Consider the following 56,769-nt stretch of genomic DNA (forward strand, 5'->3'; position numbering starts at 1 on the left):
GTGGGTTCGATTCCCGCCGGGTTCACTAAAGGCTGTCAACTTGATAGCCTTTTTATAATAGTAGCAAATAGTGGAATATAAGATTGCAAAAAAGCAAGGGGTGGCTATAATTTGTAGTCGAATTTCAGTATACTCCCGGTAGCCTGGCTAAGATCATCAGTCTCACAACCTAACCCAAAATAAAATGTGCCATTGAGGTATTCAAACGAGCGTGCAAATGTCTCGGTAGTGAAACCAAATAATTCTTTCCATTGTACTGTATCCATGGAGAGATCAGAAGTTAGTATTACTGTATTATAATATGTACCATCTCCTTTTTGTTTAGATAAAAGAACTATCAGATAATTGCCCTTTACCAGTATGTCGCGAGGTAACGTGTTTTCAGAAAGCTTATAACGCATTACATTTTGTGTGTTTTTAGCATATCGCAATGCTAATGGTAAATATTGATGGTCGTTATCATCGACACCAACAATGTAAACCGTATATTCTCCAAAAACGACAGGTCGTTCTATACGCCTTCCTTTTTCACCGTCAAATAATGCTGTTGCTTCTGCACTGTCAATAATCTGGTGGAAAATATTTCCATTTCCGGTATAAATTGTCGGATATGTATAAGATGCACGTAGCTGTCCGGAAAAAGGGAAAAGGGAATAAACCCGGCTTGAGTTAGCGAGGAGTAGATTCTTGTCGTTTGTATAATCGGCGTTTTTCCATGTCAGCCCATCGTCATCAGATACTTGGATGTTTTTAGAAGGTGATTGAGGACCTGTTACAGCAAAAAGTTTATTATCCCATTTATATATATCATAAACATGAATTGCGTTAGGAATAGTACGGTATTTTACCCATTTATTTCCTTCCAATCGGTAAAAGTTACCATAATCCCAGGATTCACGGGCATCATGTCCCGGAATATAGAGTTGATTATCAAATTCTCTGATTCTGTGAATCTGTTCGTCGTCTACGGTATATTCCTTGATAAAACTTTGTGAAACTATATCATAAGCCCATAGATCGGCAAGTCCGGCATTAGCAGCCGGAGCTGAATTAGAAGAGTTTCCTCCACCAAAATAAATCTTGTTGTCATATGCATGCATGTCCCAAATGTTACGTGCATAGACTCTTGGTGTATTATCTGCATATCTTGCCGATAAGGGATTTCCAAGTAACGAAACTTGTCCGGTTACATCGCCGAGTTCCAATAAGACGGATTTTTCTACATCATCATCTGTTTGAGAGCAACCAATTGCCGCAAATAGCAACAAAAAGATTAACGAGCGATATTTGTAAAATGTCATATTATGAAAGATTGTGTTTTAAAGATACCATCTGAAAACAGCCGCTAAATAGTTTGTACAAACATAGTAGTTTTCATTATTTCTTACAAATAAATATGCTAAGGGGTGCGAAAAAGAATGATAAACGCGCATAGTATGCGAAAAAAGAGACTTTTCCCAAATGTAGAAGCAACTCCATTGTTAAAATTCCCCTTTAATACATTCTATTCTCAATTTATATAAACGATAAAACCTCAATTGTCATTATATTTTTTAACTTTGCGGGGTTATTCACAACACTAAAATAAATCATTGTATTAAGAAATAATAAGTCTGAAGATAGGTTGATAATGAATATATTGGAATTAAGCGAACAGGAAATCATTCGCAGACAAAGTTTGGAAGAACTCAGAAAATTAGGAGTAGAACCTTACCCGGCAGCATTATACGAAGTAAATGCGTATTCTACAGAGATAAGAGAGAATTTTAAAGATGAAGCGGATAAACGCTATGTCTCAATAGCCGGACGTATTATGAGCCGTCGCATCATGGGTAAAGCCTCGTTTATGGAGCTACAGGATGCCGAAGGCCGTATTCAGGTATATATTTCCCGCGATGATCTGTGTCCCGGAGACGATAAGGAATTATACAATACTATATTCAAACGACTGCTCGATATCGGTGATTTTGTTGGGATAAAAGGCTTTGTATTCCGTACCCAGATGGGAGAGATCTCTGTTCATGCCGAGGAATTGACTGTTCTGGGCAAATCGCTTCGCCCGCTTCCTGTTGTAAAGGTGAAAGACGGAGTGACCTACGATGGATTCACTGATCCGGAACAACGTTATCGTCAGCGTTATGTTGACTTGATAGTAAATGACGGAGTAAAAGATACTTTTATAAAACGCACAAAAGTATTTAATTCCATGCGTGAGTTTTTGAATGGTCACGGATATATAGAAGTGGATACTCCCGTGCTTCAAAGCATACCCGGAGGAGCCACAGCCCGTCCGTTTATCACACATCATAATGCGTTGGATATTCCTTTGTATCTGCGTATTGCCAACGAACTTTATCTGAAACGCCTTATTGTAGGCGGATTTGATGGTGTATACGAATTTAGCCGTAATTTCCGTAACGAAGGTATGGACAGGACGCACAATCCTGAATTTACAGTTATGGAGTTTTACGCTGCATACAAAGACTACAACTGGATGATGGATTTTACTGAGCGTATGCTCGAAAAAATCTGCATGGATGTGCATGGTACTACCGAGGTGAAAATGGGAGAAAATCTCATCAACTATAAAGCTCCATACCCTCGTGTTACCATGATCGACTCTATTAAACATTTCACAGGTGTAGACATCAGCGGAATGGATGAAAATCAGCTTCGTGATGTTTGTAAGAAACTAGGAGTGGAGCAGGATGAAACAATGGGTAAAGGCAAGTTGATAGATGCTATCTTCGGAGATAAATGTGAAGGTAACTATATACAGCCAACTTTTATTATTGACTATCCGGTCGAAATGTCTCCTCTTACTAAAAAACACAGGAATAACCCCGAACTGACCGAGCGCTTCGAACTGATGGTAAACGGTAAAGAATTAGCAAATGCTTATTCCGAATTGAATGACCCGATTGATCAACGTGCCCGTTTCGAAGACCAGTTGAAACTTTCTGAAAAAGGAGACGATGAAGCCATGTTTATCGATCAGGATTTTCTGCGTGCCTTGGAGTATGGTATGCCTCCTACAAGTGGTATCGGTATCGGTATGGATCGACTGGTGATGTTCATGACCGGACAGGAAAGTATACAGGAAGTGATGTTCTTTCCGCAAATGCGTCCTGAAAAAGTGACTAAAAAAGATCCGGCAAGCAAATATGCAGAACTTGGTATCGCTGAAGACCTTGTACCTGTGATTCAGAAAGCAGGTTACTTTACACTTGAAGATATAAAGGAAGGTAAAGCACAGAAAATAAGACAAGACCTGGGTGAAGTCAACAAAAAATATAAATTGGAACTGGCTTTACCTTCAGTGGATGATATAGAAGGCTGGATAAAAAAGCTCAATTGATTTATTGTTAAACGAATATAATTATGGCTTTTCCCGGTAAAATAGGAGTTCTTGGAGGTGGAACATGGGCCACGGCTTTAGCAAAAATAATGCTGAACCATGAAAAGCATATCAACTGGTATATGCGTCGTCCCGAGCAAATAGAGGATTTTAAGAAAACGGGACACAATCCATCCTATCTTTCCAATGTGGAATTCAATCTGGACAGGATAACATTCTACTCAGATATAACACAGATATTCGAAGACTCGGATACGCTTATTTTTGCCGTTCCATCGCCTTTTCTTAAGGGACATCTGGAGAAACTGGATAGAAGGATCGATGATAAATTCATAATTTCTGCTATAAAAGGAATTGTTCCTCCCGATAATCTACTTATTACGGATTATCTACACAGATACTATAATGTTCCGTCAGAAAATATGGCTATTGTGGGAGGGCCTTGTCATGCGGAAGAGATCGCATTGGAGCGCCTGACTTATCCTACGATTGCATGCCCTGATATTGAAAAAGCCCGTGTTATAGCCGAAGTATTCAATAATCGTTTTGTTAAAGCCTCTGTTTCCAGCGATGTTGTGGGAATCGAGCTTGCAGCCGTATTGAAGAATGTATATGCTATTGCCTCCGGGATATGTCATGGATTGAAATATGGGGATAACTTTCAGGCGGTACTTGTGTCGAATGCCATATCCGAAATGGAACGCTTTGTTGATACGGTTTCGCCTATAAAAAGGAATATACAGGATTCTGCCTATCTGGGTGATTTGCTGGTTACATGTTATTCCAGTTTCAGCCGTAACCGTACATTCGGATCGATGATAGGAAAGGGTTATTCTGTGAAATCGGCACAAATAGAGATGGAAATGATCGCCGAAGGGTATTACGGTACGAAATGTATTCGTGAAATGAATGAAAAATACAATGTTCATATCCCTGTTGCCGATATGGTTTATCGTGTGTTGTATGAAGGAGCTTCTGCCCGTGAAGAAATAAAAATATTAAGAGAACAGATACTAAAATAAATGTGTAATAATGAACAGGAAGTAAATGTGGAAAATAATTGCTATCGTATTGACAATTAGTGTTCTGTGCTGTTGTAATAGTAGTGCTCAAAAAAATGATTCGAAAAAGCAAAATACTCAGGTTCAGGATACAGTGAATGAATATAATAGAAGGCATTTGAAAGAATATGTTAGAAAAAACATAAACAAAGAATATAATTCTATAAGTGTCTTGTTTGAGAATGAAATAGATAAAGTACTCACCATTGGACAAAAAATAGAAGAGATTGATAATAAAGCCTATATGAATGGTTATAATTGGGATGTACTCTTCAATTATTATCTGGCAAAGAATTATCCTGATATACTAGTCGGTTTGGAAAGTGATCCCGAAGCCGGTTGTTATATTGCTTCTTATAAACTAAATGAAGAAAATGAAGTTCGTGCTGATAAATTTATTGAAATAATTAAATCTCTTATCGAAAATGAAGAAGAACTATATCGTATTGTAAGAGAAGAAGGAAATAACATAGAGTGGGATTAATTTTATAAAATATTATTAATATAAAGAACAATGGAAAAGGTTATCAAATTAGACATCAGCAAAACATTAGGCTTTATTAGTCAGTCCGATGTTAACGGACAAGCCACCCTGGCTAAAAAATGCAATGAAACTTTGCACAACGGTTCGGGTAAGGGGAATGATTTCCTTGGCTGGTTAAATCTTCCTTCTTCAATAACAGAAGATCAACTGGCAGATATTGAAAATACGGCAAAAGCCCTCCGCGCAAAATGTGATGTGATCGTTTTAGTTGGTATCGGAGGTAGTTATCTTGGTTCGAAAGCCGTGATAGATTCTCTGTCCAATTATTTCGACTGGTTGCAGGCTGACCGTAAAAATCCGGTAATCCTTTACGCAGGAAATAATATAGGTGAAGATTATCTAGTAGAATTACTGGCATACCTGAAAGGAAAATCTTTCGGTATCATTAATATATCCAAATCGGGAACAACAACAGAACCGGCTCTCGCTTTCCGTATTTTGAAAGCTGAATTGGAGAAAGCTGTAGGTAAAGAAGAGGCTAAAAACCGTATTGTAGCCATTACCGATGCTGCACGTGGTGCATTATTCACTTTGGCAACGAAAGAAGGATTCAAGAAATATGTAATTCCTGATAATGTGGGTGGCCGTTACTCTGTGCTTACTCCGGTGGGACTTCTTCCTATCGCTTTGGCCGGAATTGATATCCGCCAGTTAGTTGCTGGAGCGGTTTACATGGAAAAGGAGACGGCTCCGGGCGTACCTTTCGAAAAGAATATAGCGGAGATATATGCCGTTACACGTAACGAACTATATAAAAAGGGTAAGAAAATAGAAATCCTTGCCAATTTCAATCCAAAACTTCACTACATCGCCGAATGGTGGAAACAGCTTTACGGTGAAAGTGAAGGAAAAGAAAACAAGGGTATCTTCAACGCTTCGGTTGATTTTACTGCCGACCTGCACTCTATGGGGCAATGGATTCAAGAGGGAGAACGCTCGATCTTCGAAACAGTGATTTCTGTGGCTCAGCCGAATGAAACGCTTACAGTTCCTACAGATGAAGAAAATCTTGACGGATTGAACTTCCTTGCTGGGAAACGTGTGGATTTCGTAAATAAAATGGCCGAATTGGGTACGCAAATGGCACATATCGATGGCGGTGTTCCAAATATTAAAATAGAAATACCAAAACTCGATGCTTATAGTATCGGTCAATTGCTTTACTTCTTTGAAAAAGCTTGCGGTATCAGCGGTTATATTTTAGGAGTAAATCCATTCGATCAGCCGGGTGTAGAGGCTTATAAGAAAAATATGTTTGCTCTGCTTGACAAACCTGGATTTGAAAAAGAAAGTGAAGAAATTAAGAAACGCATATAAATAGAATGCGAGATACAAGGTACGGGTAGACAAGACATATTTTCTAACTCGTATCTTGTACCTCGTTTACCCGTCTACTTTAATGGAAGGAAAAAAGCACTTATTGGGAATGACATTAGACGAGCTGAATCAGATCGTCCAAGAGTGTGCTTTGCCTAAATTTGCAGCGAAGCAAATAGCTGACTGGATATACAAAAAACGAGTTTCATCCATTGATGAAATGACAAATATTTCTGTCTCAAACCGGACTTTGCTGTCAGAGAAATATGATGTAGGAAGATACAATCCGCTGGAATATCAGCAATCGGTAGATGGAACAGTGAAGTATCTGTTCAAGACAGAAAATGATAAACTGATTGAAGCTGTAATGATTCCCGAAGATGACAGGAAAACCCTGTGTGTATCTTCGCAGGTAGGTTGTAAAATGAACTGTTTGTTCTGTATGACCGGCAAGCAGGGATTTAACGGCAATCTAACTGCAAATGAAATATTAAATCAACTCTACTCGGTTCGCGAAGCCGAAGACCTGACAAATGTTGTCTTTATGGGAATGGGTGAGCCTCTTGACAACTACGAACAACTGAAAAAGACACTCGATATAATGACAGCCGATTATGGCATGGCCTGGAGTCCTAAACGTATTACAGTTTCTACAACCGGAGTTACTCCTAAACTGAAACGTTTTCTGGATGAAAGCAATGCCCATCTGGCAATCAGTATCCACAGCCCCGAAAAGGAACAGCGGCTATCTATTATGCCGGCCGAAAAAGCATTTCCTATTGCGGGTGTTCTCGATCTTATAAAGGAATATGACTGGACTAAGCAACGACGCTTATCCTTCGAATATATAATGTTTGATAACTTTAACGACTCATTACTGTATGCCAAAGAACTGGCAAAGATGCTCAAGGGTTTGGAGTGCAGGGTAAATCTGATACGTTTTCATGCCATACCTAATGTAGACTTAAAAACATCTACAAAGGAAAAGATGGAAGCTTTCAGGGATTTTCTAACAAGTAAAGGTGTAACATGTACAATCCGGTCGTCGCGAGGTGAAGATATTTTTGCCGCTTGTGGGATGTTATCAACAATGAAAGGGAAAAAAGAAAACTAATTAACTATGATAAAAGTAGGAATAACACAAGGTGATATAAACGGGATAGGATACGAAGTTATCCTGAAAACATTTGCCGATATCCGTATGGCGGAAATGTGCATACCTGTTATATATGGTTCGGCTAAAGTGGCCGCCTATCACCGTAAGGCGATGGAATTACAGCCTGTTACATTCAATCAGATAAACAATGCGAAAGATGCTGTTATAAATAAAGTCAATATTGTCAATTGCATCAACGAAGAAGTGAAAATAGAGTTGGGACAATCTACTCCTGTTGCAGGCGAAGCGGCTTACCAGTCGTTGGAAAAAGCTGTCGCAGATCTTAAAAGCGGACTGATAGATGTGCTTGTGACGGCCCCTATTAATAAACATAATATACAGCGTGAAGATTTTCACTTTCCCGGACATACCGAATACCTCGAAGAGCGTTTTGGTAGAGAGGGAGATAAAAGCCTGATGATTCTGGTAAAAGACTCGCTTCGCGTGGCTTTAGTAACCGGACATATAGCACTGTCTGAAGTACCGAAAGTACTTACTAAAGAAAAAATAGTTGAAGCAGCTCTCCGTTTTGATAATAGTTTGAAGCGTGATTTCAGGACAGGAAGGCCACGTATAGCAGTGTTATCATTGAATCCTCATGCCGGGGAAAACGGATTGTTAGGTTCAGAAGAAAGTGATATAATAGTTCCGGCAATTAAAGAACTGCAGGAGAAGAAAGTATTATGCTTCGGTCCGTATGCTTCAGATGGATTTTTCGGCTCGGGTGAATTTGCTCATTTTGACGGTATTCTGGCTATGTACCACGATCAGGGATTGACTCCGTTCAAAACTATTGCGATGGAAGACGGGGTGAATTTTACTGCGGGACTGTCAATTGTAAGGACATCTCCGGCTCATGGCACGGCATATAATATCGCCGGACAGAACAAGGCTTCGGAAGAATCGTTCCGGCAGGCTGTTTATATGGCGATAGATACATTTCAGAACCGGATCGAATTTGATAAAGCACATGCAAATCCTTTGAGAAAATTGTATGTGGAGAGGGGAAATGATAATGAGGTCCTCGATTTAACAAAGGAAGATGAATAAACAGTGTTTTTATCAGCTTTGATACAAATGCTTTTTTTGATACCTTTGCGTGTTTTTATTTTTAAGTAACAGATGAAACGAAAAAATCTATTCCATGTAATTATTGCCTCCGGTTTCGGCTCGGGATTCTCTCCGTTTGCCCCCGGAACGGCCGGTGCGGTTTTGGCGACAATCATATGGCTTGTTATATCGTTTTTTGTTTCTTACTATACTTTGTTATTCTTAACAGCTGCTCTGATAGTAATCTTTGCAATTCTGGGCATTTGGTCGACTAATATATTGGAACCCGAATGGGGTGAAGACCCGTCGAAGGTAGTAGTTGATGAGATGGTAGGAGTATGGATTCCTTTGCTGGCAGTAGATGCAGAACATTGGTATTATGCATTGGTAGCGTTTGCCTTATTCCGGTTGTTCGATATATTCAAACCGTTGGGTATCCGGAAAATGGAAGACTTTAAGGGCGGAGTCGGTGTAATGATGGATGATGTACTGGCAGGAATATACAGCTTGTTGGTTTTATTAGGATTAAGATGGGTGATTGGATAAAGAAGATTGCAAAAACGATCTCTGAGAAAGGTGGAATCTTCATGTTTTTGAGGGCTCAGTTTTCATCTCAGGTATCCAGTATAACCGATTTTTCCGTAACTATTATTCTCGCTAAGGTTTTCAGTATTTATTATGTATATGCCACTTTTTTAGGCTCGGTCTGCGGAGGTATTGTCAATTGTATAATTAATTACCAGTGGACGTTTAAGGCTCAGGGAAGTAAGAAAAGATATGTAGCAATTAAATACCTTACAGTATGGACAGGCAGCATATTTTTCAATACCTCGGGAACTTATCTGGTCACAGAGCTTTTGGGGAAATTTATATGGCTCAGGGACTTACTGGGGCATTTATTCGATGATGTATTTATCGTTTCCAAAATATTTGTGTCATTAATAGTAGGCTTTGTATGGAATTATAATATGCAGCGTTTATTTGTTTACAGAGACAGGGATTTTAAGAAATACTTCAGGAGAAAATCTGCTCAGCCTAACATTGAAGACGGAAATCCTGAGTCGGAAAATATAAATAATGAAATAAAGGAAGAGGAAAACGTTGATAAAAATAAAGTGCATATCGGATAATAGTAAAAGATCGTCTAACAAACATAAGATAATAAAATGAAATTAAGAGATCTCGGTCAACAACTGATTTATAAAATCATCGACCCTCTTGTCAGAGGGATGATCAAAATAGGGATAACCCCCAACTTTGTGACAGCTACAGGACTTGTGTTGAATATTGGAGCTTGTTGTATATTTATATTCGGAGCCACGCACGGAGAGAGAGGTGATTTTGCTCTTGTGGGCTGGGGCGGATTTGTTATCCTGTTTGCCGGACTTTTCGATATGATGGACGGACAAGTGGCTCGTATAGGGAAAATGAGTTCAAAATACGGAGCTCTGTTTGATTCTGTCCTCGATCGCTACAGCGAGTTAATCATGTTTTTCGGTATATGTTATTACCTTATCCTGCAAGGATACTTCTTCAGTTCATTGTTTGCCTTTGTTGCGCTGATAGGATCTATGATGGTCAGCTATGTTAGGGCTCGTGCCGAAGGACTGGGTATAGAATGTAAGGGTGGATTTATGCAACGCCCCGAACGTATAATTATCATAAGCCTGGGTGCTATACTTTGCGGAGTGTTCTACTATTTCTTCGGCGATTATAAAGTATATGTAGACTGGCTGTCTTTTCCAATATTCGAACCAGTGCTTATTTTTATAATACCTCTTGTCTTTGTGGCTGTTTTTGCTAATATTACGGCAGTAGGACGGTTGGTTAGCGCACGGAAATCATTCTTGGAAAAAGAGAAGGAAGGAGAGCAGGATAAAAAATGAGTTTTAAATTATCATTACCAACTAAAAAAGAAAGTATTATTGTCGTTGTTATTACGGCTGTCATCATCACTTTAACTGCAATTTTCGTAGGATACCGTCCTGAACATAATCTTATGTTCGGGCTTTTTCTAGTCTTATTCTTTGCTTCAGCAATTACGCGTAAACTTGCGGTTGCTCTCATCCCTTTTATTGTTTTCGGACTGTCATATGACTGGATGCGTGTTTATCCCAATTATATGGTAAACCCTATCGATGTGGAATACCTTTATAATCTGGAGAAACAATTATTCGGGTTAAATATAAGTGGAGAGATACTCATTCCCTGCGAATACTTTGCACGTCATTATTCTTCAGTAATGGACTTCTTCGCCGGTATATTTTATCTTACATGGGTTCCTGTTCCGATACTGTTCGGAGTGTATCTTTACTTCAAGAAGCAGCGGGCTATTTACCTTCAGTTTGCACTGGTGTTTCTATTTGTCAACCTTATTGGATTTACGGGATATTATATACATCCTGCCGCACCACCCTGGTATGCCATGGAATATGGTTTCGAGCCAATATTAAATACTCCGGGCAATACAGCCGGACTGGGACGTTTCGACGCCTTGCTGGGGGTTTCTGTCTTTGATTCCATATATGGACGCAATGCCAATGTATTTGCAGCTGTTCCATCGCTCCATTCAGCGTATATGGTAGTAGCACTGTTTTACGCGATCAAGAATAAATCGAATTTATTTATTATTATTACGTTGACTATACTGATGCTGGGTATCTGGTTTACCGCTGTGTATTCATATCATCATTATATTATAGACGTCCTGCTGGGCGTATTTTGCGCATTATTAGGAATAGGCTTATTCGAACTCATTTTAATGAAACTTGGCTGGTTTAGATCCTTCTTTAATAAATATTACGATTATATCAAATAAAGATTTTGTAATTTTATATTACATAGTCTAAAAACTCTAAATATATGAAAGAGAAGCTAATCAGTAAAGATATGATAAGGTCTTTGCATCCTATATTCAGAGGCCGCTTCGGAAATGCCCTTATAAAATTCCTTTTTTCTTTTACCGGAATAAATAAGGTAAACATGGTCTATGATGATTCCAAACATCTGACAGGTACGGAATTTGAAAAAGACCTGTTAGACAAGCGTGGTATTATCCGTAAAACCGAGAATCTTGAAGTCCTCGATCAATTTAAAGAAGGAGCGTTTATCACAGTGTCGAATCACCCATACGGGCATATCGATGGTATTATTGAGTTGAGTATAGTTTCCAGTAAACGTCCCGATTATAAAATGATGGTGAACTGGATGCTCAGCCAGATAGATACGATGGAAGAACATTTCATCGGAGTGAATCCCTACTCGAAAGACAATAAAATGTCGGAGGCAAAATCAAGCCTGGGAGGAGTCAAAATGAGCCTTGAGCATTTGAAAAACGGCCATCCTCTTGGACTATTCCCTGCCGGAGGGGTTTCTTCTCCTCACCTTACCAAAACCGAAGACCGTGAGTGGCAACCGACTGTCCTCAAATTAATAAAGAAAGCAAAAGTTCCTATTATACCGATGTTTATATCGGGCAATAACTCATGGTTTTACCGTTTTCTGGGCTTCATTGACTGGCGTATACGCACAGTAAGGTTGCTGCATGAAGTAACAAATAAGAAAGGGAAAACAATCACAGTCCGCTTCGGACAGCCTATATCAGTAGAGGAACAAAGTAAATATACTGATATAAAAGAGTTTGGGGCATTCCTCAAGGCGCAGACTTATGCTATGAAGAAGAAACCGAATAAGTAGTGTTTCTTTAGTTACTACGCCCTGCGGGCAGTTACAAAACAACATTCTCCCATTCTTCCGGATTTAACTACGTTTCTCTCGTTTATTCGGATACCAAATTGTAAGCTCCAAATATGAAAACTTGACAAACTTTACACGTTTTTCAAGTTTTTTTATTCCTGTTTCTTTCTTATTGATGCAATTTCTCTTGTTTACCTGTCAATATATTATTTTTCAAAGATCGCTTTTTATTAGCCATTAGTTAATAGCTATTGGCTTTTTAGTTAAAACCTGACACATCTTATAAATTTTCTCGCAAAGGAGCAAAGTGTAATTTTAATTTATACTCTCTCTGTTTCTCCCCTTTGGGCAGGGCTGTTAAGTTCTATGCTTTGTTCTGTTATTTTCTGCTGTCATCCTGAGTGAAACGAAGGATCTCTTATCTTGCAAGAGATGTTTCACTCCGTTCAACATGACAAAGAGGGTATAAAATCAGAACTTAACAGCCCTGCCCTTTGGGGAGCCGGAGGGGGCTCCTTTCTTACATAGATAAACATCTCCCAAAAAAATACAGGGCTGTCCATCGGACAACCCTGCATTCTCATCGACAGCCATCAACTGTCATTTTTATTCATAATTAACTGCACTTCATTCCGTTGAACGTTGTTTGCCTCGCCTGCGCTCCGGCGATTCTTCGAAACAACGTTCGGCGTTAGCCAATTCATAATTCATAACTCACATTAAAAATGAAAAATTATGTGTGAAATTTTAACAAATAAAACTTAAAAAATGATTACGGAAGGGAATTCTTTGACAAAAAATTAAAACTCTTATTGTCTTGCCAATAAATTGTATCCTGTCTTTTTATCTCAGTCTGCCCACGATAAGTAATATCATAAACGGACGGATGTATTAGGGCATCTTGTGCAGAATACTGATGGTTTCGTGTAAATATTTATAAAACAATCATATAATTTTTGCTCACTATCTAAAGTTGAATGATTTTCTTCGGAAAGTTTAAAACTTTCGATGATTACGATGATTTATAGTTATGCTGGTCAGCATAGTTGTTTTTTATCGGTGCAGGCAGGTGTTAATATGTGTAATATTTTACCACTAAGTGATAAAATATTATGGGTTGATTTTATCTGATTTCTAAAGATTCATTACTTTTATCTCTGGAAATCAGGACATTTTTACGCAAACAAAAGACACAGCTCTCATGGAAAAGACACAGCTCCTCTTACTGGGAATATTATTATTCTGTATCCAAAACTTAGTGTGTTCACAAGAACTTGGTAATCTGAAATCGGATAGTATCCGTTTCATGCACAAAGGCGATAATGTATATGTAACTATAAACGTTCCATTAAGAAATTATTATATAGCCAATAATACATCATTGTTGATAGAGCCTGTTATCTGGGCTGATGAGAAAATTGTCACTCTCCCTAAAGTGGCATTAGATGATTACAGTAAGGCTGTAAAAGTAAATAGCGATATATATGCATTGCAATACTTCAATAATCACTATGATATATCTTATACGGTGAATGTGCCTTATGAACCATGGATGGATGTCGCTAAACTGGTTATCAGGAATAATCTGAACAGTAGCAAGGCGGACGAGTTGTACACTTATTCTGGTGTCCTGAAACATTCGTTGGAAAACACCCCTCATAATAGGAATTACGCGGAATCGGTTGCGGCGAAGACAAAATCAAATTTTAAGAATATCAGCCAGAATAAGGATTCCGATTTTAAACTGAAGTCAAAGATGGTGGAATTGTATTATCCGGCCATGTATTCTTCTGAGGTTACAGATGTTTCGGATTATACGGTTAAAATAGCCGAAATATGTGAAACAATCGACGGCCTGGTAAGTGATAACTCTTATCAGTTTATGGGGGTTTACATCGCCAGTTATACATCGCCCGGCGATATAACGCATCATAATAAACAACGGGCCAGGGAAAGGGCCGAAAATTTTCGGTCATACCTTCAGAGACAATGTAATTTGCCCGACTCTTATTTTCAAACTTTTTGGAGTGAAGATTGGGCGGGACTGGTAGCATTACTGAATAATGATTCTAAAGTCCCATATCAGGGACAAGCCCTGAATATTATAAACAATGTGGATAATCTCGCAGAAAGAAGTCGGCGCTTAGCTAATCTGGCAGGCGGTGCATCTTATAATTATATGGAAGAAAATCTTTTTCCCCGGCTACAGAAAATAGAATGCAATATTATATATAAAAAGCTGAGATAAGACCGGTGTATAATATGCCGGTAAAGATAGATTATATCGTAAATCTATGGAGAAATCCGTAGATTTATTGTATATAGTCTTTCGTTCAGGCATTTTCCTTTTCTGTTTTTCTTATTTTTTTTAGTAAATATTTGCGTAATTACTTGATAATGTCTACATTTGCAACCCGAATAACGCATGAGAAGAGGCTTATTTTGGTGGCAAATAATTGATTGTCATTGAAATAGCTTCTGTTTATTGTGTTCTTCTTGGATATAAATTAATGTGAAATAAAAAATTGAATTAAAGTACTAAAGATTAAAACAAGATGCCTACAATTCAACAATTAGTAAGAAAAGGACGGACTGTTTTGGTTGAGAAGAGCAAATCCCGTGCTTTGGACGCATGTCCTCAGCGTCGTGGTGTGTGTATCCGTGTGTACACTACTACTCCTAAAAAACCAAATTCAGCTATGCGTAAAGTAGCGCGTGTGCGTTTAACAAACTCAAAAGAGGTGAATGCTTATATTCCTGGAGAAGGACATAATTTGCAGGAACACTCTATAGTGCTTGTTAGAGGTGGCCGTGTGAAAGACCTTCCGGGTGTTCGTTATCACATTGTTCGTGGTTCCCTGGATACAGCTGGAGTAAATGGTCGTACGCAACGTCGCTCTAAATATGGAGCAAAACGTCCTAAACCGGGAGCAGCAGCAGCTGCAGCTAAAGGAGCTAAAAAGAAATAATTCCTGATAGCAATCCCAAACCGAGAATTTTAACCAAAGTTATTAAAACGGTTTTTAAGTTTATTGGATAGGCTATATACAGGTTGAGTAAATGATTCGGCGGAATCGTTGAAGACGCAAAATGGCAACCAAAAACAAAAACAAAATTTTTAAGTAAAAAATGAGAAAAGCAAAACCAAAGAAAAGACAGATCCTTCCGGATCCTGTTTTCGGTGATGTAAAGGTTACAAAGTTTGTTAACCACTTGATGTATGATGGTAAAAAATCGACCGCGTTCGATATTTTCTATACAGCACTCGAAATTGTAAAGAAAAAATTGCCAAACGAAGAAAAGTCTGCTCTTGAGATATGGAAAGCAGCATTAGATAATGTAACTCCACAAGTAGAAGTGAAGTCTCGCCGTGTAGGTGGTGCAACATTTCAGGTTCCTACCGAAATCCGCCCTGATCGTAAAGAATCAATTTGTATGAAAAATCTTATCCTGTATGCCCGTAAGAGAGGTGGTAAGACTATGGCCGATAAATTAGGCGCGGAAATCACTGATGCGTTTAATAATCAGGGAGGAGCATACAAGAGAAAAGAAGATATGCACCGTATGGCTGAAGCTAACCGTGCGTTTGCTCACTTCAGATTTTAATCAAAAGGAAAGAGTTAATTAGAAAAAACCAATGGCAAAAGTAATAGACAGTTTAAGACTTACCAGAAATATAGGCATCATGGCGCACATCGATGCCGGTAAAACGACCACTTCTGAGCGTATCTTATTTTATACCGGTCTTACTCACAAAATAGGTGAGGTGCACGATGGTGCAGCTACAATGGACTGGATGGAACAAGAGCAGGAGCGGGGTATCACAATTACATCTGCCGCTACTACAGCAAGTTGGAAGTACAATAATGAGATTTATAAAATCAACCTTATAGATACTCCCGGACACGTTGACTTTACAGTAGAGGTAGAACGTTCACTTCGTATCCTCGATGGTGCTATCGCAGCTTACGACGCGGTAAGTGGTGTGGAGCCTCAGTCGGAAACAGTGTGGCGTCAGGCTGACAAATACGATGTTCCTCGTATGTGTTATGTCAATAAAATGGACCGTTCGGGTGCCGATTTCTTTGAAGTGGTTCGCCAGATCAAAGATATGCTTAATGGTAATCCTTGTCCGGTTCAGATCCCAATCGGAGCAGAAGAAAACTTTAAAGGTATCATTGACCTGATCAAAATGAAGGCGATGTACTGGCATGATGAAACTATGGGTGCCGACTACGAGTTGGACGAAATACCTGCCGAATACCTTGCTGAAGCTCAGGAATGGAGAGAAAAAATGATCGAAAAAGCTGCTGAGTGTGATGAAGCATTGATGGAGAAATTTTTCGACAACCCATCTGCTATCACAGAAGATGAAATAATTGCAGCGCTTCGTATAGGAACTCTGTCTATGCAGATCAACCCTATGCTTTGCGGGTCATCTTTCAAAAATAAAGGTGTACAACCTCTATTGGATGCCGTATGTAAATTCTTGCCTAGCCCTATCGATACATTGGCTATCGAAGGAACAGATCCTCGCACAGGAAATACTATCGTGCGTCATCCGAGTCCGGATGAACCGATGGCAGCATTAGCATTTAAAATTGCAACTGACCCTTATGTAGGACGTCTGTGTTTCTTCCGTGTTTATTCGGGAGAATTGGCTGCCGGAACATATGTGTATAATTCCCGTTCCGAAAAGAAAGAACGTATTTCACGTCTGTTCCAGATGCACTCTAACAAGCAAAATCCAAAAGACGTTATCGGTTGTGGAGATATAGGCGCAGGAGTTGGATTCAAGGATATCCGTACAGGAGATACACTTTGCGATGAAAATCATCCGATCACACTGGAGTCTATGGACTTCCCTGAACCTGTAATTGGAATAGCAGTAGAGCCGATCACTCAGAAAGATGTGGATAAATTGGCTACCGGCCTTGCCAAACTTTCAGAAGAAGATCCGACTTTCCGTGTTCATACCGATCAGGATTCAGGACAGACAATTATTGAAGGTATGGGTGAGCTTCACCTTGAAATTATTATCGACCGTCTGAAACGTGAGTTCAAGGTTGAATGTAACCAGGGTCGTCCTCAGGTATCATATAAAGAAGCGATTACACAAACAGTTGATCTTCGCGAAGTTTATAAGAAACAAACCGGAGGTCGTGGTAAATTTGCCGATATCATCGTTAAAGTTGGACCTGCAGATGCTGATTTCGAAGGCGAACTTCAGTTTGTTGATGAAGTAAAAGGAGGTAATATCCCTAAAGAATTCATCCCTTCGGTACAAAAAGGTTTTGCTACAGCAATGAAGAATGGTGTATTGGCCGGATATGCTTTAGATAAATTGAAGGTTGTTCTTGTCGATGGTTCATACCATAACGTGGACTCCGATCAACTATCTTTCGAACTTTGTGCTAAACTTGCATTCAGAAATGCTTGTGAGAAAGCAGGCCCTACATTGCAGGAACCTATCATGAAGCTGGAAGTTGTTACTCCGGAAGAAAGTATGGGTGATGTGATTTCCGACCTTAATAAGCGTCGCGGACAGGTTGAAGGCATGGAGTCGAGCCGTTCGGGAGCACGTATCGTGAAAGCGAAAGTGCCATTGGCAGAAATGTTCGGTTATGTGACATCTTTGCGTACGATCACTTCAGGTAGAGCAACGTCAGCGATGACATTCTCTCACTACGAAGAAGTATCGCCTTCAATTGCACGTCAGGTATTGACAGAAGTTAAAGGTCGTGTAGATTTGATCAAATAAAAATAAGCTGTGGTTAGTGAATGACTCTTAACCACAGCTTTTATATAGTAATTACAATTAATTAAAACCAAGTAATGAGTCAAAAAATTAGAATTAAACTGAAATCGTACGATTACATGCTGGTAGATAAGTCTGCCGAGAAGATCGTTAAAACAGTAAAAGCTACAGGTGCAGTAGTAAGTGGTCCAATTCCATTGCCAACACACAAACGTATCTTTACTGTAAACCGTTCAACTTTCGTAAACAAGAAATCTCGTGAGCAATTCGAACTTTCTTCTTATAAAAGATTGATAGATATCTATAGCTCAACTGCTAAAACAGTAGATGCATTGATGAAGCTTGAATTGCCAAGTGGTGTTGAAGTTGAAATCAAAGTTTGATGAAATTTTATATTAGTTTAAATAAATAATTAAGAGAAATGCCAGGATTATTAGGAAAAAAAATCGGAATGACATCCGTTTTCAGTGCCGAGGGAAAAAATATTCCATGCACTGTTATCGAAGTAGGTCCTTGTGTGGTTACTCAGGTAAAAACAGCTGAAAATGACGGCTATGAGGCAGTGCAAATAGGCTTTGTCGAAAAGAAAGACAAACACACTAGCAAGCCCGAGCAAGGTCACTTCAAAAAAGCTGGAGTAGCACCTCAAAGACACTTGGCCGAGTTCAAGTATGAAGAGAAATACAATTTAGGAGACGTTATAACTGTGGACGGAATGTTCTCGTTGGACGATCCTTTTGTAGACGTAATTGGAGTATCTAAAGGTAAAGGATTCCAGGGGGTGGTAAAACGCCATGGTTTCCGCGGGGTAGGTGAAGCTACTCTCGGGCAGCACAATCGTCTGCGTGCTCCAGGTTCGATCGGTGCATGTTCGTATCCGGCGAAAGTATTCAAAGGAACACGTATGGGTGGACAAATGGGTAACAAGCAAGTTACAGTGCAAAACCTTGTGATTATTAAGATAATTCCGGAGCATAATCTTTTATTGATAAAAGGTTCGGTACCGGGAAGTAAAGGTTCAATCGTTAGAATAGAAAGATAATGGAACTTAGTGTATTAGATATAAACGGTAAAGAAACCGGAAAGAAAGTAGCACTTAATGATGCTATTTATGGAATTGAGCCTAATGAACACGTTCTGTGGTTAGATGTAAAGCAATACCTTGCCAACCAACGCCAGGGTACGCACAAATCTAAAGAAAGAAGTGAAATGTCAGGTAGTACACGCAAACTTATCCGTCAGAAAGGTGGTGGTGGTGCCCGTCGTGGTGATATCAACTCTCCTGTATTGGTAGGTGGAGCCCGTGTATTCGGCCCAAAACCGAGAGACTACAGCTTCAAACTAAACAAAAAAGTGAAACAGCTGGCCCGTAAATCGGCACTTTCTACCAAAGCTAAAGAAAACCAAATACTTGTTGTTGAGGATTTGAACTTCGACGCCCCAAAAACAAAAGATTTCGTAGCTTTGGCCAAAAATCTGCAAGTGACTGATAAAAAGATACTTCTCGTTTTGCCGGACAGAAATAAAAACGTATATTTGTCGGCTCGTAATTTAGAGAGAGTACAAGTAGTAAAAGCTTCTGATATAAACACTTATTCAATACTGAACTGTACAAGTCTTGTGTTGGCTGAGTCTTCAGTAGCTGTTATCGATAACCTTTTAAAAGCATAAGGAGGTAATACTATGGGAATTATTATAAAACCAATATTAACAGAAAAACAAACAGCGATCTCAGAAAAATTTCCGAATCGCTATGGTTTTCGTGTTGCTCCAGATGCAAACAAAGTGGAGATTAAGAATGCAATAGAAGAGCTTTACGGAGTGAAAGTTGAGTCAGTGAACACAATGAACTATTCCGGAAAGCGTAAAAGCCGTTATACCAAAGCCGGTATTATCAGCGGAAAAACTCCTGCATTTAAGAAAGCGATAATCACCCTGAAAGATGGTGATAGTATAGACTTTTTTAGTAATATCTAAATAATAAAATGGCAGTAAGAAAATTAAAGCCCACAACACCGGGGCAGAGACACAAAGTTATTGGTACATTCGAAGAAATCACTGCAAGTGTACCAGAGAAATCTCTAGTAGTCGGTAAAAAATCATCTGGTGGACGTAACAATACCGGTAAGATGACCATGCGTTATCTCGGGGGCGGACATAAGAGAAGTTACAGATTGATTGACTTCAAGAGAACAAAAGACGGAGTACCAGCCACAGTAAAATCAATCGAATACGATCCGAACCGTTCGGCTCGTATCGCATTGTTATACTACGCTGACGGAGCAAAGACTTACATCATCGCTCCTCAGGGTCTGGTAGTAGGTCAAACAGTGATGTCGGGAGCTGAAGCAGCTCCTGAAGTTGGAAACGCATTGCCTTTGGCAAACATTCCAATCGGTACAGTTATTCATAACATCGAACTTCGTCCTGGTCAGGGAGCTAAAATGGTTCGTTCGGCAGGTGGTTTTGCACAGTTGACTTCTCGTGAAGGAACTTATGCGATCATTAAAATGCCTTCCGGAGAAACACGTAAAATACTCCTTGCCTGCAAAGCCACTGTAGGTAGTGTAGGTAACAGTGATCACGGACTTGAAAAATCAGGTAAAGCCGGACGCTCTCGTTGGCTTGGACGCCGTCCTCACAACCGTGGTGTGGTAATGAACCCAGTGGATCACCCGATGGGTGGTGGTGAAGGCCGTGCTTCAGGAGGACATCCAAGATCTCGTAAGGGATTGTACGCTAAAGGTCTTAAGACCAGAGCACCTAAGAAACATTCTTCTAAATATATAATTGAAAGAAGAAAGAAATAATAACCTGATTAATTAAGTAAGAAATATGAGTCGTTCGTTAAAAAAAGGCCCTTACATTAATGTTAAGCTTGAGAAAAAAGTCTTGGCTATGAATGAGTCAGGTAAGAAAGCTGTAGTTAAGACATGGGCAAGAGCTTCAATGATATCTCCCGACTTTGTAGGACATACTATCGCTGTACACAACGGAAACAAATTTATTCCGGTATATGTAACAGAAAATATGGTAGGTCACAAATTAGGTGAATTCGCCCTTACACGCACATTCCGTGGACACGGTGGTAACAAGAAAAAATAATTGAAGCACCAGTAATTAATTAAAAAAGAAACATTAAAATAATGGGTAAGAGAAAACGTATAGCAGCTGAAGCAAGAAAAGAAGCTCAAAAGACTATTTCTTTTGCTAAGTTGAACAATGTACCGACATCACCACGCAAAACACGCTATGTTGCAGATATGATACGTGGTATGGAAGCATTTAAGGCACTTGGCGTATTGAAATTCTCAAACAAGGAAGCTGCTGCTAGATTAGAAAAACTTTTACGTTCAGCCATCGCAAACTGGGAAGCTAAAAATGAACGTAAAGCCGAAAGCGGTGAACTATATGTGTCATTGATAAATGTAGATGGAGGCGCCATGCTGAAAAGAATGCGTACAGCTCCACAAGGAAGAGGTTACAGAATCCGTAAACGTTCGAACCATGTAACACTTCATGTAGATACACTTAATAAAGAAATTCAAAATTAATTAGCAGATGGGACAAAAAGTAAATCCAATAGCAAATCGTTTAGGAATCATCCGTGGATGGGATTCTAACTGGTATGGAGGAAAAAGCTACGGAAACACTCTGTTGGAAGACAGCAAGATCCGCAAGTACCTCAATGCTCGTCTGGCTAAAGCAAGTGTATCGCGTATCATTATCGAAAGAACACTGAAACTGGTTACAATCACAGTTTGTACTGCTCGTCCGGGTATCATTATCGGTAAAGGTGGACAAGAAGTAGACAAGCTGAAAGAAGAATTGAAGAAAATTACAGATAAGGACATTCAGATCAACATTTTTGAAATCAAGAAACCAGAGTTAGATGCGGTTATCGTAGCTAACAATGTAGCCCGTCAGGTAGAAGGCAAGATCGCCTACCGCCGTGCTATTAAAATGGCTATTGCTTCGACAATCAGAATGGGTGCCGAAGGTATCAAAATCCAAATATCCGGACGTTTGAACGGAGCAGAAATGGCCCGTTCCGAGATGTATAAAGAAGGACGTACTCCACTTCATACATTCCGTGCCGATATAGATTATGCACATGCCGAAGCACTTACAAAAGTTGGTTTGATCGGTATCAAAGTATGGATTTGCCGTGGAGAAGTTTACGGTAAGAAAGACCTTTCACCTACATTCGCTAACTCTAAAGACAGTGGAAACTCTGGTAACAGAGGAGGAGAACGTCGCGGAGACAGAGATAACAGGGACAAAGGTTTCAAGAGAAATAAGAGAAAGTAATTAAAAGGTTTGAAGTAAAATGTTACAACCGAAGAAAACAAAATTCAGAAGACAGCAAAAAGGTCGTATGAAAGGAAATGCTCAGAGAGGGCATGAACTTGCTTTTGGTTCGTTTGGGATCAAGACACTTGAAAACAAGTGGATCACAGGACGCCAGATAGAAGCGGCTCGTATTGCGGTAACTCGTTACATGCAGCGTCAGGGGCAAGTTTGGGTACGTATATTCCCGGACAAACCTATCACAAAGAAACCTGCTGAAGTACGTATGGGTAAAGGTAAGGGATCTCCAGAAGGGTTCGTTGCTCCCGTAACACCTGGTAGAATAATATTCGAAATTGAAGGTGTATCTTATGATGTGGCAAAAGAAGCATTGCGCCTTGCAGCACAAAAGCTTCCTGTGACTACAAAATTTGTAGTACGCAGAGATTATGACTTAACTCAAAACGCTTAAGAAGTATGAAAATTGCAGAAGTAAGAGAACTTTCCGACAAAGAATTGAAAGAAAGACTGGATGCTGAAAGAATAGCATTAAACCAAATGGTGTTAAACCACAGTGTATCTCCATTGGATACTCCGTCAAAAATCAAAGAAAAACGCCGCGATATCGCACGTTTCATGACAGAGATCCGTTCTAGAGAACTAAAAAATAAATAAGAGCTGATGGAAACGAGAAATTTAAGAAAAGAAAGAATCGGGGTCGTTTTCAGTAATAAAATGGATAAGACCGTTACAGTTGCTGTAAAATGGAAAGAAAAACACCCTATGTACGGAAAATTCGTTAACAAGACGAAGAAATATCACGCTCATGACGAAAAGAACGAGTGCAACATTGGCGACACAGTACGCATCATGGAAACTCGTCCGTTGAGTAAAACTAAGAGATGGAGACTGGTAGAAATAATCGAAAGGGCTAAATAATTATGATACAACAAGAATCAAGACTAGTAGTTACTGACAACAGTGGAGCTAGAGAATGCTTATGTATCCGCGTACTAGGCGGAACAAGAAGACGCTATGCGTCGGTAGGGGATGTGATTGTGGTTGCTATCAAGAATGTAATCCCTTCGAGTGATGTAAAGAAAGGTACTGTAACAAAAGCGATCATCGTTCGCACAAAAAAAGAAATCCGTCGTGCAGATGGTTCTTATATACGTTTCGATGACAACGCTTGTGTATTGCTAAATGCAGCAGGCGATATCAGAGGAAGCCGTATTTTCGGACCGGTTGCCCGCGAACTTCGTGCAACTAACATGAAAATTGTTTCATTGGCACCAGAGGTACTTTAATTCAATAAAACTAATAAAGCAATGAGTAAATTACATATCAAAAAAGGCGATATAGTTTATGTGAATACCGGTGTCGATAAAGGTAAAACAGGCCGTGTACTGAAAGTGCTGGTTGAAAAACAACGCGCTATCGTAGAAGGCCTCAACATGGTATCGAAACATGCTAAGCCTAACGCTAAAAATCCTCAGGGAGGAATAGAAAAAAAAGAAGCTCCTATTCATATCTCAAACCTGAACGTAGTAGACCCTAAATCGGGAAAACCTACGCGTATCGGCCGTAAAGAAGTGGACGGGAAGTTAGTACGTTATTCTAAAAAATCAGGGGAGGAAATTAAATAATGAGCAATACAACAACTCTTAGAACGGAATATAAAGACCGTATTGTTTCTTCTTTGATGAAAGAATTCGGTTATAAATCGACAATGCAGGTTCCTGTGTTGAAAAAAATAGTTGTAAACCAAGGCTTGGGAATAGCTGTCGCAGATAAAAAAATCATCGAAACAGCCATAAACGAGATCACAACTATCACAGGGCAGAAAGCAGTAGCAACATACTCAAAGAAAGATATCTCGAACTTCAAGTTGCGTAAGAAAATGCCAATCGGTGTGATGGTAACACTTCGCCACGACAAGATGTATGAGTTTCTTGAAAGGCTTGTTCGTGTGGCATTGCCTCGTATCCGTGACTTTAAAGGTATCGAAAGCAAGCTTGACGGACGTGGAAACTATACTTTGGGTATCGAAGAGCAAATAATCTTCCCTGAAATAAATATTGACAATATTAGTCGTATTTTGGGAATGAATATTACCTTTGTAACCTCTGCAAAAACAGATGAAGAAGGTTATGCCCTACTGAAAGAGTTCGGTTTACCATTTAAGAACGCAAAAAAAGAAGTGATATAATATGGCAAAAGAATCAATGAAAGCTCGCGAGGTAAAAAGAGCAAAACTGGTTGCTAAATACGCAGCCAAAAGAGCGCAACTGAAAGCCGATGGCGATTACGAAGCGCTGCAAGCTCTGCCTAAGAATGCTTCACCTGTACGTATGCACAATCGCTGCAGCCTTACAGGCCGTCCGAAAGGCTACATCCGCCAATTCGGAATTTCGCGTATTCAATTCCGCGAAATGGCATCCAAAGGACTTATACCGGGAGTGAAGAAAGCAAGCTGGTAAAATAAAGAATTATGAATTATAAATGAAGAATGAAGAATTGATGCTATTTCTGATTTCCAATTTATAATTCTTAATTCATCATTCATAATTTTTTTAAATATTGTCCCGGTAGGCGGGATTAATTTAAATCATTTAATCATGACAGATCCAATAGCAGACTATTTGACGCGTGTGAGAAATGCTATCATGGCAAACCACAGGGTTGTAGAAATCCCTGCGTCAAATTTGAAGAAAGAGATTACAAAAATTCTCTTCGAAAAAGGCTACATCCTTAATTTTAAGTTTGTAGATGAAGGACCTCAGGGCTCTATCAAAATAGCCTTGAAATACGATCCTGTAAATAAAGTAAACGCGATTAAGAAATTGATCCGTGTTTCTACTCCGGGACTTCGTAAATATGTAGGGTATAAAGACCTGCCACGTGTACTCAACGGGCTGGGTGTAGCTGTAGTATCTACCTCGAAAGGAGTGATGACAGACAAAGAAGCACGCGAACTTAAAGTTGGCGGTGAAGTATTATGTTATGTTTATTAATTAAGAGGGAGGATAGTAAGTTATGTCAAGAATAGGAAAATTACCCATTAACCTTCCCGCTGGCGTTACAGTTACAGTAGGTAAGGACAACGTAGTTACGGTGAAAGGCCCTAAAGGAGAACTATCGCAAGATGTTAATCCAGATATTAAAGTTTCCGTTGAAGACGGAGTGTTGTCAGTAGCACGCCCGTCAGACGAAAAAGCTCATCGCTCTTTACATGGATTGTACAGATCGCTGATCAACAATATGATTGTTGGAGTTTCTGAAGGATATCGCAAGGAGCTGGAATTAGTCGGAGTAGGTTACCGTGCATCAAACACAGGTCAGCTTCTCGAACTTTCTTTAGGTTATACGCATAATATCTTTATGCTACTGCCTGCTGAAGTTAAGCTGGAAACCAAATCCGAAAGGAATAAAAATCCGCTGATCATCCTTGAATCATGCGATAAGCAACTGATAGGTCAGGTTTGTGCCAAAATCCGTTCATTCCGTAAACCGGAACCTTATAAAGGAAAAGGTATACGATTTGTTGGAGAAGTTATCCGTCGCAAGTCTGGTAAAGCCGCAGGTAAATAATTCATAAACTGTAGTAATCATGGTAACAAAGACAGAAAGAAGAAATAAAATAAAGATGCGCGTACGCGGCAAGATCACTGGAACTGCCGAACGTCCGCGTCTGACAGTATTCAGAAGCAACAAGCAAATCTATGCGCAGGTTATCGACGATTTGACAGGAAAAACTTTAGCGGCAGCTTCGTCTCTTAAATTAACAGACAAAGCACCTAAAAAAGAAATCGCTGCAAAAGTTGGTGAACTAATCGCTAAAAATGCTCAGGAAGCTGGAATCACAGCTGTGGTATTTGACCGTAACGGTTATTTGTATCATGGCAGAATTAAAGAATTGGCAGATGCTGCCCGTAACGGTGGACTTAAATTTTAATAGAAATGGCAGGAGTTAACAATAGAGTAAAATCGACTAACGACATCGAGTTAAAAGATAGACTAGTAGCTATCAACCGTGTTACGAAAGTAACAAAGGGAGGTCGTACATTCAGCTTCGCTGCTATCGTAGTTGTAGGAAATGAAGATGGTATCGTAGGCTGGGGTCTTGGTAAAGCCGGTGAGGTAACAACAGCCATTGCTAAAGGAGTTGAAGCTGCAAAGAAAAACCTTATCAAGGTTCCGGTACTTAAAGGAACCGTTCCTCACGAGCAAATCGCCCGTTTCGGTGGATCAGAGGTAATGATCCGTCCGGCTGCTCCCGGTACAGGGGTAAAAGCAGGGGGTGCGATGCGTGCCGTACTTGAAAGTGTCGGAGTAACAGACGTGTTGGCAAAATCGAAAGGTTCGTCAAACCCTCACAACCTTGTGAAAGCTACAATCGAAGCTTTGGGTGAACTCAGAGATGCATACACAGTGGCTCAGAACAGAGGAGTATCTATGGAAAAAGTGTTTAAAGGTTAATTTGCAAAGAATCATTATTATGGCAAAAATTAAAATTAAACAAGTAAGAAGCAGAATCAACTGTCCTATCGATCAAAAGCGTACATTAGACGCTCTTGGCCTTAAGAAGTTGAACCGTGTGAAAGAACACGAAGATACACCTGCTATCAGAGGTATGATCAACAAAGTTAGCCACTTGGTTACTGTTGTAGAATAAAATTAGTTTAAAAAGATAAAAAAACATATACATTATGAGTTTATCAAATTTGAGGCCTGCAACAGGTGCTACTAAAACCAGAAAAAGAATCGGCCGTGGTACGGGTTCGGGTTTAGGTGGTACTTCCACAAGAGGTCATAAAGGAGCTAAGTCCAGATCGGGTTATTCAAGAAAGATCGGATTTGAAGGAGGTCAGATGCCACTTCAACGTCGTCTTCCTAAATACGGTTTCAAGAGCCTTAACCGCATTGAATACAAACCGATCAATCTGGATGTATTGCAAAAGTTAGCAGAAGATAAGAACCTTACAAAAATCGATGTGCAAACATTGATCGAAGCTGGTTTTATCTCAGCAAAACATTTAGTGAAAATACTAGGGAACGGAACACTTACAGCTAAAATAGACGTAGAAGTTCATGCATTCTCTAAAAAAGCAGAAGAAGCTATACAGGCTACAGGTGGAACAGCAACAAAACTGAAGTAAGATGGGATTTATACAAACACTGCAAAATATATCGAAGATTGAGGACCTGAGAAAAAGACTCCTCACAACCTTCTTTTTCGTAGTGATCTATCGCTTCGGAGTGCATATTGTTCTTCCTGGTGTCGATCCGGAACAGTTAGAGAAACTTCATTCGATGACTGCCGGCGGATTGATGGGAATTCTGGATATGTTTTCGGGAGGTGCATTTGCTAATGCTTCAATCTTTGCGCTGGGAATCATGCCATACATCTCTGCATCCATCGTGATGCAGTTGCTTGGAATGGCATTACCTTATTTCCAGAAACTGCAGAGAGAAGGAGAAAGCGGACGTACCAAAATGAATCAATATACCCGCTATCTGACAGTCGCCATACTCCTTGTACAGGGACCGGCTTATCTGTTAGGTGCACTGGGGCCTGCAGCACCAAGCTCATGGACATTCCTTGTACCTTCTACCATTATTTTGGCCGGAGGTAGTATGTTTGTTCTTTGGTTGGGTGAGCGTATAACAGACAAAGGTATCGGAAACGGGGTGTCATTTATCATCCTTGTCGGTATCATCGCTCGTTTGCCACATGCTCTTATTGGTGAGTTTTCGTCACGTCTGGCAAGCCCTGCCGGAGGTCTTGTAATGTTCCTGGCCGAAATAGTGTTGTTACTGCTTATCGTATGCGGTGCAATCCTTTTGGTGCAGGGTACACGCAAAATACCTGTACAATATGCTAAAAGAGTTGTTGGTAACAAACAATACGGCGGAGCGCGTCAATATATACCACTGAAGGTAAATGCGGCTAACGTGATGCCGATCATCTTTGCTCAGGCTATTATGATGGTTCCGGTTATGTTGGCAGGATTTTCTACCGAAAAGACAGGTATACTGGGATCTTTTACCGATCACACAAGCGTGTTGTATAATGTTGTTCTGGCATTGCTTATCATTGCCTTTACTTGGTTCTATACTGCGGTAACTATCAATCCTGTTCAGATGGCCGACGAATTGAAGAGAAACAATGGATTTATACCTGGAATTAAACCCGGAAAGAAAACAGCGGATTATATCGACTCGATTATGTCCCGCATCACATTCCCGGGATCATTATTCCTGGCGTTAGTGGCTATTTTGCCTGCTTTTGCCAGCTATTTCGGAGTAAGCCGTGAATTCTCCCAATTCTTTGGAGGAACATCATTGTTGATTCTTGTGGGTGTTGTTCTGGATACATTACAACAAGTAGAGAGTCACCTGCTGATGAGACATTACGATGGGTTATTGAAATCCGGAAGGATCAAAGGTCGTTCAGGTTCAATTGCGGCATATTAAGGAGGAAAATTAGATGATATTTCTTAAAACAGATGAAGAAATCGAATTGATGCGTGAAGCAAACCGCCTTGTGGGAATGACACAAGGTGAACTTGCCAAGCATATCAAGCCGGGAGTAACAACAATCTCACTGGATAAGATCGCCGAAGAATTTATTCGCGACCATGGAGCTATACCATCCTTTCTGGGATATAACGGCTTCCCTTATTCATTGTGTATTTCGGTAAACGAAAATGTTGTGCACGGTTTCCCTTCCGACTATGTGTTGAAAGAGGGCGATATAATATCTGTTGATTGCGGTACCGAAAAGAATGGTTTCTGTGGAGACTCAGCCTATACATTCTGTGTAGGCGAAGTATCAGAAGACGTAAAGAAACTGCTGAGAACAACAAAAGAAGCTTTATACTTAGGAATAGAAAAAGCTGTAGAAGGTAATCGCGTTGGCGATATCGGTGAAGCTGTTCAGACATATTGTGAAAAACGTGGCTATTCTGTCGTTCGCGAATTAGTCGGCCATGGAATAGGACGTAAAATGCACGAAGCTCCTGAAGTGCCTAACTATGGCCGCCACGGAGTGGGTCCTTTACTAAAGAAAGGAATGTGCATTGCCATAGAGCCAATGATCAATATGGGCAGCAAGAACGTGGTATTCGAAAGCGATGGTTGGACAGTGAGAACAAAAGACCGCAAACCTTCAGCGCATTTCGAGCACACAGTAGCTATCCGTCAGGGAAAAGCTGATATACTATCGACTTTTGAATATGCTGAAGCAGTTTTAGGAGAAAACGCAATCTAAAAAAGTAATCATTAAAGAATTAATATGGCTAAACAGGCAGCAATAGAACAAGACGGAGTTATCGTTGAAGCACTATCCAACGCTATGTTTCGTGTCGAACTCGAAAACGGACACGAAATAACAGCACACATCTCGGGAAAGATGCGTATGCACTATATTAAAATACTTCCGGGTGACAGGGTACGTGTGGAAATGTCTCCTTATGATTTAACCAAAGGACGGATTTCATTCAGATACAAATAAAAAACAAACAAAGATATGAAAGTAAGAGCATCATTGAAAAAGCGTACTGCTGATTGCAAGATTGTAAGAAGAAAAGGTCGCTTATACGTAATTAACAAAAAAAATCCTAAGTTCAAACAACGTCAGGGATAATTTATTAATTTTGCAAATTAATCGAAAAAATATATGGCAATAAGAATAGTTGGTGTCGATTTACCACAAAATAAGAGAGGCGAAATAGCCTTGACATACATTTATGGTATCGGTCGTAGTTCTGCTAATAAAATTCTTGCGGAAGCAGGTATTGATAGAGATATCAAGGTAAAGGACTGGACAGATGATCAGGCCGGAGCAGTGCGTGAAATTATCGGTACTCAGTTCAAAGTAGAAGGAGACTTGCGTTCAGAAGTACAACTTAACATCAAGCGATTGATGGATATAGGTTGTTACAGAGGTATCCGTCACCGTATCGGATTACCTGTAAGAGGTCAGAGTACTAAAAACAATGCCCGTACACGTAAGGGTAGAAAGAAAACTGTTGCTAACAAGAAAAAAGCTACAAAATAATTAATTTGATATGGCAAAAAAAACAGTCGCAGCGAAAAAGAGGAACGTTAAAGTGGATGCAATCGGACAAGCTCATGTGCATTCATCTTTCAACAATATCATTATCTCGCTTACAAACAGCGATGGCCAGGTTATCAGCTGGTCTTCGGCAGGGAAAATGGGTTTCAGAAGTTCTAAGAAGAACACACCTTATGCAGCTCAGATGGCAGCATCAGATTGCGCTAAAGTGGCATTTGATTTAGGATTGAGAAAAGTAAAAGTATTTGTAAAAGGACCGGGCAACGGACGTGAGTCTGCTATCCGTACTATTCATGCAGCAGGTATCGAAGTAACAGAAATCGTTGATGTTACTCCGCTTCCACATAACGGATGTCGTCCTCCAAAACACAGAAGAGTTTAATCAAATCAGAAAATTGAAAATTGAAGTTGTGAATTTGATTACAAGCAAACCCTCTCTGTAATCGCGGCTGCACAATTTTAGCTTTCATCAATTATTAATTAGAAAAGAAATGGCAAGATATACTGGACCAAAATCAAAAATCGCCCGTAAATTCGGAGAGCCAATATTCGGACCTGACAAAGTTCTTTCTAAAAAGAATTATCCTCCGGGACAACATGGTAACGGAAGAAAGAAGAAATCGTCAGAGTACGGTATTCAATTGCGTGAAAAGCAAAAAGCAAAATACACTTATGGTGTCCTTGAAAAACAATTCCGCAACATGTTTGATAAAGCACTTAGCTCTCGTGGTATCACAGGGGAAGTTCTTCTTCAAATGTTGGAATCAAGACTTGATAACGTTGTTTTCCGCTTAGGAATAGCTCCTACAAGAGCAGCAGCACGTCAGTTGGTTTCGCACCGTCACATTGTGGTTAACGGATCTGTTGTGAATATCCCTTCATATACAGTGAAACCGGGTCAATTGATAGGTGTACGTGAGAAATCAAAATCACTTGAAGTTGTCAGCGAAGCGTTGTCAGGTTTCAACCATAGTAAATACCCTTGGATCGAATGGGATCAGACTACTATGACAGGAAAATACCTTCATATTCCTGAAAGAGCGGACATCCCTGAAAACATTAAAGAACAGTTGATCGTAGAGTTGTATTCTAAAAATTAATTAAATTCATGGCTATATTAGCATTTCAAAAACCGGATAAAGTATTGATGTTAGAAGCGGACGACTTCTTCGGAAGATTTGAATTCCGTCCGTTAGAACCCGGCTATGGTATTACTGTAGGTAATGCTTTGCGCCGTATTCTGCTTTCATCTCTGGAAGGTTTTGCTATAACTTCTATAAAAATCGATGGTGTGGAGCATGAATTTGCTACAGTACCCGGTGTTATAGAAGATGTTACAAACATCATACTGAACTTGAAACAAGTTCGATTCAAGCAAATCGTAGAAGAGATCGAAAACGAGAAGGTGAGTATTACAGTCTCAGGTACCGAAGTATTCAAAGCTGGAGATATAGGCAAGCATCTGTCAGGATTTGAAGTATTGAACCCTGATCTTGAAATTTGTCATTTAGACAAAAATGCAAGCTTCCAAATCGAGTTGAATATTAACAAAGGCCGTGGGTATGTACCTGCCGATGAAAATCGCAATCTGTCCGACGATGTTAATGTTATAGCTATTGACTCTATTTATACTCCGATCCGTAATGTAAAATACATGATTGAAAACTATCGTGTAGAGCAGAAAACGGACTATGAGAAACTTGTGATAGAAATAGCAACCGATGGATCGATTCATCCGAAAGATGCATTGAAAGAAGCTGCAAAGATTCTTATCCATCACTTTATGTTGTTCTCAGATGAGAAAATTCTTCTGGAGCAAAGCGAAGTGGACGGAAACGAAGAATTCGATGAAGAAATCCTGCATATGCGTCAGTTACTGAAAACCAAGTTGTCGGATATGAACCTTTCGGTTCGTGCACTCAACTGTTTGAAGTCTGCTGAAGTAGAAACATTGGGTGAACTTGTGCAATTCAACAAGAATGACCTTCTTAAGTTCCGCAACTTTGGTAAGAAATCACTTACCGAGCTTGATGAACTGTTGGATAGTCTGAGCCTTTCCTTCGGAATGGATATTTCTAAATATAAATTAGATAAAGATTAGTAAGTGACATGAGACATAATAAAAAAATAAACCACTTAGGCCGTAAAAGTGCACATAGAAACGCTATGTTGTCAAATATGTGCGCCTCTTTAATCCTAAGCCCTAACAAGCGTATCTTTACGACTGTAGCAAAGGCTAAGGCTTTGAGAAAAGTTGTTGAGCCTATCATCACAAAGTCGAAGGAAGATACGACTCATTCAAGACGTTTGGTTTTTCAGGATCTTCAAAATAAGCATGCAGTAACCGAGCTATTCCAGAATATATCTCAAAAGATAGCTGATCGTCCGGGAGGATATACCCGTATTATCAAAACAGGAAACCGTTTGGGAGATAACGCTTCGATGTGTTTTATCGAGTTGGTAGACTACAACGAAAACATGCTGAAAGAGAAGAAAGCTGCTGCATCGAAAGGTAGAACCCGTAGATCGAAGAAAACAGCTGACGAACCTGTAGCTGCTAAAGAAACTGCAAAGAAAGCGAAAGCTGAAAAAGTAGTGGAAGAAGCTAAGGTAGAAGAAGTAGAAGCTTTGGAAGTTGCTCCGGAATCTCTTCCTGTAATTGAAGATGTTGCGGCTGAAGTTGCTCCGAAAGCAGAAGCTCCTGTGGCTGAAGAAAAACCTAAAACAGAAGAATAAAGATTTATTCGATGTTATATAAAAAAGAAAGTATCCTGAGAATCAGGATACTTTCTTTTTGCTTGATAAAGTAGTTTTCTAAAATTTTTTTTTACGGTTGGTCATAAGTAGCAGATGCCTCCCATATAAAAGTTTCGCAAGTTTTGTGTCAAGGTTGGGAAGTCTTTTCAAGCAAATGTATTATTTACTTTCTAATATAAAGATGAAGGTTTTGTGGAAACGTTGCATTACAAATAAATATTTTTTGAAAAAAAATGAAAGAAAATTAAAGTATTGTTTTTATGTTATTGATGATCAGTTGAATGGTTGCGTTGTTAAAATTCTGTTTTTTTTATTTTATATTAAATTTTGTGCTTAGACTATTTCCCGATTCATCAACAACAGTTAAAGAATGCTCCCCTTTAGACGGGCTGTACTCTTTTTTATGGAAGTGCTGGGTTTCCCCGATATATTCTCCATCAAGGTGCCAGAATACACGCGTTTGAGGATTTCTGTGTGCCAGTTCGAATACCAGTTGTCCCGGTGAGCCATCAAGTTGCTTTGGCAGGCTTATTATTGCATTAGGGAAAGGATATAGAAATTCCATTGGTCTCACATCCTGATCTTTCCTGCATTCGGGGGAATAGGGTGGGAGTGGACGATAGTCAGGATGTTGTTCTTTATAATACCATTCCCACGAGGGAGGCAATATGAACCAGGATGTGTGGATAATCCCCCTGTTGCCGGCGCAGTCTTCATATACCTGATACTTCATATCTTCTGACAGATGTACCCGCTTATGATATACACATACACTGGCTTCACGCCCTTTTTTCACAACCCATACCGTGTCAATCTCCGTATCGGGGCAATTCATTCCTTTCAGGCAACCGCTTTCGTGACATATTTCGGCTTTAACAAAATCCCCTTCCGGCATTTCGAACCACCGGCTTTGAGGGAGTGAATTGAAAATATCAAACATCACCATTCCTGCCGTACGTGCGCCTGTCAATCCGGGGCGGCCTTCACCGTCAGAATTACCCACCCATACTCCAACAACATATTTGGAATTGGCTCCTACTGCCCACCCATCGCGAAAACCGAAACTGGTTCCTGTTTTCCATGCTATTTTTTGTATGGACGGGATATCCCGCCAGTCGATCTCTTCGGGACGGTTCACATTAGTAAGGGCATCGAATGTCTGCCAGATAGCCCCGGCAGAGAACAGAGGGCTGTAATCGCGTTCTCTTTTTTCATTATTCTCCTCATTCAGGATATAGGTGGGTTTAGGCATATGGAAATACCGGCCTTCCTCATTGAACAGATTGAGTTGTTGTGCCATTTTGAGGTACATGTAACTTATATCCCATAATTTACCTTCAGCACCCCCTAAAATAAGCGACAGCCCGTAATTGTCGGCCGGACGGTTCAGTGTGGTCATTCCGGCCCTTTTCAGGATGTTGTAGAATTTGGGTACGCTGTACTTTCTTAATGAAACCACGAACGGCACATTTAATGAACGGGCTAAGGCTTCGGATGCATGAGTCGCCCCGTCATATTGCAGGCTGAAGTTTTTTGGGGCGAAGCCATTCAGATTGATCGGAACATCGGGTAACAGCTGATCGGGTAGCAGTTGTCCTTCCTGTAACATAGCGCAGTACAAGAATGGCTTCAATATGCTGCCGGTACTGCGGGGTGCTTGTATGATGTCTACCTGATTACCCGAATTGATATTCTCGAAATCCACATTTCCACAATATGCGACCACTTCGTTTTTCTCTACATCGAAGATTATGGCGGCAATATTCTTGATTCCATTCTGCGCAAACTCAGCATTCCATCGGCTAAGGATAGATTCTGTCCGGTCCTGTTGATATTTGTCAATAGTAGAAATAATATGTTTTCCTCCCTGTTCCTGGTATATACGGGTAACAAGGTGCGGCGCTGTCTGAGGTAACGGGTGAGGCTGAAATGGCAGAGGCTCTGATATAGCCAGTTCATAATCCACTTTATCCAGGATGTTGCGGTTATATAGTTGTTCCAGTAATCTGTTCCTTTTTGTCAGCAGCTTATCCCTGTTGCGCCCGAAGTGCATAAGGGTGGGAGAATTGGGTAAAACTGCCAGAGTAGCCGCTTCTGCCCACGAAAGTGTTGCCGCTTGATGCCCGAAATACCTCCACGAAGCAGCCTCTATTCCTACCACATTTCCACCCATCGGTGCGTGGGAAGCATAAAGAGCTAATATCTCATCTTTAGAGAAAGAAAACTCCAAACGGGAGGCAAGGATCATCTCAATAAATTTTTCGCCGAATGTGCGGCTTTCTTTACGAGAAAGGCGTATAGCCTGCATGGTTAACGTACTGGCTCCGCTTACGATTCGTCCGTTACTCATATTTTGCTTCATGGCACGGGCAATGGCCAGTGGATTTACTCCCCAGTGTTTACGGAAATATCTGTCCTCGAATTCGGTTACACATATCTCGTATTTTTCGGGAATGGAATCCGCTTCGGGGAAACGCCATTGCTGATCATTGGCTATGCGTGCTCCAAGTAATTCCCCGTGCCTGTCGGAAACAACAGTACTATATGGGACTTCGAACAGTGGAGACGGCAGACAGACTATGTACCATACAAGTAATACCAGACATATAGGAATACCTATGCGGTATTTCATCTTGCTTTTTTTGTATCTGTCCCATAGGGAGATAAAGAGGGTTTTGATCTTGTATAGGTGTCTGTTGTCCATCTTATTTTTAACAAAAAAGTTACAAAAGTTACACTTTTGTCAGTTAACAGTTAGCAGTAAACAAAACCTGACAATACTGACAAGTTTTTCGCTATTTTTTAGTTTTGTCATAGTCTCTGCTTTAGGGAGGTCTTTGACATTATATCACAGATAAAGATATTCAATATTGATTATAACTATTTAGTAATGTAAAGCAAACTTTTATAAATCCTTAAATGTACGAAAGAAAAGGAAAAGACCAAATGTTTTCTTATTTTTGTAGGCTCAGATACTATTGGGAATGGAAAAAGAATCACAGGGTTTTAGCGTATGGAAAATAATCCTGCCTACTCTTATAGGGTTGGGTGTTGTCGGTTATATGCTTACCCGGGAATTCAACCTCGATGATCTGAATCAGATAACAGTCACAAGCCATACCGTATTTTGGATTTTTGTGGCGCTTTGCTGTATGCTCGGGCGTGATGTGGGCTTTGTGATACGTTACCGTTATCTGACAGAAAAACAACTATCATGGAAGCAGTGTATCAAGGTCACCTTGCTGGCAGAGTTCGGCACGGCTGTTACTCCGTCTTCGGTGGGTGGCTCTACTATGGCTATTCTTTTTATTAACAAGGAAGGCGTACCGGTAGGGCGCAGCACGGCGATGGTATTTGTTACCCTGTTGCTCGATGAGATGTTTTTCGTTGTCACGTTTCCCATCCTGCTTCTGTTTATTCCATTCGACACGTTGTTTTCCGATAATACGGCTTTTGGAACAGGTGTTCTCACTCTTTTTATTGCGGCTTATCTTATAAAGATGCTATTGTGTACAGTGTTGGTCGTAGGCTTGTTTTTTCGTCCACAGGCGATACGCTGGCTGATAATAAAGCTGTTTCGCCTGCCTTTTCTCAGGCGATGGCATAGAGGCGCTGTAAAAGCAGGTGATGATCTTGTTGTCAGTTCACGGGAAATTCGGGGGAAAAAGTTTTCCTTTTGGTGGCCTTTGATCGTTGCAACCGTCTTATCATGGAGTTCCCGCTATCTGGTGGTTAATGCCATATTTATGGCGTTTTTCGATGTGGGGAATAATTTGTTGATATTTGCACGCCAGTTTATAATGTGGGTGGTAATGGTAGTCAGTCCCACACCGGGAGGAAGCGGTTTCAGTGAATTTATATTCAATCAATATTTGAGCGAATTCATCCCGTTGGCAGGAGTTGTGCCATTGATTATTCTGCTTTGGCGTTTACTTACTTATTACAATTATTTGTTTGTGGGAGCGTTGATTGTTCCCCGGTGGATAAAGAAATCCTTCGGCAGGAAAGCCGAAGATAAATGATTAGGTTATAACTTTAAAAATAATATAGGAAATGAAAAAGCGATTAGATGTATTGGTTTTTTTACTTGCTTTTGCTCTGTCTGCTGTCTATGGGCAGACTGTAGATACTATTGCGGTGTTCAGTCAGAAGATGAACCGGGATATAAAAAATGTGGTTGTGTTGCCCGAAGGGTATAATAAATCGGATAATAAGAAATATCCTGTACTTTATCTTTTGCATGGACATGGAGGAAAATATGATGGCTGGATAAACCATACCAAGAAGACTCTACCCCGGGATGCAACCAAATGGCAGATGATCATTGTTTGCCCCGATGGACAGAATAGCTGGTACTGGGATAGTCCGGTAGATCCGAAAATGCAGTTTGATACTTATGTCAGTTCAGAACTGGTGGATTATATTGATAAGAACTATAATACAGTAGCTTCTCCGAAAGGACGGGCTGTAACAGGTTTTAGTATGGGAGGTCATGGAGGATTATGGCTGGGGATTAATCATCCAGATGTTTTCGGAGCCTGTGGCTCAATGAGCGGCGGTGTTGACATCCGCCCGTTCCCTAATAACTGGAATATGAAGGACAGGCTTGGAAGCTATAAGCAAAATGTTAAGGTCTGGGACGATCATACTGTTATCACCCAGCTTGATAAAATTGAACCTAATTCGCTGGCTATTGTTATAGACTGTGGGAAGGATGACTTCTTTTATAAAGTGAATGAAGAACTGCATAAGGAGATGTTATACCGGAATATATTGCACGATTACATAATCCGTCCGGGGGCCCATAATCATGAGTATTGGAACAACGCAATAGATTATCAGATGATGTTCTTCTCCAAATTCTTTAATCGCTGATACGACTTTAATCGAAATTATAAGATGAAAGATATACTGATATATGATAACCAGGATATAACCCGTATAGGGATGGAGGCTCTTTTGAAGGAAACCAAAAGGGTCTCCTCCATTCATTATGTCAGTAGTAAACCCGATCTCATAAAATCCCTGATACAGTACCCCGATTCTTTGGTCGTATTGGATTATACCTTATCGGATTTTGCAGGTGTCGATGAACTATTGAATGTCGGATATCGTTTCTCCCGTTCACACTGGCTCTTGTTCTCTGACGAGTTAAGCAACGATTTCTTGCGCCGTTTGTTGTTCAGTAGCGAATCCTTCAGCGCGATACTGAAAAATTGCGAACTGGACGAGATAAACATCGGAATATCCCATATATTTCGTGGCGAGAGATTTATCTGCGGCAGGGTAACAAACCAGATGCTTCAGAGTCAGAGGCCTGTTTCGGATAGCCTCGACCATATTCTTACCTCAACAGAAAAAGAAATACTAAAGGAAATCGCATTAGGACGGACTACCAAGGAAATTGCAGCAAACCGTAACCTGAGTTTCCATACTGTTATTACCCACCGTAAGAATATATTCCGCAAACTGGAGGTGAATAATGTGCACGAAGCGACCAAGTATGCCATGCGTGCCGGATTGATAGATATGGCAGAGTACTATATCTAGTCGAATGATAGATAAGGCGTTAGTCTCTTAATATCCTTTTCAGAGAATTCGTCGAGTAATGCGAGCCTGTTGATCGAGGAAATGTTGTCTTTCCTTTCGCGGATATCTATAATAACCTGTGCCTGCTTATAGTTTATGTAAGGATGTTTCAGCAATTCCTGAAAACTAATTGAGTTGATCTTTAACTTGTTTGCCTTAGGCGATAAGGTGATATAAGGAACAATATCATTATACAGGTAATCATCCATACCCCATACTTCCTTTAGTTGTTCGAGGTGTAAATATCCGCCAAGAGATTCCCTGTATTTGACTATCCTGCTGGCAAAACCACTGCCTATTTTGGGAATCATCTTTAGCGCGGAAGTATCAGCACTGTTTAGTTCGAGGGTTTCGCCTTGTTTCAGTTTTTGCTGATAAGGGTATCTGTTTGTTCTCTGATATTGAGGATATTCGGTATTCGCTAAACTTTTGTCGTCGTGTGTGCTGTCTGTAGCCAGATTAGTCTGAAAATCTTCAAATTTCTTTCTGAATTCCGGATTGACCGCCTGTTTTTCTGTGTCAACCTTAGGTCTGGTAAGAATATATGCTGTTCCGCTTATTACTATAAGGATCAGCAGTAATATAATAGCTGTTTTATCCCCTTTTTGAAAATAGAAGTAGTTTTTCCAACTCATATCGGATCTTCGGTTTTTAAGACTTTAAAAATAATAAAAGTCTACAAGAATAATTCCTATAGACTCTTATATTATATATAGAAGATAATTAAAGCCCTCTTTCGCTCAGGTATCTTTCAGCTTCTATCGCCGCCTGGCATCCGCTACCTGCGGCTGTTATCGCCTGACGGTAATGGGGATCGGCAACGTCTCCCGCAGCAAAAACCCCCTCGACACAGGTTTTGGGTGTTCCCGGATCGGTAAGGATATAACCGATGGAATCGAGATTTAGCTGTCCCTGAAAAATATCTGTATTTGGTTTATGACCTATGGCAAGGAAAAAACCATCTATCTTGATATCAAATTTCTCTTCGTTAGCTTCGCCCATGTGTTTTACGATGTGGGCTCCTTCTACACCGTTGTCTCCGAACAAGCCTATTGCATTACATTCGAATAATATTTCAATCTTCGGGTTTTGCATAGCTCTGTCCTGCATTACTTTCGATGCACGAAGGAAAGGCTTGCGGACAATCAGGTATACTTTTTCGGCTAATCCGGCAAGGTAAATCGCTTCTTCGCAGGCTGTATCACCACCGCCAACAACAGCTACGGTTTTCTTGCGATAGAAGAACCCATCGCAGGTCGCACAGGCTGAAACGCCCATTCCCGCGTATTTCGTTTCGTCAGCCAAGCCTAAATATTTGGCACTTGCGCCTGTGGCTATGATAATCGCATTGGCCTCAATTACTTTTTCTCCGTCGATCGTAACCTTTCTCGGATAGGAATTAAAGTCAACGGCTGTTGCAATTCCGTTACGGATGTCGGCTCCGAAGCGACTGGCCTGTTTCCTGAGGTCTTCCATCAGTTCGGGGCCGGTAATGCCTTCCGGATATCCGGGGAAGTTCTCTACTTCTGTTGTCGTTGTCAACTGACCTCCCGGTTGTATTCCTTCATAAAGAACAGGAGAAAGATTTGCTCTTGACGCGTAAATTGCGGCTGTATATCCGGCAGGTCCCGAGCCGATAATCAGGCAGCGTACTTTTTCATTCATTTTGTTTATATGTTTTATTTATATTTTATGTAAAGATATAAAATTTATTGATATAATCAAAGTTCAATTCTTACTTACTTTTTATACTGAAACGGGGAAGGCCTGTTTAGCGAAGGTCGACGACTTCAGCATTCGGATAGTCTTTTTTGCTGAACTGAAACATTGTGTCGGCAAGAGTGGCTCCTGTCTGATAACTTTTTATTGTAAGTAAATTTTCTATTCCAGACTTATCAGTCACCGATATTCTTGAAAACAGGTTGTTTATTTTGTTTATTTCCACAATAATCTTTGTAAACTCCGTACCTTTCTTTTGAGGGGTGAGTTCTATCTCGTAAACAGATTTTCCGGCAACATTCTTTTCTCCTATATATCTGAGATCGAATCCTTTCTTATATATATTGAAGAGTACAGACGGGCTGATAGCTTGTAGTTCATCACCTGTAGGATTGGTAATGTTCACTTCGTCGGTATCTTTAATATAGACCCACTGCGTAGTACCATCAAACCATGTAATGGCATCGGGAATTTCAATCTTAAATTTATTGCCTTTCATATAGGCTGTACCGTCGTAACTATATGTTGTTTTAGTTTTCGGGTCTTTTGCATCTAATGTGAACCTGGCTGTGACTGCTCCGGCCTTATTATATGTGTCTGATGCTTTGTCCAGTATATCGCGTGCATTCTGAGCAGATGTCGAGTAAGCGAAAGAAATAAGCAATAGAAGTGTAAATAGTTTTATTCTCATCTTTTATTCTATTAAGTATACAAATATAGACAATTAATCAGCTGAAAAGTTTAAAAAGCTTGTATTAATCATTGGTTATTTTTAACAATGAGAGTGTATCAAAAGTAAGACTTTACTCTCTTTTGTCATGTTGAGCGATAGCGAAACATCTCCACAAGTATCGACAGGAGATCCTTCACATCTGTTCAGGATGACAAAATGCTTATCTATATTTCAATTAGAAAAATGCTTTAGACAAAACTCTATTTGCCCCAAATTCTATTTTTGAACAAATGATGAAAAATAAATGTTTGTTATGCATAATTGACTAAGCAACAATAATTAACTACTATAACTATCTTCTAATAGAATAAAGCATTACTTTTGAAAGTTTTTCAATAAAGAAAGGAGATGAAAGAGAACCATAAAGTCCCGTTTGGCGCACTGGGTGTTGTACTGGCAATAGGAATCGTTTTTGGCGATATTGGTACTTCCCCTTTATATGTGATGCGGGCAATACTGAACGCCCTTCCTGCCGGACAACTTACCCGCCCCGAATATATCTTAGGTGCTGTTTCTTGTGTGATCTGGACATTGACAATCCAGACGACATTAAAATATGTGATCATCACCCTCCGTGCCGATAATAAAGGTGAGGGAGGTATCTTATCTCTTTATGCATTGATCCGCCAGAAATATCGCTGGGCATATATCCTGGCCGGTATAGGAGCTGCTACCTTGCTTGCCGATGGCATCATTACTCCGGCCATGACCGTAATGTCGGCTATCGAAGGTCTGAATACAATAGCTCCGCATATACCTGTCATTCCGGTTACGATACTTATTGTACTTGTCCTATTCCTTGTGCAGCCATTCGGAACAGGATCGCTGGGAAAATATTTCGGACCGTTGATGATCATTTGGTTTACGATGATGGCCGTGATGGGATTGAGTCAGATAATAACCGATTTCAGTGTATTCAGGGCTTTTAATCCGATGTATGCCATCAACTTCCTGATAGAAGTTCCGCAGACAATGATCATGCTGGGAGCAATATTTCTTTGTACAACAGGGGCCGAAGCATTATATTCAGACCTGGGGCACTGTGGACTGAAAAACATCAGAATATCGTGGATATATGTGAAATCCGCTCTGATTCTGAATTACCTCGGACAGGCTGCGTGGATTATTAACAGCCATCATGTGACTCCTGATGTAAACCCGTTCTTTGCCATGATGCCAACCTGGTTTACCTTTGTGGGTGTGATTATGGCTACTCTGGCTGCGATTATAGCCAGTCAGGCATTGATAAGCGGGTCATTCACTGTGATAAGTGAAGCCATATCACTGAACATCTGGCCAAATGTGAAGATTCAGTATACTTCTGATATTAAAGGGCAGTTGTATATTCCATCCATCAATTACATGATGATGGTATTGTGTATCATCATCATACTCACCATGCGATCTTCGATGAAACTGGAAGCTGCTTATGGTCTTGCAATCACATTGAGCATGCTGATGACCAGTGTATTGTTGTTCCTTTATTTTGTAAAGAATAATAAACCTCTTTGGTACAGCATGCCTCTGACACTGTTCTTCGTAGTGATAGAGTTCAGTTTTTTTATCGCCAACATGCAGAAATTTGCTCATGGAGGCTTCGTCCCGGTTATTATTGCCGGTTTCCTTGTGTTCCTCATGTATTCATGGTATAACGGGCGACGTATAAAAAGACATTATACTGTTTATGACCCGGTAGATGAAAAATATATTAACCAGATAGTGAAGATAAGCGAAGATACCACTATTCCCAAGGCTGCCACACATCTTGTGTATATTGTAAAGGCGAATAACAGAAACTTCCTGGAAAGTAAAATCGCTTACTCATTGTTTAAAAGAACACCGAAACGGGCGGATACATACTGGTTCGTGCGCATAAAAAGAACAGATGAACCGTATGAATTCAGTTATGAGACCACAGTGTATGCTCCTAAAAAGATATTCCGGATAAACATTCGTGCCGGATTCAAACTGGGTATCCATACAGATAAATATGTGAATCTGATAGCAAACGAACTGGAGCGGCACGGGCTTGTCGATTTATCCTCACGCTATCCTTCCATGCAGGATGTGATAGATAAACGGGGCGACTTTAAGTTTATGATAGTAGACCGTATTTTCCGTAATGTACATATGGATCCGTGGCGGCAAATTACCCTGGGATGCTATAACATCGTCAAAAAGCTGACGACGTCAGATACTCAGATGTACGATATAGATCCATCGCTTGCGGTAATTGAAACCGTTCCGTTAAGACAGGCCGACCACACAGAGGAACAGCTCAGGGAACTGTTGTTACAATCTGACGAAACATTGTCAGATACGCAATCCGTCGAGTAATTTCACATACAATTCTATTCCTTCGCGTATTTCATCCAGTCTGATATATTCATCGGCTGTATGGGAACGGGCAGAGTCTCCGGGACCTATTTTCACCGTTGGAAACGGCATCATCGACTGGTCGGAAAGTGTAGGAGATCCGTAAGGTTCTTTCCCTATCATGACAGCACGTTCTATAAACGGATTCTCCAGTGCAATCCGGGAAGAATTTAAACGTAAAGAACGCGGAATCACCTCACCAAGCGTGTGTTTGTTGATAATATCGAATAATTCCTGATTAGAGTATAATTCATTGCTGCGCACATCTACAACAAAGGTACAGCGATCCGGTACTACATTGTGCTGTGTTCCGGCATTGATCATTGTAACAGTCATTTTTACCGGGCCGAGCAGTTCACTCACTTCCGGTAGTTCGAAACGGCGGAACCATTCTATATCGTGCATGGCTTTGTAGATCGCATTGTCTCCTTCGTTACGGGCTGCGTGTCCCGATTTGCCGTAAGCGATGCAGTCAAGCACCATAAGTCCTTTTTCGGCTATGGCCGGATTCATTTTAGTCGGTTCGCCTACAATTCCGAATTCTATTTTAGGCAGTTCGGGTAAAACGGTTTCTACCCCGCCTTTTCCCGAGACTTCTTCTTCGCAGGTAGCTAGGAAAATGAGATTATAATCCTGTGTTTTCTCTGATAAGATAAAGAAAGTATGCATCAAAGATACAAGACTTGCTCCCGCATCATTGCTCCCCAGTCCATAAAGACGGCCATTTTCCTCCTCGGGAACGAACGGGTCTTTATTCCATCCTGAGACGGGCTTTACGGTATCGATATGGGAATTCAGTAAAATAGTCGGTTTTGCATCCGAAAAATCCTTGCTTTGAATCCATAGGTTATTGCCCTTCCGTTTTGGCTCGTAGCCCATACTTTTCATGTAGTCGGAAATCTTATCCGCCACATCGTATTCGTCCCTGCTGAAAGACGGGATAGCTATCATCTCTTTCAGTAAATCTACCGCATTGTAGTACAGCGCATCAATATCGAAGTTCATAGCCTTATATAGTTTAAGTTTTCTGATCTAACTTTTTTGTAAAATCAATTCGCCTACTTTAAGATCGAAAGGCGTGGTTATCTTTATATTTGTTATTTCACCTTTCACCAAATGGATGTTTACTCCCATAGCTTCTACTACCGAAGCATCATCGGTAAAGGTATCATTATATTCCGTTTCATAGGCTTTTTTCAGAAGATGAGAGTGGAAAACCTGCGGCGTTTGCACCAGCCTTATCTTTGAGCGGTCTATGATCTTGCTTCTTTCCGCATCGATCATTTCCCGTAAACTGTCGGTGGAATCGATAACCGGAACCACAGCCTGATAAGTTGCTGTAGCATCGAAACATCTTTTTATCATTTCTGTTGATCCGAATGGGCGGACACCATCCTGTACGGCTACTATACCTTCTTTTATAAAGGATAGCCCGTTTTTAACAGAATGAAAGCGGGTTTCGCCGCCTGTGGCAATTGTATGCGGAATGGTGAAATTGTATTCTGAACAAAGTGCTTTCCAGTAGTCCTGATGCGAAACCGGCAACACAAGTACAATATTGATATTTTCGTCGAAGCTTCGGAAAGCGTTGAACGTATGCATCAATACTGGTTTACCCCCTAGCGGGATAAACTGCTTCGGCAAATCAATTCCCATACGTAGGCCCTTGCCTCCGGCTACTATGATCACATTGTTTTTCATTCTATCTTGTCTAAAATATTCTGTATCTCCACATTGGTCTTTTGCAACTTATCTTTACAGAACTTGATAAGGACAGCAGCCTTTTTCACTTCGTCGAGGAGTACATCCACATCCAGGTCTTCATTCTCGATGCGGTACATTATGTCCTGCAATTCCTGCATGGCTTCACCGTATGTTTGCTCTTTCTTTGCCATAAATCTGTATTTTTCTATTTACTCTTTTTTTACAACTGATGTCACCTTTCCATCAGAGAAAATGGTGGTGATTTCATCGTTTTCCTCCAGTGTATTCCCCTGCTTGATAACCTTGCCGTCTTTCATTGTCAGTGTATATCCTTTTCTCAGTATAGTTTCGGGAGAAGATAACTCCAGATGTTTTTCAATCATATCCAACTCGTTTAACTGGTCTTTGAATATATGCTGACAGGTATTCTTCAATGCATTTTCAATCAAAAGGAGTTTATTGTCGGAATTTTTCCGGTTTTGCTGTAAGTTTCTTTTTACTGTTTCTTCAAACTGACTGAAACGGCTTTCATTATCTTTGATGATACGTTGTAATCCTTTTTGTAAAACTGTTTTTGCCGAAGATAATAAAACTTCCTGTTCTTTGCGCCAGGCCTTTAGTACAAATGCATTTTTAGTCTCGAGAACATCGAGCAAAGCAAATTCGGTTTGCAGGCGTTGCTGAACCATAGAGACTATCGATTGTCCGGTTTCATCCAATTCAACGGCTGTTCTAACCATATTGTTAATTAGAAATTCGGCCACTGCCGTAGGTGTCTTTGCCCGGGTATGGGCCACAATGTCCAGGACTGTATCATCACGTTCGTGCCCTATTCCTGTTATTATAGGTAATGGAAACTGCGCACAGCTGGCAGCCAGCAGGTATGAATCGAAACTGCTGAGATCGGAAGTGGCACCTCCACCCCGGATAATGATTACAGCATCGAAGCAGTCGAGATTATCATAGATTCGTTCCAGTGCCGATATAATGGAATCTTCGGATCTGCCACCCTGCATAATGGCAGGGAACAGTTTCGTATAGAATGCGAATCCATAAGTGTTTTTATTCAATTGATCGAGGAAATCCTCATATCCGGCCGCCGTAGGGGAAGAAATAATGGCGATACGGTTTAGTGGCTCGGGAAGTGTCAGTTCCTTGTTGAGTGTCAGTACGCCGTCTTCTTCCAGTTGCCGGATTATGGCGGCTCTGTTCAATGCCTGATCACCTAATGTGTAACTGGGATCAATATCGTGTACTGTAAGGCTGAATCCATATAATTCGTGAAATTCGACACTCACCTGAACGAGAACTTTCAGTCCTGAGGTAAAGGGTTGCATCGTTTTGTTTTCGAAATATGCTTTGAGCATATAGAACGTATTTGCCCAGATCATTCCACGGGCTTTGGCTAGAAGCGTTTTTCCCTTGCCGTCTTTTTCTATAAACTCAAGGTAGCAATGCCCGTTCTGATTAACACGTACGTCGCTTGTCTCCGCACGAACCCAAAACATCTCGGGAAGAGAATCTGCCAAGACATTTTTTATCAGATGATTGAGTTCATATAGTGAGACCGCGGCGTTATTCATTTGATTATCCTTTATCCACGCCTTTTAAGGCGTGGCAATTTATAGAACTTAATAACCTTACCCCTGCGGGGGAATTCAGGGGGCTTTTTTATCGGCTATCTGTTGCGCCAATTCCATAGCCTTTGCCATATCGGGTAATCCGTATCCGTAATCTTCGTTATACGTCTCATACTGGTCGGAGGAACGTCTGACTGCATCTATTATCTCCATATTTGTAAGGGTAGGGAACGCCTGCCACAAACAGGCAACCATTCCGCACATAATAGGAGAAGAGAAGGAAGTGCCCGCTTTCATCGATACTTTTCCATTATCGTCTATTACTGAAGCAAATAGTCCTAATGCCATAACATCAGGCTTTACACGCAGGTCGGCAGTCATGCCGCGGGAACTGAACGGAGCCACAATAGAGTCTCGTTTTACAGCGCCTACCGTCAGCACATTTGCCGCATCCGATGGAGAAGTTATCTTTTCCCATTCGGAATCGCCTGAATTTCCCGCGCTTATGACCAGCAGGATGCCTTTTCTGGCAGCAGCGTTTGCGGCACGGGTTATGTATGCTGTCTTTCCATCGAGATCCTGATGTGTATAGCTCTTTGCCGGATAGTCGAAATTGTTGTATCCCAAAGAGGTATTTACAACGTCAATACCTACGCTATCGGCATATTCTATAGCTGTAGCCCAGTAATCTTCTTCGATAGGATACTCGCTTCTCGAATCTTCTGTGCTGAAAAGCCAGAAACCGGCTTCGGGCGCTGTGCCTACAAACTGCATGGGTTTGTTAGCCCCAATGCAGGACAAGACATTCAATCCGTGCTGATTGGCGTTTTCAAACAGGTCTTCATGTTCATATATAAAGCCTTTATAGCCTTTTATATCGAGATTATCCAGCATTTCTATCTCGGGCAGATGGTTAAATCCGGCATCGATAACCCCAATATGCATTCCTTTTCCCTTGAATCCGGCATTATGTAATACTTGTCCGTTATTCAGCTTTATATTCCGGTCGGCACTGCCATAGTTATTACCGAAAGCGATTGTTTCCATCGCAGGATATTTGATGATACTGTCATTATTTTCTTTCTTAACCACTGGCCTTCCTTTCCATACAAAAAGGGCATCGGAAACAAAAGGCAGTTCTTTATATTTTTCAACCAAAGAACTATCTGAACAATGTACACTGATTGTTTTTTGCCATTTGCTTTTAGCCACAACGATTCCACCTACAGCCTCTACCTCTTTTATATATTCATTTGATAGAGGCAGGTCGGTTGAATCTATAGCGATCTTTTGTTTCATTCTCCTTTCTATTGCCCTGGGTGAAAGGAATTCTTCCGGTTTCTCAATCGAATAGGATGTTTTGCCTTTATCTTTTAATTTCAGGCGGAATTTATAGTTGTATTCTTGTGCCATAGATACAGATGCCACTACAAATAAACTGCAAAGCAGTGTAAGTAACTTTTTCATCAAATTTTTTCTGTTTTATATAAATACAAATGTAACCAAATAGTTTGGGGTATTTCTGTGTATAATTAAATTTTTAACCGCTCCAGTGTCCCTTTTACTACTCTTTCTTGTCAAGCCAGACTACTTTTTGCTCAGGCGTATGCTCCATTCCTATTATATCTCTGTACAGGCCGGGGCGTCTGGCTTTTATGTAGCGATGGGCGCCACAATCTGTTATTTTACTATCCACACAGGTGCCAATGGCTATATTGTTATCTAGTTTAGTACATTCGGCTATTATATCCCCGAACGGATCAATGATCATGGAGCATCCGTTTTTCAACTGGTCGTCGTCCATGCCGATAGGATTTGAGAATACAACATAAATACCGTTATCGTAAGCTCTGGCCGGTAACCATTTCATTAGCCAGGCACGCCCTTTCAGCCCGTTAAATTCGGCGCGTAATGATGTCGGATCACTTTCCCGGTTATGCCATAACGCAGGATCGACAAACCCTGCTCCGGGTCTTGTCGAAGGGGTGCACATGGTGACATGCGGCATAAATATAATATCAGCGCCGAGCAATGTCGTAGCCCTTACGTTTTCTATGATATTATTGTCATAACAGATGAGAATACCACATTTCCAACCATTCAGATCGAAAGTGACATATTCATTGCCGGGTTTCAGGTATTTATTTATAAAAGGGTGTAATTTCCTGTATTTTGCTTTCAGTCCGTTCTTATCTACACAAATGTAAGCTTTGTATAGCTCGTTTTCGGTCGTTTTCTCAAACAGGCCTGCAAGGATCACAATATTGTTCTTTTTTGCTGCCTCTGTTAATCTTTTCACGCTTTCCCCTTCGGGAATTAGTTCTGCGAGATCGAGCATCTGGTTCTCGGACAATTTACGCGCAAAGGTATATCCGGTAACAGAGCATTCGTGGAAAGCTATGACGTCTGCTCCTTTTTCGGAAGCTTCTTTCGATAGCTTGTCTATCATGTCCAGATTATAGTTTTTGTCTCCGCTTTTGTTTTCGAACTGTGCTGTTGCGATTTTCAGGTTCTTCATGGTTGTTAAAATTTAGAAATACAAAGTAATTGTAAAAACCATAATGATTTGCCGGCTCCTTAATTCTTTAATAAAAAATAAGATTTTTCATAAAACGGAAAACTTTATAAATGATAAAGGCAATAAAAAATCCGTAATTTTTGAAAATTACGGATTTGTATTATTTTCTTCAATGAACAAAAATTACATATGACGACGTCCACCACCTCCGGGACCACTGGGACCGCGCATGCGAGGAACTTCCATATCACTGCCACTCATTCCTTTGAAGGATTGGAAACGGATAGTTAATCCTACCATAAAGTAGCTGCCAAGGGTATTGGATGAGCTAAATGATTCCATTTCTGCATTAGATGAGCGTGTTATGCTGGTTTGGTCTTTCAGTATATCATATATTCTGAATTTAAGTGTTGCCGGCAATGTGGTTTTACTGTCACCCGATTTGAAAGAAATATTGAAATCTTTAGCCAGTTCGGCGTTCCACAACCATGAATTTACTTGATATCCGGCTGCATATCCCGAGTTGGACGAATAGTTGAGATCGCTGGCCAGTACAAAGCTATATGGCAAATACCATGTGAAACTGCCCGAACCGCCGTAATTATAAGTAGTTTGATTCTCATTTACTGAATAAGAGTTTACGGTTCTTTCATATGTCAGATTTCCTCCGAGATCGAACTGGAATTTGTCTGAGTTGAATTTCAAACCGAGCCTTTCGTTTATATTATATACATTGGCTGTGTTCTTATTTCTTATGTCACTGGCACGTTCATACAAATAGGTATTATCCCTTGTATAGTTAGCAAAGGTATTAGTGCTTACCGAGAAACTTTTGTTTTTGAGTGGAGTATTGTACATGAACATTGCCCTCCCGCTCATATTACCATCCATATTTTCGTAAGTGGTATTGCGGCTGTTATTCTCACCGGTACGGGTGATGCCTATGATATCATTTGTTACATAGCTGAGGTTGAGGAATGCCATTATAGAAGATGCCTTTTCGGGGATATACTTACGGTAACGGACTTCGAGCCTGTGTTGGAAGCTTGGTTTCAGGTTGGGATTACCCCATGTTGTATCAGTTGCATTTTGAGATATGATCCCATCAAACAACTGATCGGTATTTGCCTGGTTAGTTTGGCCATTGTATCTGATACGTAAATTGTGTTGCCGGCTCCAGAGGTAATTATATTCAAATCGTGGAGCAAAGTTCAGGTAATTTTTTGCCTGATTTCTGTTTTCTTCTTCATTCGGCTTCACTACTGATGTCCTTGACCGCGACGGCATCAACTCCAACCCGATAGTATAGTTGTATTTTTGACGACGGCTTTGGAAATTAGCAGATATTTTTTGTGTTAAGAAGTCGTTTTTTGTGTTACGCGTGTAGTCTGCTGCTATTTTAGAATATGTATTTGTTATCGTATCTTTATCATAAGTTATCTTATCTGTTTCGGAATGGGTATTTCTTATATCGTAAGCCAATTCGATAAAATTGTTGTGTCCCACGGGTTCAAGGTAAGAAACGCGCGCACGTATATTGTAGCTATTATTCTCTTGACGATATATCTGATCTTGAATAGCGACAGAATCCTTGTTATAATAATGGGTATAGGAATAGGTATCTCCATTGGTATCTCCATCCGATAAACCACCCGAAACTTCGAAGGAAACGCTACGACCTTTATCATTCAGTTTTCGGTTTATCAATAAATTCCCGTTAAACTTGAACGTGTCGCCAGCTGAAGAAGAATTACCATCCGATAAATAATCGTTAAGTGGTTCTGCTGTGCTTGTTCTTTCACTGTTATTGACCGACTGGCTTGCCGATTTGTTATAAGAAAAATCGGGGCGGAAGATTATATTGGTCAGACTGTCGGGCGTCCATTCGAAACGTAAACGTGTACTGAAGTCCTTATTGTCTGTGTTCTGTATGCTTGACCTTTTTTCCGACATGCTGCCGTCCTTGTATGTTGTGCTGCTTTCAGTTTCTACATCGGTATTTCGACCATTATATTGAATGTCGCCGTCATATTTGAATTTGCTGGATGGTTCCATTGCAATGTTTATACCTCCCATTGTGGTTTCGGTAATACCGCGGTTGCCTCCCCAGCTTCGTCTACCGCCACTACCTGCGGCATTATTATTATTGTTGAAATTGCCCAATGCAGTAAACCGATTATCATTCTTGGCTATATTTACAAAGCCACCGGCTTCGTAGCGATCTTTACTGCCGTAGCCGCCATTTACGCTGGCCATTATACCCTCCTTCATTCCCGGACGGGCTACCAGGTTTATCACGGTTTGCTCTTCCCCATCGTCGAATCCGGTAAGGCGTGCCATATCCGACTTCTGGTCGAGTACCTGTAACTTCTCTATCATTTTGGCCGGCAGGTTTTCCGATGCAACTTTTGGGTCGTTGCTGAAAAATTCCTTTCCATCGACTAAAATCTTTGTGATATCCTTGCCGTTTATGGTGATTTTTCCGTCAGCATCTATCTCTGCTCCGGGTATCTTTCTTATCAGGTCGCCCAGCACTGCTGTTTCTTGTACTTTATATGAGTCGGCATTATATTCTACTGTGTCGCCTTTGACTATAATCTCGGGAGCTTTGGCTTCTATAACCGCTTCGCTAAGCATTACGGCATCTTCTTTCAAGTAAATATCGCCTAGCACAGCAATACCGTTACGTGCATTCACCTTGAAAAACTGACTTATATAGCTCATAAATGAGACCTGAACAATATAAGATCCACGCTTGATATTTATACTAAATTTACCTTTGTTATCGGTAACTCCGCCTCCGACATAAGTACTATCGTTGGCATTTAACACACGAATACTCGCCATCTCGATGGTTTCCTTTGTGACATCGTCATATACTGAACCTGTGATATTGGTAGTCTGAGCCTGAGCATTCAAACCGAGAATTACACACATCAAGATGATTAAGGGTATATACCTTTTCATTGTTTCCTTAAAATATATTTACGTTTGATTGACTTATCTGACTGCTGAAACATTAAAAGGTTTAATCACTTCTGCTTTTTTATTTTATTTTTTTAAATATTTCGGAAATAGAAAGATAAAAAAGCCAACAGCAATCCTTCATAAAAAAGCATTATATTTGTATGTTTGATTAATTAATAACAAAAGATTTAAGAGAGCCCTGCTCGCTTCACTATATGGCAAAAAAAACTATTCAGAGAAAGAAAAATCAAGATAATAAAGTTGCTTCGTTCATTGAGTTTATCAAGAAGGAACGAAGCCGTTTCCTCTTTGGAGTGATCCTTACATTTGTGGGGGCATATATTTTGCTGGGGGAAATTTCGTTCTTCGTAACCGGAGCAGCTGACCAAAGCAAAGTTGCCAACAAAACCTTTTTCGAGCTGGTTTCGCAAAAGCAGCAGATCAGCAACTGGACGGGAGTTGCCGGGGCATTTATTGCCGAGCGACTTGTTAATGGATGGTTTGGTATTTTCTCTTTATTGATCCCTGTATATTTTGTCCTTATGGGGTTGAAGCTGATGCGGGTATTGCATATTTCGGCAATACGGTCTTTTCTGCTTATTTCATTTGCCATGATATGGGGTTCGATTACCAGTGCATTTTTACTTTCCCGCATTTTTACGGGAAGCCACATTATCTGGGGAGGATATCACGGACAATATATCGAACAGTTTCTTGAAGCAGCATTAGGAATTCCAGGTGTAATTATGATTATTCTCCTGCTTCTTGTGATATTCCTGATCATCACCAAAAAAGCCTCGATGGAATTTTTCAGGGGGCTGTTTAAAAATCCATTGAAGGCTAAAGCACCGGAAGTCGATCCAGAACTCGATAATTATTATGAGGAAGAAGAACCCGAAGAAGAGAAGAAAAGCTTCTTCAGCTTTTTAGATCGTTTTAGAAAGAAGAAAAAGACAGAGGAAGAAGAGAGCGGGGAATTTACCGGAGATTTTCCTGCTGAGGAAATAATTCCTAAGAAGAAAGTCACCCCGGCGAAAACAATGCAATTGGATAATGATTTTGAGATTGTTGTACCTCAGGACGAGGAGTTTGTTCAACCTGCGACCAATAATAATATTCACCCTAAAGTTGAAATCAATAAACCGGTGGGTGAAGATGGTATTGACGATCTGCTTCCCGAAGGCGTAGAAGAAATGGAAGATTACGATCCGACGAAAGATTTATCGAATTTCCATTTTCCATCAAGCGAATTGTTGAAAGTATATGATACCACAGGCATAGGGGTAAATATGGAAGAACAAAACGCCAATAAAAGTAAGATCATCAATACCCTGCAAAACTATGGTATCGAGATTACATCCATTAAAGCAACTGTAGGCCCTACTATCACATTATATGAAATAGTACCGAAAGCGGGAGTGCGTATTTCGAAGATTAGAAATCTGGAAGACGATATCGCATTAAGCTTGTCGGCTCTGGGCATCCGTATCATTGCGCCGATGCCGGGTAAGGGAACTATTGGAATAGAGGTTCCTAACAAAGATCCGCAGATAGTATCGATGCAATCAGTGATCGCCTCACGTAAGTTTCAGGAAAGTACTTACGATTTACCCGTAGCGCTGGGTAAGACAATTACCAACGAGATATTTATGTTCGACCTTTGTAAGATGCCACACTTGTTGGTAGCAGGGGCAACAGGTCAGGGTAAATCGGTAGGGTTGAATGCCATCATAACATCATTGCTCTATAAGAAGCATCCGGCTGAAATGAAGATGGTGCTGGTAGACCCGAAAATGGTGGAATTCAATATCTATTCGAGGATAGAAAAACATTACTTGGCAAAATTGCCTGATGCAGAGAAAGCGATTATCACGGATGTTTCGAAAGTAACGCAGACCCTTAACTCGCTGACCAAAGAGATGGATGACCGTTACGAACTGTTGATGAACGCCGGTGTACGTAACATAAAAGAGTATAATGAGAAATTCCGCAAGCGGCGTCTTAACCCATTGAAAGGTCACCGATTCCTGCCTTATCTGGTTATCATCATCGATGAGTTTGGCGACCTGATAATGACCGCAGGAAAAGAAATTGAGATGCCTATTGCCCGTATTGCTCAAAAAGCCCGTGCTGTGGGGATGCACATGGTGATAGCCACGCAACGCCCGACAACAAATATTATCACTGGTACCATAAAAGCAAACTTCCCTGCCCGTATGGCTTTCCGGGTGACTTCACAGATCGACTCACGTACGATACTCGATATGTCGGGTGCAAATCAGTTGATAGGCCGTGGAGATATGTTGTTTTCGCAAGGTAGCGACCTCGTGCGCATTCAATGTGCATTTGTGGATACACCCGAAGTGGAAGGGATTGCCCAGTACATCGGAAATCAGCAGGGTTATGCAAGCGCATTTGAACTGCCGGAATATGTCGGTGATGCCGGAGGTGATGATAAGATTGGAAATATCGATCTGGGCGATCGTGATCCGCTGTTCGATGAAGCCGCCCGCCTGATCGTCGTGCATCAACAGGGCTCAACTTCACTGATACAACGAAAATTCTCTATCGGCTACAACCGTGCAGGACGACTGATGGATCAGCTGGAAGCAGCCGGGATCGTAGGCCCTACACAGGGTAGTAAGCCTCGCGACGTTATGATTGCAGATGAGTATAGTCTGGAGCAAAAGTTGAATACATTTGGTAATTGATAACAGGTTTATTAACAGGGTAGTGTGTGAAGTGTAGTGCCTGATTTTTATAAGAAAAAACAATAATTCTAAAAGTTTTCATTATATTTGGTATGTATAACCTTTAAATATCCATGATATGATGAAAAAAAGTAATTTAAGTCTTTTAGCGAGTTTTCTATGTACTGTCGTATTAGGGATTATATTTCATTTTCAAGGTACTGTTTTTTATATATTCGTCGGATTATTTGCTGTGTCACTCGTATCTCATTTTATAGTTTATTTTAGAGAAAAGAAAAAGGGGAATGAGAATACTACAATATGATTTAGTATTTAAATTTGACTCTGATTTCTATAAAAATTCAACTCTACATTTGTGAAAAAATCACTTATGTAAAAGTTGTCATCTATCCTTTTGTATACCAATAATACGAAAACCAAAAATTGTTATATCTAAATGCGGATAAGCGGGCAGTTTATTTCGTCGGTTACTTTATCCTTTTTTAACATAATTATTCCTATAATATACTTTGCCAGTTATCTCTGCTAAAAAGTAGCCAAGAGAGATACTATTTCTACTGTCTACTGTCTACCGCCTACTAACTACTAAATTCTAATAATTATGGCAAAGTATAATGAAACATTAGCAACCCGAATTACCACACTGATCGCAGAAGAATTGTGCAGTGTGTCGGATATCTGTAAAGCGACAGGAATCAGCAGGAATACATTTTATAAGTGGAAGCGTGAAAATCCGGCTTTCAGCCATGAAATAGAGGATGCGATGGAATACCGCAGCGAAGTATTATTGTCGATGGCTTATTCTTCTATTAAACAACGTTTGGAACGTCATACGATTGCTGAAGAAAAAGACACTTATATTCCTGATGAAACGGATTCAGGCAATCTGAAATTCAAATCGAGGATAATCCGGAAGAAAGAACGCCTGCCCGACCTTAGAACTATAAAAATGATTCTGGACAGAGCCGATAAGAAAATTAAGGATGAAAAATTAAAAATTAAGAATGAAGAAGCGGAAGTGAATTGTAAAGCCGTCGGAGCCGGAAACGAAGGGATGGAAATTAAGAATGGGGAGAATGAATCATTTGCTGTAAAGCAGGAAATTCCCGAACAAGATATAATTATTATTGATCAACAGCCGCCCCTAGCAGAAAATAATCCCTCGCTCGCGCAGACTTCCAGTCTGTGTGCTGCGAAGCAAGAAAGATCGCTCGAGGAGGCACAGACAAGATGTCTGCGCCAGCGAGAGCCTGATGCGAAAACAGTAGCAATAAAGAATATTAAAAACAGCATAAAGCTACTGAATGATAAAAGTTGTTGTAAAAATCACAGGAAACGAAAATACAGTATAAAAGAAACAGCATAAAAAAATGTAAAAGTGTAACTTTTGTTACTTTTTAGTTTGCCGAAGCCCTGTTTAAAGCACCCCTAAAATATAAAGAATTACAAAGAAAACTTGTAACTTGCATCCTTTGTAATTCAAAATCTAATAGCGGGTATGAAAAAATCATTTCTTTATTTTGCTTTCGCTTTACTTATATCCCTTTTCATAAGTAAATGTAATATTTCCTCTGATGAACATTTCCTGAAAGATGAAAATTACAGGAAACAGGTTCACGAGCAGTTCCTCAAAAGGAAGGAGCTGGCTGCGGGGCGGGGCGAACAATTATTTTCGGTGTTCGATAAGGAAAATCTTACCATACAGCAACGGGAAGCGCTGGAATTCCTTTATGCGTATATGCCACTGTCTGATCTGGCTGATTACGACGGGGATTTCTTCCTCGGACAAGTGGATGCGGCTTTCG

62 protein-coding genes, 1 tRNA gene and 2 pseudogenes (2 of these 65 cut by a window edge) are annotated in these 56,769 nt (G+C 40.4%); 53 read left to right on the forward strand and 12 right to left on the reverse strand.

Translation table 11 applies throughout. From position 1 onward, the window contains the following. A tRNA-Arg gene (locus GGR21_RS11125) sits at positions 1-25 on the forward strand (it extends 47 nt beyond the left edge of the window). Positions 26-104: 79 nt separating this feature from the next. Here the strand turns inward: GGR21_RS11125 and GGR21_RS11130 are convergent. Beyond that, on the reverse strand, positions 105-1,301 hold the full coding sequence (locus GGR21_RS11130) for a hypothetical protein (RefSeq protein WP_183307300.1): 1,197 nt from the start codon (positions 1,299-1,301) through the stop codon (positions 105-107). A gap of 329 nt (positions 1,302-1,630) precedes the next feature. Here GGR21_RS11130 and lysS point away from each other — a divergent pair, with 329 nt between their 5' ends. The 45 genes and pseudogenes from lysS to rplQ form a co-directional block, all read left to right on the forward strand. Beyond that, positions 1,631-3,358 carry a lysine--tRNA ligase gene (gene lysS, locus GGR21_RS11135; RefSeq protein WP_183307301.1) on the forward strand — a complete coding sequence of 576 codons (1,728 nt, stop codon included), beginning with the start codon at positions 1,631-1,633 and terminating at the stop codon, positions 3,356-3,358. A gap of 23 nt (positions 3,359-3,381) precedes the next feature. Beyond that, positions 3,382-4,380, forward strand: coding sequence for an NAD(P)H-dependent glycerol-3-phosphate dehydrogenase (locus tag GGR21_RS11140; RefSeq protein WP_183307302.1), 999 nt, complete (start codon positions 3,382-3,384; stop codon positions 4,378-4,380). A gap of 25 nt (positions 4,381-4,405) precedes the next feature. Then, positions 4,406-4,903 carry an Imm51 family immunity protein gene (locus GGR21_RS11145; RefSeq protein ID WP_221232987.1) on the forward strand — a complete coding sequence of 166 codons (498 nt, stop codon included), beginning with the start codon at positions 4,406-4,408 and terminating at the stop codon, positions 4,901-4,903. Between the two features lie 30 nt (positions 4,904-4,933). After that, positions 4,934-6,280: a glucose-6-phosphate isomerase gene (locus GGR21_RS11150; protein ID WP_183307303.1), complete on the forward strand. Its 1,347-nt coding sequence runs from the start codon at positions 4,934-4,936 to the stop codon at positions 6,278-6,280. Between the two features lie 82 nt (positions 6,281-6,362). Further along, a complete protein-coding gene (gene rlmN / locus GGR21_RS11155) occupies positions 6,363-7,394 on the forward strand; it encodes a 23S rRNA (adenine(2503)-C(2))-methyltransferase RlmN (RefSeq protein ID WP_183307304.1) in 1,032 nt (343 codons plus the stop codon). Positions 7,395-7,400: 6 nt separating this feature from the next. Next, entirely contained in the window at positions 7,401-8,486 is a 1,086-nt protein-coding gene (gene pdxA / locus GGR21_RS11160; protein WP_183307305.1) for a 4-hydroxythreonine-4-phosphate dehydrogenase PdxA, read from the forward strand. A gap of 72 nt (positions 8,487-8,558) precedes the next feature. After that, positions 8,559-9,032 (forward strand): phosphatidylglycerophosphatase A family protein, encoded by a 474-nt coding sequence (locus GGR21_RS11165; protein ID WP_183307306.1) that lies wholly within the window; start codon positions 8,559-8,561, stop codon positions 9,030-9,032. Next, a pseudogene (locus GGR21_RS11170) lies at positions 9,017-9,514 on the forward strand (GtrA family protein); the annotation flags it as partial. The gene GGR21_RS11165 and the pseudogene GGR21_RS11170, both read left to right, overlap by 16 nt. A gap of 138 nt (positions 9,515-9,652) precedes the next feature. Continuing rightward, positions 9,653-10,372: a CDP-alcohol phosphatidyltransferase family protein gene (locus GGR21_RS11175; RefSeq protein ID WP_183307308.1), complete on the forward strand. Its 720-nt coding sequence runs from the start codon at positions 9,653-9,655 to the stop codon at positions 10,370-10,372. Continuing rightward, complete coding sequence (locus tag GGR21_RS11180; protein WP_183307309.1) at positions 10,369-11,304, forward strand: phosphatase PAP2 family protein; 936 nt, start codon at positions 10,369-10,371, stop codon at positions 11,302-11,304. The genes GGR21_RS11175 and GGR21_RS11180 overlap by 4 nt, the downstream gene beginning before the upstream one ends. A 44-nt stretch (positions 11,305-11,348) precedes the next feature. Continuing rightward, complete coding sequence (locus GGR21_RS11185; RefSeq protein WP_183307310.1) at positions 11,349-12,182, forward strand: lysophospholipid acyltransferase family protein; 834 nt, start codon at positions 11,349-11,351, stop codon at positions 12,180-12,182. A gap of 1,201 nt (positions 12,183-13,383) precedes the next feature. Continuing rightward, positions 13,384-14,430, forward strand: coding sequence for a hypothetical protein (locus GGR21_RS11190; protein ID WP_183307311.1), 1,047 nt, complete (start codon positions 13,384-13,386; stop codon positions 14,428-14,430). Positions 14,431-14,737: 307 nt separating this feature from the next. Next, positions 14,738-15,151, forward strand: a complete 414-nt coding sequence (rpsL, locus tag GGR21_RS11195; RefSeq protein WP_183307312.1) for a 30S ribosomal protein S12 — start codon at positions 14,738-14,740, stop codon at positions 15,149-15,151. A 160-nt stretch (positions 15,152-15,311) separates the two neighbouring features. Next, entirely contained in the window at positions 15,312-15,788 is a 477-nt protein-coding gene (gene rpsG, locus GGR21_RS11200) for a 30S ribosomal protein S7 (protein ID WP_183307314.1), read from the forward strand. Between the two features lie 31 nt (positions 15,789-15,819). Continuing rightward, positions 15,820-17,943 (forward strand): elongation factor G, encoded by a 2,124-nt coding sequence (gene fusA / locus GGR21_RS11205; protein WP_183307315.1) that lies wholly within the window; start codon positions 15,820-15,822, stop codon positions 17,941-17,943. Positions 17,944-18,017: 74 nt separating this feature from the next. Next, complete coding sequence (gene rpsJ / locus GGR21_RS11210) at positions 18,018-18,323, forward strand: 30S ribosomal protein S10 (protein WP_006800262.1); 306 nt, start codon at positions 18,018-18,020, stop codon at positions 18,321-18,323. Positions 18,324-18,361: 38 nt separating this feature from the next. Further along, positions 18,362-18,982 carry a 50S ribosomal protein L3 gene (rplC, locus tag GGR21_RS11215; protein ID WP_183307317.1) on the forward strand — a complete coding sequence of 207 codons (621 nt, stop codon included), beginning with the start codon at positions 18,362-18,364 and terminating at the stop codon, positions 18,980-18,982. Beyond that, positions 18,982-19,611, forward strand: coding sequence for a 50S ribosomal protein L4 (gene rplD, locus GGR21_RS11220; protein WP_183307318.1), 630 nt, complete (start codon positions 18,982-18,984; stop codon positions 19,609-19,611). Before rplC ends, rplD begins: the two co-directional genes overlap by 1 nt. Positions 19,612-19,623: 12 nt before the next feature. Beyond that, entirely contained in the window at positions 19,624-19,917 is a 294-nt protein-coding gene (gene rplW, locus GGR21_RS11225) for a 50S ribosomal protein L23 (RefSeq protein WP_183307321.1), read from the forward strand. Between the two features lie 8 nt (positions 19,918-19,925). Next, a complete protein-coding gene (rplB, locus tag GGR21_RS11230; RefSeq protein ID WP_183307322.1) occupies positions 19,926-20,750 on the forward strand; it encodes a 50S ribosomal protein L2 in 825 nt (274 codons plus the stop codon). Between the two features lie 25 nt (positions 20,751-20,775). After that, on the forward strand, positions 20,776-21,045 hold the full coding sequence (rpsS, locus tag GGR21_RS11235) for a 30S ribosomal protein S19 (RefSeq protein WP_050702002.1): 270 nt from the start codon (positions 20,776-20,778) through the stop codon (positions 21,043-21,045). Between the two features lie 41 nt (positions 21,046-21,086). Beyond that, on the forward strand, positions 21,087-21,494 hold the full coding sequence (rplV, locus tag GGR21_RS11240) for a 50S ribosomal protein L22 (protein WP_183307326.1): 408 nt from the start codon (positions 21,087-21,089) through the stop codon (positions 21,492-21,494). A 7-nt stretch (positions 21,495-21,501) separates the two neighbouring features. Further along, positions 21,502-22,251: a 30S ribosomal protein S3 gene (gene rpsC / locus GGR21_RS11245; RefSeq protein ID WP_183307327.1), complete on the forward strand. Its 750-nt coding sequence runs from the start codon at positions 21,502-21,504 to the stop codon at positions 22,249-22,251. A 19-nt stretch (positions 22,252-22,270) separates the two neighbouring features. Then, positions 22,271-22,702, forward strand: coding sequence for a 50S ribosomal protein L16 (rplP, locus tag GGR21_RS11250; protein ID WP_183307328.1), 432 nt, complete (start codon positions 22,271-22,273; stop codon positions 22,700-22,702). 5 nt (positions 22,703-22,707) lie between these two features. Beyond that, on the forward strand, positions 22,708-22,905 hold the full coding sequence (rpmC, locus tag GGR21_RS11255; protein ID WP_183307329.1) for a 50S ribosomal protein L29: 198 nt from the start codon (positions 22,708-22,710) through the stop codon (positions 22,903-22,905). 6 nt (positions 22,906-22,911) lie between these two features. After that, the gene (gene rpsQ, locus GGR21_RS11260) at positions 22,912-23,169 is read left to right on the forward strand and encodes a 30S ribosomal protein S17 (protein WP_183307330.1); all 258 of its coding nucleotides are present in this window, start codon (positions 22,912-22,914) and stop codon (positions 23,167-23,169) included. 2 nt (positions 23,170-23,171) lie between these two features. Further along, complete coding sequence (rplN, locus tag GGR21_RS11265) at positions 23,172-23,537, forward strand: 50S ribosomal protein L14 (protein WP_183307331.1); 366 nt, start codon at positions 23,172-23,174, stop codon at positions 23,535-23,537. A gap of 21 nt (positions 23,538-23,558) precedes the next feature. Continuing rightward, positions 23,559-23,876, forward strand: a complete 318-nt coding sequence (gene rplX / locus GGR21_RS11270) for a 50S ribosomal protein L24 (protein ID WP_183307332.1) — start codon at positions 23,559-23,561, stop codon at positions 23,874-23,876. Next, positions 23,876-24,439 carry a 50S ribosomal protein L5 gene (rplE, locus tag GGR21_RS11275; RefSeq protein ID WP_183307333.1) on the forward strand — a complete coding sequence of 188 codons (564 nt, stop codon included), beginning with the start codon at positions 23,876-23,878 and terminating at the stop codon, positions 24,437-24,439. The genes rplX and rplE overlap by 1 nt, the downstream gene beginning before the upstream one ends. Position 24,440: 1 nt before the next feature. Continuing rightward, positions 24,441-24,710, forward strand: coding sequence for a 30S ribosomal protein S14 (gene rpsN, locus GGR21_RS11280; RefSeq protein WP_163307532.1), 270 nt, complete (start codon positions 24,441-24,443; stop codon positions 24,708-24,710). Positions 24,711-24,848: 138 nt separating this feature from the next. Continuing rightward, positions 24,849-25,244: a 30S ribosomal protein S8 gene (gene rpsH / locus GGR21_RS11285; protein ID WP_183307334.1), complete on the forward strand. Its 396-nt coding sequence runs from the start codon at positions 24,849-24,851 to the stop codon at positions 25,242-25,244. A gap of 22 nt (positions 25,245-25,266) precedes the next feature. Further along, on the forward strand, positions 25,267-25,821 hold the full coding sequence (gene rplF / locus GGR21_RS11290) for a 50S ribosomal protein L6 (RefSeq protein ID WP_183307335.1): 555 nt from the start codon (positions 25,267-25,269) through the stop codon (positions 25,819-25,821). A 19-nt stretch (positions 25,822-25,840) separates the two neighbouring features. Beyond that, a complete protein-coding gene (gene rplR / locus GGR21_RS11295) occupies positions 25,841-26,185 on the forward strand; it encodes a 50S ribosomal protein L18 (protein ID WP_183307336.1) in 345 nt (114 codons plus the stop codon). A 5-nt stretch (positions 26,186-26,190) separates the two neighbouring features. Next, the gene (gene rpsE, locus GGR21_RS11300) at positions 26,191-26,709 is read left to right on the forward strand and encodes a 30S ribosomal protein S5 (protein WP_050701990.1); all 519 of its coding nucleotides are present in this window, start codon (positions 26,191-26,193) and stop codon (positions 26,707-26,709) included. A gap of 19 nt (positions 26,710-26,728) precedes the next feature. Next, the gene (gene rpmD, locus GGR21_RS11305) at positions 26,729-26,905 is read left to right on the forward strand and encodes a 50S ribosomal protein L30 (protein WP_183307337.1); all 177 of its coding nucleotides are present in this window, start codon (positions 26,729-26,731) and stop codon (positions 26,903-26,905) included. A 34-nt stretch (positions 26,906-26,939) separates the two neighbouring features. After that, positions 26,940-27,389: a 50S ribosomal protein L15 gene (gene rplO / locus GGR21_RS11310; RefSeq protein WP_183307338.1), complete on the forward strand. Its 450-nt coding sequence runs from the start codon at positions 26,940-26,942 to the stop codon at positions 27,387-27,389. A gap of 1 nt (position 27,390) precedes the next feature. Further along, positions 27,391-28,707: a preprotein translocase subunit SecY gene (gene secY, locus GGR21_RS11315; protein ID WP_183307339.1), complete on the forward strand. Its 1,317-nt coding sequence runs from the start codon at positions 27,391-27,393 to the stop codon at positions 28,705-28,707. A 13-nt stretch (positions 28,708-28,720) separates the two neighbouring features. Beyond that, positions 28,721-29,503 carry a type I methionyl aminopeptidase gene (gene map, locus GGR21_RS11320; RefSeq protein WP_183307340.1) on the forward strand — a complete coding sequence of 261 codons (783 nt, stop codon included), beginning with the start codon at positions 28,721-28,723 and terminating at the stop codon, positions 29,501-29,503. Positions 29,504-29,527: 24 nt separating this feature from the next. Beyond that, on the forward strand, positions 29,528-29,746 hold the full coding sequence (gene infA, locus GGR21_RS11325) for a translation initiation factor IF-1 (RefSeq protein ID WP_183307341.1): 219 nt from the start codon (positions 29,528-29,530) through the stop codon (positions 29,744-29,746). A 15-nt stretch (positions 29,747-29,761) separates the two neighbouring features. Beyond that, positions 29,762-29,878: a type B 50S ribosomal protein L36 gene (gene ykgO, locus GGR21_RS11330; protein ID WP_009433293.1), complete on the forward strand. Its 117-nt coding sequence runs from the start codon at positions 29,762-29,764 to the stop codon at positions 29,876-29,878. A 33-nt stretch (positions 29,879-29,911) separates the two neighbouring features. Continuing rightward, a complete protein-coding gene (rpsM, locus tag GGR21_RS11335) occupies positions 29,912-30,292 on the forward strand; it encodes a 30S ribosomal protein S13 (protein WP_183307342.1) in 381 nt (126 codons plus the stop codon). Between the two features lie 10 nt (positions 30,293-30,302). Next, the gene (rpsK, locus tag GGR21_RS11340) at positions 30,303-30,692 is read left to right on the forward strand and encodes a 30S ribosomal protein S11 (protein WP_163307543.1); all 390 of its coding nucleotides are present in this window, start codon (positions 30,303-30,305) and stop codon (positions 30,690-30,692) included. A 109-nt stretch (positions 30,693-30,801) separates the two neighbouring features. Then, positions 30,802-31,410 carry a 30S ribosomal protein S4 gene (rpsD, locus tag GGR21_RS11345; RefSeq protein WP_183307343.1) on the forward strand — a complete coding sequence of 203 codons (609 nt, stop codon included), beginning with the start codon at positions 30,802-30,804 and terminating at the stop codon, positions 31,408-31,410. Between the two features lie 8 nt (positions 31,411-31,418). Next, positions 31,419-32,411, forward strand: a complete 993-nt coding sequence (locus tag GGR21_RS11350; RefSeq protein ID WP_183307344.1) for a DNA-directed RNA polymerase subunit alpha — start codon at positions 31,419-31,421, stop codon at positions 32,409-32,411. An 8-nt stretch (positions 32,412-32,419) separates the two neighbouring features. Beyond that, a pseudogene (rplQ, locus tag GGR21_RS11355) lies at positions 32,420-32,926 on the forward strand (50S ribosomal protein L17); the annotation flags it as partial. 451 nt (positions 32,927-33,377) lie between these two features. On the opposite strand, the gene pbpC reads toward rplQ, so the two are convergent. After that, positions 33,378-35,699 carry a penicillin-binding protein 1C gene (gene pbpC / locus GGR21_RS11360; RefSeq protein ID WP_394353483.1) on the reverse strand — a complete coding sequence of 774 codons (2,322 nt, stop codon included), beginning with the start codon at positions 35,697-35,699 and terminating at the stop codon, positions 33,378-33,380. 352 nt (positions 35,700-36,051) lie between these two features. Between pbpC and GGR21_RS11365 the strand changes: the two genes are divergently transcribed. From GGR21_RS11365 to GGR21_RS11375, 3 genes are read left to right on the forward strand one after another with little or no spacing between them, the layout of a single operon-like run. Then, on the forward strand, positions 36,052-37,089 hold the full coding sequence (locus GGR21_RS11365; RefSeq protein ID WP_183307347.1) for a lysylphosphatidylglycerol synthase transmembrane domain-containing protein: 1,038 nt from the start codon (positions 36,052-36,054) through the stop codon (positions 37,087-37,089). A 31-nt stretch (positions 37,090-37,120) separates the two neighbouring features. Further along, on the forward strand, positions 37,121-37,942 hold the full coding sequence (locus GGR21_RS11370; RefSeq protein WP_183307348.1) for an alpha/beta hydrolase: 822 nt from the start codon (positions 37,121-37,123) through the stop codon (positions 37,940-37,942). 24 nt (positions 37,943-37,966) lie between these two features. Next, complete coding sequence (locus tag GGR21_RS11375; protein WP_183307349.1) at positions 37,967-38,617, forward strand: response regulator transcription factor; 651 nt, start codon at positions 37,967-37,969, stop codon at positions 38,615-38,617. Here the strand turns inward: GGR21_RS11375 and GGR21_RS11380 are convergent. From GGR21_RS11380 to GGR21_RS11390, 3 genes are all read right to left on the reverse strand, one after another. Then, the gene (locus tag GGR21_RS11380) at positions 38,614-39,291 is read right to left on the reverse strand and encodes a helix-hairpin-helix domain-containing protein (protein ID WP_183307350.1); all 678 of its coding nucleotides are present in this window, start codon (positions 39,289-39,291) and stop codon (positions 38,614-38,616) included. The genes GGR21_RS11375 and GGR21_RS11380 overlap by 4 nt on opposite strands. Positions 39,292-39,379: 88 nt before the next feature. Next, positions 39,380-40,321 carry a thioredoxin-disulfide reductase gene (gene trxB / locus GGR21_RS11385; RefSeq protein ID WP_183307351.1) on the reverse strand — a complete coding sequence of 314 codons (942 nt, stop codon included), beginning with the start codon at positions 40,319-40,321 and terminating at the stop codon, positions 39,380-39,382. Between the two features lie 106 nt (positions 40,322-40,427). Then, the gene (locus GGR21_RS11390) at positions 40,428-41,066 is read right to left on the reverse strand and encodes a LolA family protein (protein WP_183307352.1); all 639 of its coding nucleotides are present in this window, start codon (positions 41,064-41,066) and stop codon (positions 40,428-40,430) included. A 390-nt stretch (positions 41,067-41,456) separates the two neighbouring features. Here GGR21_RS11390 and GGR21_RS11395 point away from each other — a divergent pair, with 390 nt between their 5' ends. Next, positions 41,457-43,445: a KUP/HAK/KT family potassium transporter gene (locus GGR21_RS11395; protein WP_183307353.1), complete on the forward strand. Its 1,989-nt coding sequence runs from the start codon at positions 41,457-41,459 to the stop codon at positions 43,443-43,445. Here the strand turns inward: GGR21_RS11395 and GGR21_RS11400 are convergent. The 7 genes from GGR21_RS11400 to GGR21_RS11430 form a co-directional block, all read right to left on the reverse strand. Next, entirely contained in the window at positions 43,422-44,489 is a 1,068-nt protein-coding gene (locus tag GGR21_RS11400; protein WP_183307354.1) for a M20 family metallo-hydrolase, read from the reverse strand. The genes GGR21_RS11395 and GGR21_RS11400 overlap by 24 nt on opposite strands. A 27-nt stretch (positions 44,490-44,516) precedes the next feature. Then, positions 44,517-45,185 (reverse strand): 2-C-methyl-D-erythritol 4-phosphate cytidylyltransferase, encoded by a 669-nt coding sequence (locus tag GGR21_RS11405; protein ID WP_183307355.1) that lies wholly within the window; start codon positions 45,183-45,185, stop codon positions 44,517-44,519. Beyond that, a complete protein-coding gene (gene xseB, locus GGR21_RS11410) occupies positions 45,182-45,379 on the reverse strand; it encodes an exodeoxyribonuclease VII small subunit (RefSeq protein ID WP_183307356.1) in 198 nt (65 codons plus the stop codon). Before xseB ends, GGR21_RS11405 begins: the two co-directional genes overlap by 4 nt. Positions 45,380-45,397: 18 nt before the next feature. Further along, a complete protein-coding gene (xseA, locus tag GGR21_RS11415) occupies positions 45,398-46,771 on the reverse strand; it encodes an exodeoxyribonuclease VII large subunit (protein ID WP_183307357.1) in 1,374 nt (457 codons plus the stop codon). A gap of 75 nt (positions 46,772-46,846) precedes the next feature. Beyond that, entirely contained in the window at positions 46,847-48,235 is a 1,389-nt protein-coding gene (locus tag GGR21_RS11420; protein ID WP_183307358.1) for a S8 family peptidase, read from the reverse strand. A 97-nt stretch (positions 48,236-48,332) separates the two neighbouring features. Further along, entirely contained in the window at positions 48,333-49,286 is a 954-nt protein-coding gene (locus GGR21_RS11425; protein WP_183307359.1) for a nitrilase family protein, read from the reverse strand. A gap of 183 nt (positions 49,287-49,469) precedes the next feature. After that, positions 49,470-52,223: a TonB-dependent receptor gene (locus GGR21_RS11430; protein WP_246348056.1), complete on the reverse strand. Its 2,754-nt coding sequence runs from the start codon at positions 52,221-52,223 to the stop codon at positions 49,470-49,472. 245 nt (positions 52,224-52,468) lie between these two features. Here GGR21_RS11430 and GGR21_RS11435 point away from each other — a divergent pair, with 245 nt between their 5' ends. The 3 genes from GGR21_RS11435 to GGR21_RS11445 form a co-directional block, all read left to right on the forward strand. After that, the gene (locus GGR21_RS11435) at positions 52,469-54,964 is read left to right on the forward strand and encodes an FtsK/SpoIIIE family DNA translocase (protein WP_183307361.1); all 2,496 of its coding nucleotides are present in this window, start codon (positions 52,469-52,471) and stop codon (positions 54,962-54,964) included. 601 nt (positions 54,965-55,565) lie between these two features. Next, a complete protein-coding gene (locus tag GGR21_RS11440) occupies positions 55,566-56,330 on the forward strand; it encodes a phBC6A51 family helix-turn-helix protein (protein ID WP_183307362.1) in 765 nt (254 codons plus the stop codon). 132 nt (positions 56,331-56,462) lie between these two features. Continuing rightward, positions 56,463-56,769, forward strand: partial view of a transglutaminase domain-containing protein gene (locus GGR21_RS11445; RefSeq protein ID WP_183307363.1) — the 5' portion only. Its footprint extends 2,354 nt past the window's final position; only the first 307 of its 2,661 coding nucleotides appear in the window; it begins with the start codon at positions 56,463-56,465; its stop codon lies off the right edge, out of view.

The sequence above is a fragment of the Dysgonomonas hofstadii genome, assembly GCF_014196915.1.
In the GTDB taxonomy this organism is placed as follows: Bacteria; Bacteroidota; Bacteroidia; order Bacteroidales; family Dysgonomonadaceae; genus Dysgonomonas; species Dysgonomonas hofstadii.

Excerpts from the sequence above, each read along its gene's own strand:
- GGR21_RS11130 (WP_183307300.1), bottom strand. The coding sequence starts at position 1,301 with ATGACATTTTACAAATATCGCTCGTTAATCTTTTTGTTGCTATTTGCG.
- lysS (WP_183307301.1), top strand. The coding sequence starts at position 1,631 with ATGAATATATTGGAATTAAGCGAACAGGAAATCATTCGCAGACAAAGT.
- GGR21_RS11140 (WP_183307302.1), top strand. The coding sequence starts at position 3,382 with ATGGCTTTTCCCGGTAAAATAGGAGTTCTTGGAGGTGGAACATGGGCC.
- GGR21_RS11145 (WP_221232987.1), top strand. The coding sequence starts at position 4,406 with ATGTGGAAAATAATTGCTATCGTATTGACAATTAGTGTTCTGTGCTGT.
- GGR21_RS11150 (WP_183307303.1), top strand. The coding sequence starts at position 4,934 with ATGGAAAAGGTTATCAAATTAGACATCAGCAAAACATTAGGCTTTATT.
- rlmN (WP_183307304.1), top strand. The coding sequence starts at position 6,363 with ATGGAAGGAAAAAAGCACTTATTGGGAATGACATTAGACGAGCTGAAT.
- pdxA (WP_183307305.1), top strand. The coding sequence starts at position 7,401 with ATGATAAAAGTAGGAATAACACAAGGTGATATAAACGGGATAGGATAC.
- GGR21_RS11165 (WP_183307306.1), top strand. The coding sequence starts at position 8,559 with ATGAAACGAAAAAATCTATTCCATGTAATTATTGCCTCCGGTTTCGGC.
- GGR21_RS11175 (WP_183307308.1), top strand. The coding sequence starts at position 9,653 with ATGAAATTAAGAGATCTCGGTCAACAACTGATTTATAAAATCATCGAC.
- GGR21_RS11180 (WP_183307309.1), top strand. The coding sequence starts at position 10,369 with ATGAGTTTTAAATTATCATTACCAACTAAAAAAGAAAGTATTATTGTC.
- GGR21_RS11185 (WP_183307310.1), top strand. The coding sequence starts at position 11,349 with ATGAAAGAGAAGCTAATCAGTAAAGATATGATAAGGTCTTTGCATCCT.
- GGR21_RS11190 (WP_183307311.1), top strand. The coding sequence starts at position 13,384 with ATGGAAAAGACACAGCTCCTCTTACTGGGAATATTATTATTCTGTATC.
- rpsL (WP_183307312.1), top strand. The coding sequence starts at position 14,738 with ATGCCTACAATTCAACAATTAGTAAGAAAAGGACGGACTGTTTTGGTT.
- rpsG (WP_183307314.1), top strand. The coding sequence starts at position 15,312 with ATGAGAAAAGCAAAACCAAAGAAAAGACAGATCCTTCCGGATCCTGTT.
- fusA (WP_183307315.1), top strand. The coding sequence starts at position 15,820 with ATGGCAAAAGTAATAGACAGTTTAAGACTTACCAGAAATATAGGCATC.
- rpsJ (WP_006800262.1), top strand. The coding sequence starts at position 18,018 with ATGAGTCAAAAAATTAGAATTAAACTGAAATCGTACGATTACATGCTG.
- rplC (WP_183307317.1), top strand. The coding sequence starts at position 18,362 with ATGCCAGGATTATTAGGAAAAAAAATCGGAATGACATCCGTTTTCAGT.
- rplD (WP_183307318.1), top strand. The coding sequence starts at position 18,982 with ATGGAACTTAGTGTATTAGATATAAACGGTAAAGAAACCGGAAAGAAA.
- rplW (WP_183307321.1), top strand. The coding sequence starts at position 19,624 with ATGGGAATTATTATAAAACCAATATTAACAGAAAAACAAACAGCGATC.
- rplB (WP_183307322.1), top strand. The coding sequence starts at position 19,926 with ATGGCAGTAAGAAAATTAAAGCCCACAACACCGGGGCAGAGACACAAA.
- rpsS (WP_050702002.1), top strand. The coding sequence starts at position 20,776 with ATGAGTCGTTCGTTAAAAAAAGGCCCTTACATTAATGTTAAGCTTGAG.
- rplV (WP_183307326.1), top strand. The coding sequence starts at position 21,087 with ATGGGTAAGAGAAAACGTATAGCAGCTGAAGCAAGAAAAGAAGCTCAA.
- rpsC (WP_183307327.1), top strand. The coding sequence starts at position 21,502 with ATGGGACAAAAAGTAAATCCAATAGCAAATCGTTTAGGAATCATCCGT.
- rplP (WP_183307328.1), top strand. The coding sequence starts at position 22,271 with ATGTTACAACCGAAGAAAACAAAATTCAGAAGACAGCAAAAAGGTCGT.
- rpmC (WP_183307329.1), top strand. The coding sequence starts at position 22,708 with ATGAAAATTGCAGAAGTAAGAGAACTTTCCGACAAAGAATTGAAAGAA.
- rpsQ (WP_183307330.1), top strand. The coding sequence starts at position 22,912 with ATGGAAACGAGAAATTTAAGAAAAGAAAGAATCGGGGTCGTTTTCAGT.
- rplN (WP_183307331.1), top strand. The coding sequence starts at position 23,172 with ATGATACAACAAGAATCAAGACTAGTAGTTACTGACAACAGTGGAGCT.
- rplX (WP_183307332.1), top strand. The coding sequence starts at position 23,559 with ATGAGTAAATTACATATCAAAAAAGGCGATATAGTTTATGTGAATACC.
- rplE (WP_183307333.1), top strand. The coding sequence starts at position 23,876 with ATGAGCAATACAACAACTCTTAGAACGGAATATAAAGACCGTATTGTT.
- rpsN (WP_163307532.1), top strand. The coding sequence starts at position 24,441 with ATGGCAAAAGAATCAATGAAAGCTCGCGAGGTAAAAAGAGCAAAACTG.
- rpsH (WP_183307334.1), top strand. The coding sequence starts at position 24,849 with ATGACAGATCCAATAGCAGACTATTTGACGCGTGTGAGAAATGCTATC.
- rplF (WP_183307335.1), top strand. The coding sequence starts at position 25,267 with ATGTCAAGAATAGGAAAATTACCCATTAACCTTCCCGCTGGCGTTACA.
- rplR (WP_183307336.1), top strand. The coding sequence starts at position 25,841 with ATGGTAACAAAGACAGAAAGAAGAAATAAAATAAAGATGCGCGTACGC.
- rpsE (WP_050701990.1), top strand. The coding sequence starts at position 26,191 with ATGGCAGGAGTTAACAATAGAGTAAAATCGACTAACGACATCGAGTTA.
- rpmD (WP_183307337.1), top strand. The coding sequence starts at position 26,729 with ATGGCAAAAATTAAAATTAAACAAGTAAGAAGCAGAATCAACTGTCCT.
- rplO (WP_183307338.1), top strand. The coding sequence starts at position 26,940 with ATGAGTTTATCAAATTTGAGGCCTGCAACAGGTGCTACTAAAACCAGA.
- secY (WP_183307339.1), top strand. The coding sequence starts at position 27,391 with ATGGGATTTATACAAACACTGCAAAATATATCGAAGATTGAGGACCTG.
- map (WP_183307340.1), top strand. The coding sequence starts at position 28,721 with ATGATATTTCTTAAAACAGATGAAGAAATCGAATTGATGCGTGAAGCA.
- infA (WP_183307341.1), top strand. The coding sequence starts at position 29,528 with ATGGCTAAACAGGCAGCAATAGAACAAGACGGAGTTATCGTTGAAGCA.
- ykgO (WP_009433293.1), top strand. The coding sequence starts at position 29,762 with ATGAAAGTAAGAGCATCATTGAAAAAGCGTACTGCTGATTGCAAGATT.
- rpsM (WP_183307342.1), top strand. The coding sequence starts at position 29,912 with ATGGCAATAAGAATAGTTGGTGTCGATTTACCACAAAATAAGAGAGGC.
- rpsK (WP_163307543.1), top strand. The coding sequence starts at position 30,303 with ATGGCAAAAAAAACAGTCGCAGCGAAAAAGAGGAACGTTAAAGTGGAT.
- rpsD (WP_183307343.1), top strand. The coding sequence starts at position 30,802 with ATGGCAAGATATACTGGACCAAAATCAAAAATCGCCCGTAAATTCGGA.
- GGR21_RS11350 (WP_183307344.1), top strand. The coding sequence starts at position 31,419 with ATGGCTATATTAGCATTTCAAAAACCGGATAAAGTATTGATGTTAGAA.
- pbpC (WP_394353483.1), bottom strand. The coding sequence starts at position 35,699 with ATGAAATACCGCATAGGTATTCCTATATGTCTGGTATTACTTGTATGG.
- GGR21_RS11365 (WP_183307347.1), top strand. The coding sequence starts at position 36,052 with ATGGAAAAAGAATCACAGGGTTTTAGCGTATGGAAAATAATCCTGCCT.
- GGR21_RS11370 (WP_183307348.1), top strand. The coding sequence starts at position 37,121 with ATGAAAAAGCGATTAGATGTATTGGTTTTTTTACTTGCTTTTGCTCTG.
- GGR21_RS11375 (WP_183307349.1), top strand. The coding sequence starts at position 37,967 with ATGAAAGATATACTGATATATGATAACCAGGATATAACCCGTATAGGG.
- GGR21_RS11380 (WP_183307350.1), bottom strand. The coding sequence starts at position 39,291 with ATGAGTTGGAAAAACTACTTCTATTTTCAAAAAGGGGATAAAACAGCT.
- trxB (WP_183307351.1), bottom strand. The coding sequence starts at position 40,321 with ATGAATGAAAAAGTACGCTGCCTGATTATCGGCTCGGGACCTGCCGGA.
- GGR21_RS11390 (WP_183307352.1), bottom strand. The coding sequence starts at position 41,066 with ATGAGAATAAAACTATTTACACTTCTATTGCTTATTTCTTTCGCTTAC.
- GGR21_RS11395 (WP_183307353.1), top strand. The coding sequence starts at position 41,457 with ATGAAAGAGAACCATAAAGTCCCGTTTGGCGCACTGGGTGTTGTACTG.
- GGR21_RS11400 (WP_183307354.1), bottom strand. The coding sequence starts at position 44,489 with ATGAACTTCGATATTGATGCGCTGTACTACAATGCGGTAGATTTACTG.
- GGR21_RS11405 (WP_183307355.1), bottom strand. The coding sequence starts at position 45,185 with ATGAAAAACAATGTGATCATAGTAGCCGGAGGCAAGGGCCTACGTATG.
- xseB (WP_183307356.1), bottom strand. The coding sequence starts at position 45,379 with ATGGCAAAGAAAGAGCAAACATACGGTGAAGCCATGCAGGAATTGCAG.
- xseA (WP_183307357.1), bottom strand. The coding sequence starts at position 46,771 with ATGAATAACGCCGCGGTCTCACTATATGAACTCAATCATCTGATAAAA.
- GGR21_RS11420 (WP_183307358.1), bottom strand. The coding sequence starts at position 48,235 with ATGAAAAAGTTACTTACACTGCTTTGCAGTTTATTTGTAGTGGCATCT.
- GGR21_RS11425 (WP_183307359.1), bottom strand. The coding sequence starts at position 49,286 with ATGAAGAACCTGAAAATCGCAACAGCACAGTTCGAAAACAAAAGCGGA.
- GGR21_RS11430 (WP_246348056.1), bottom strand. The coding sequence starts at position 52,223 with ATGTGTGTAATTCTCGGTTTGAATGCTCAGGCTCAGACTACCAATATC.
- GGR21_RS11435 (WP_183307361.1), top strand. The coding sequence starts at position 52,469 with ATGGCAAAAAAAACTATTCAGAGAAAGAAAAATCAAGATAATAAAGTT.
- GGR21_RS11440 (WP_183307362.1), top strand. The coding sequence starts at position 55,566 with ATGGCAAAGTATAATGAAACATTAGCAACCCGAATTACCACACTGATC.